Source organism: Akkermansia sp. GGCC_0220, assembly GCF_017566105.1.
Taxonomy (GTDB): domain Bacteria; phylum Verrucomicrobiota; class Verrucomicrobiia; order Verrucomicrobiales; family Akkermansiaceae; genus Akkermansia; species Akkermansia massiliensis.
In genome coordinates this window covers 57672-115342 of sequence record NZ_JABFCI010000008.1, presented here as the reverse complement: position 1 = coordinate 115342, position 57671 = coordinate 57672, and the positions used below count along the sequence as shown (strand labels likewise).

Annotated in this window: 50 protein-coding genes and 1 tRNA gene (2 of these 51 cut by a window edge); 24 read left to right on the top strand and 27 right to left on the bottom strand. The window is 52.8% G+C overall.

The window, feature by feature from the left end; all coding sequences use genetic code 11:
- Both HJW02_RS07740 and HJW02_RS07735 read right to left on the bottom strand, forming a co-directional pair.
- Nucleotides 1-493 carry the 5' portion of a serine/threonine-protein kinase gene (locus HJW02_RS07740; protein WP_022397645.1) on the bottom strand. It extends 2096 nt beyond the left edge of the window, so 493 of the gene's 2589 nt are visible here — the first part of the coding sequence; its start codon is at nucleotides 491-493; the stop codon falls past the left edge of the window.
- Nucleotides 494-645: 152 nt separating this feature from the next.
- The gene (locus tag HJW02_RS07735; RefSeq protein ID WP_022397646.1) at nucleotides 646-2028 is read right to left on the bottom strand and encodes an ROK family protein; all 1383 of its coding nucleotides are present in this window, start codon (nucleotides 2026-2028) and stop codon (nucleotides 646-648) included.
- Nucleotides 2029-2228: 200 nt separating this feature from the next.
- On the opposite strand from HJW02_RS07735, the gene HJW02_RS07730 reads away from it, so the two are divergent.
- Both HJW02_RS07730 and HJW02_RS07725 read left to right on the top strand, forming a co-directional pair.
- On the top strand, nucleotides 2229-3092 hold the full coding sequence (locus tag HJW02_RS07730; RefSeq protein WP_102736976.1) for a type II CAAX endopeptidase family protein: 864 nt from the start codon (nucleotides 2229-2231) through the stop codon (nucleotides 3090-3092).
- A complete protein-coding gene (locus tag HJW02_RS07725; RefSeq protein WP_102722168.1) occupies nucleotides 3082-3978 on the top strand; it encodes a thiamine-phosphate kinase in 897 nt (298 codons plus the stop codon). The genes HJW02_RS07730 and HJW02_RS07725 overlap by 11 nt, the downstream gene beginning before the upstream one ends.
- Before the next feature lie 50 nt (nucleotides 3979-4028).
- On the opposite strand, the gene HJW02_RS07720 is transcribed toward HJW02_RS07725, so the two are convergent.
- Nucleotides 4029-5870, bottom strand: coding sequence for a lysophospholipid acyltransferase family protein (locus HJW02_RS07720; protein WP_102722167.1), 1842 nt, complete (start codon nucleotides 5868-5870; stop codon nucleotides 4029-4031).
- A gap of 138 nt (nucleotides 5871-6008) precedes the next feature.
- Between HJW02_RS07720 and cmk the strand changes: the two genes are divergently transcribed.
- Genes cmk through recF form a run of 3 tightly spaced genes read left to right on the top strand, consistent with a single transcriptional unit; the run spans nucleotide 6009 to nucleotide 8333 of the window.
- Nucleotides 6009-6650 carry a (d)CMP kinase gene (gene cmk, locus HJW02_RS07715; RefSeq protein WP_102722166.1) on the top strand — a complete coding sequence of 214 codons (642 nt, stop codon included), beginning with the start codon at nucleotides 6009-6011 and terminating at the stop codon, nucleotides 6648-6650.
- On the top strand, nucleotides 6647-7258 hold the full coding sequence (locus tag HJW02_RS07710; RefSeq protein ID WP_102722165.1) for a lysophospholipid acyltransferase family protein: 612 nt from the start codon (nucleotides 6647-6649) through the stop codon (nucleotides 7256-7258). The genes cmk and HJW02_RS07710 overlap by 4 nt, the downstream gene beginning before the upstream one ends.
- Nucleotides 7259-7277: 19 nt before the next feature.
- The gene (recF, locus tag HJW02_RS07705) at nucleotides 7278-8333 is read left to right on the top strand and encodes a DNA replication and repair protein RecF (protein WP_102722164.1); all 1056 of its coding nucleotides are present in this window, start codon (nucleotides 7278-7280) and stop codon (nucleotides 8331-8333) included.
- 57 nt (nucleotides 8334-8390) lie between these two features.
- On the opposite strand, the gene HJW02_RS07700 is transcribed toward recF, so the two are convergent.
- Nucleotides 8391-8894, bottom strand: coding sequence for a flavin reductase (locus HJW02_RS07700; RefSeq protein ID WP_022397653.1), 504 nt, complete (start codon nucleotides 8892-8894; stop codon nucleotides 8391-8393).
- Between the two features lie 162 nt (nucleotides 8895-9056).
- On the opposite strand from HJW02_RS07700, the gene rnc reads away from it, so the two are divergent.
- Both rnc and HJW02_RS07690 read left to right on the top strand, forming a co-directional pair.
- A complete protein-coding gene (gene rnc, locus HJW02_RS07695; RefSeq protein WP_022397654.1) occupies nucleotides 9057-9752 on the top strand; it encodes a ribonuclease III in 696 nt (231 codons plus the stop codon).
- A 143-nt stretch (nucleotides 9753-9895) separates the two neighbouring features.
- The gene (locus HJW02_RS07690; protein ID WP_102722162.1) at nucleotides 9896-11236 is read left to right on the top strand and encodes a porin; all 1341 of its coding nucleotides are present in this window, start codon (nucleotides 9896-9898) and stop codon (nucleotides 11234-11236) included.
- Nucleotides 11237-11327: 91 nt separating this feature from the next.
- Here the strand turns inward: HJW02_RS07690 and HJW02_RS07685 are convergent, their stop codons facing one another.
- Nucleotides 11328-11582, bottom strand: a complete 255-nt coding sequence (locus HJW02_RS07685; protein WP_146018112.1) for a hypothetical protein — start codon at nucleotides 11580-11582, stop codon at nucleotides 11328-11330.
- Nucleotides 11583-11994: 412 nt separating this feature from the next.
- Between HJW02_RS07685 and HJW02_RS07680 the strand changes: the two genes are divergently transcribed.
- The gene (locus tag HJW02_RS07680) at nucleotides 11995-12663 is read left to right on the top strand and encodes an endonuclease/exonuclease/phosphatase family protein (RefSeq protein WP_240454357.1); all 669 of its coding nucleotides are present in this window, start codon (nucleotides 11995-11997) and stop codon (nucleotides 12661-12663) included.
- A 13-nt stretch (nucleotides 12664-12676) separates the two neighbouring features.
- Here the strand turns inward: HJW02_RS07680 and rsmI are convergent, their stop codons facing one another.
- The 4 genes from rsmI to hisI all read right to left on the bottom strand — a co-directional run bounded on the left by rsmI (nucleotide 12677) and on the right by hisI (nucleotide 15448).
- Nucleotides 12677-13378, bottom strand: coding sequence for a 16S rRNA (cytidine(1402)-2'-O)-methyltransferase (gene rsmI, locus HJW02_RS07675; protein WP_022397658.1), 702 nt, complete (start codon nucleotides 13376-13378; stop codon nucleotides 12677-12679).
- A 29-nt stretch (nucleotides 13379-13407) separates the two neighbouring features.
- Complete coding sequence (gene lptE, locus HJW02_RS07670) at nucleotides 13408-13923, bottom strand: LPS assembly lipoprotein LptE (protein ID WP_102722159.1); 516 nt, start codon at nucleotides 13921-13923, stop codon at nucleotides 13408-13410.
- 18 nt (nucleotides 13924-13941) lie between these two features.
- On the bottom strand, nucleotides 13942-14892 hold the full coding sequence (locus HJW02_RS07665; protein WP_102722158.1) for a tetratricopeptide repeat protein: 951 nt from the start codon (nucleotides 14890-14892) through the stop codon (nucleotides 13942-13944).
- 64 nt (nucleotides 14893-14956) lie between these two features.
- Nucleotides 14957-15448 carry a phosphoribosyl-AMP cyclohydrolase gene (hisI, locus tag HJW02_RS07660; protein ID WP_102722157.1) on the bottom strand — a complete coding sequence of 164 codons (492 nt, stop codon included), beginning with the start codon at nucleotides 15446-15448 and terminating at the stop codon, nucleotides 14957-14959.
- An 87-nt stretch (nucleotides 15449-15535) separates the two neighbouring features.
- Here hisI and HJW02_RS07655 point away from each other — a divergent pair, with 87 nt between their 5' ends.
- Together HJW02_RS07655 and HJW02_RS07650 are read left to right on the top strand one after the other, a co-directional pair.
- Nucleotides 15536-16504, top strand: a complete 969-nt coding sequence (locus HJW02_RS07655; RefSeq protein WP_180970912.1) for a hypothetical protein — start codon at nucleotides 15536-15538, stop codon at nucleotides 16502-16504.
- Between the two features lie 31 nt (nucleotides 16505-16535).
- A complete protein-coding gene (locus HJW02_RS07650; RefSeq protein WP_102722155.1) occupies nucleotides 16536-17627 on the top strand; it encodes an ankyrin repeat domain-containing protein in 1092 nt (363 codons plus the stop codon).
- Nucleotides 17628-17638: 11 nt separating this feature from the next.
- On the opposite strand, the gene HJW02_RS07645 is transcribed toward HJW02_RS07650, so the two are convergent.
- Both HJW02_RS07645 and HJW02_RS07640 read right to left on the bottom strand, forming a co-directional pair.
- Complete coding sequence (locus tag HJW02_RS07645) at nucleotides 17639-18157, bottom strand: DNA-deoxyinosine glycosylase (RefSeq protein ID WP_102722154.1); 519 nt, start codon at nucleotides 18155-18157, stop codon at nucleotides 17639-17641.
- Between the two features lie 12 nt (nucleotides 18158-18169).
- Complete coding sequence (locus HJW02_RS07640) at nucleotides 18170-18979, bottom strand: hypothetical protein (RefSeq protein ID WP_102733088.1); 810 nt, start codon at nucleotides 18977-18979, stop codon at nucleotides 18170-18172.
- Between the two features lie 256 nt (nucleotides 18980-19235).
- On the opposite strand from HJW02_RS07640, the gene carB reads away from it, so the two are divergent.
- Nucleotides 19236-22430 carry a carbamoyl-phosphate synthase large subunit gene (carB, locus tag HJW02_RS07635; protein ID WP_102722151.1) on the top strand — a complete coding sequence of 1065 codons (3195 nt, stop codon included), beginning with the start codon at nucleotides 19236-19238 and terminating at the stop codon, nucleotides 22428-22430.
- Between the two features lie 150 nt (nucleotides 22431-22580).
- On the opposite strand, the gene HJW02_RS07630 is transcribed toward carB, so the two are convergent.
- A complete protein-coding gene (locus HJW02_RS07630) occupies nucleotides 22581-23327 on the bottom strand; it encodes a protein phosphatase 2C domain-containing protein (protein WP_180970914.1) in 747 nt (248 codons plus the stop codon).
- Nucleotides 23328-23551: 224 nt separating this feature from the next.
- Between HJW02_RS07630 and HJW02_RS07625 the strand changes: the two genes are divergently transcribed.
- Entirely contained in the window at nucleotides 23552-23743 is a 192-nt protein-coding gene (locus HJW02_RS07625; protein WP_146018113.1) for a hypothetical protein, read from the top strand.
- A gap of 174 nt (nucleotides 23744-23917) precedes the next feature.
- Here HJW02_RS07625 and HJW02_RS07620 read toward each other — a convergent pair whose 3' ends face one another.
- A complete protein-coding gene (locus HJW02_RS07620; RefSeq protein WP_102722148.1) occupies nucleotides 23918-24667 on the bottom strand; it encodes a class I SAM-dependent methyltransferase in 750 nt (249 codons plus the stop codon).
- A gap of 331 nt (nucleotides 24668-24998) precedes the next feature.
- Between HJW02_RS07620 and HJW02_RS07615 the strand changes: the two genes are divergently transcribed.
- Entirely contained in the window at nucleotides 24999-26933 is a 1935-nt protein-coding gene (locus tag HJW02_RS07615; protein WP_102722147.1) for an NAD(+) synthase, read from the top strand.
- A 69-nt stretch (nucleotides 26934-27002) separates the two neighbouring features.
- Here HJW02_RS07615 and HJW02_RS07610 read toward each other — a convergent pair whose 3' ends face one another.
- The 4 genes from HJW02_RS07610 to HJW02_RS07595 all read right to left on the bottom strand — a co-directional run bounded on the left by HJW02_RS07610 (nucleotide 27003) and on the right by HJW02_RS07595 (nucleotide 32272).
- On the bottom strand, nucleotides 27003-27338 hold the full coding sequence (locus HJW02_RS07610; RefSeq protein WP_102722146.1) for a multidrug efflux SMR transporter: 336 nt from the start codon (nucleotides 27336-27338) through the stop codon (nucleotides 27003-27005).
- Between the two features lie 672 nt (nucleotides 27339-28010).
- On the bottom strand, nucleotides 28011-29210 hold the full coding sequence (locus tag HJW02_RS07605) for a sialidase family protein (protein WP_180970915.1): 1200 nt from the start codon (nucleotides 29208-29210) through the stop codon (nucleotides 28011-28013).
- Between the two features lie 166 nt (nucleotides 29211-29376).
- On the bottom strand, nucleotides 29377-30594 hold the full coding sequence (locus tag HJW02_RS07600) for a sialate O-acetylesterase (RefSeq protein WP_180970916.1): 1218 nt from the start codon (nucleotides 30592-30594) through the stop codon (nucleotides 29377-29379).
- A gap of 460 nt (nucleotides 30595-31054) precedes the next feature.
- Nucleotides 31055-32272: a DUF2254 domain-containing protein gene (locus HJW02_RS07595; protein ID WP_180970917.1), complete on the bottom strand. Its 1218-nt coding sequence runs from the start codon at nucleotides 32270-32272 to the stop codon at nucleotides 31055-31057.
- 872 nt (nucleotides 32273-33144) lie between these two features.
- On the opposite strand from HJW02_RS07595, the gene HJW02_RS07590 reads away from it, so the two are divergent.
- The 3 genes from HJW02_RS07590 to vsr all read left to right on the top strand — a co-directional run bounded on the left by HJW02_RS07590 (nucleotide 33145) and on the right by vsr (nucleotide 37224).
- A complete protein-coding gene (locus tag HJW02_RS07590; protein ID WP_102722142.1) occupies nucleotides 33145-34665 on the top strand; it encodes a M60 family metallopeptidase in 1521 nt (506 codons plus the stop codon).
- A 1140-nt stretch (nucleotides 34666-35805) separates the two neighbouring features.
- Entirely contained in the window at nucleotides 35806-36714 is a 909-nt protein-coding gene (locus HJW02_RS07585; protein ID WP_102722141.1) for a bacteriophage abortive infection AbiH family protein, read from the top strand.
- Between the two features lie 93 nt (nucleotides 36715-36807).
- Complete coding sequence (gene vsr, locus HJW02_RS07580) at nucleotides 36808-37224, top strand: DNA mismatch endonuclease Vsr (protein WP_102722140.1); 417 nt, start codon at nucleotides 36808-36810, stop codon at nucleotides 37222-37224.
- On the opposite strand, the gene HJW02_RS07575 is transcribed toward vsr, so the two are convergent.
- A complete protein-coding gene (locus HJW02_RS07575) occupies nucleotides 37218-38180 on the bottom strand; it encodes a restriction endonuclease PLD domain-containing protein (RefSeq protein WP_102722139.1) in 963 nt (320 codons plus the stop codon). The genes vsr and HJW02_RS07575 overlap by 7 nt on opposite strands.
- The gene (gene dcm, locus HJW02_RS07570; RefSeq protein ID WP_102722138.1) at nucleotides 38171-39259 is read right to left on the bottom strand and encodes a DNA (cytosine-5-)-methyltransferase; all 1089 of its coding nucleotides are present in this window, start codon (nucleotides 39257-39259) and stop codon (nucleotides 38171-38173) included. Before dcm ends, HJW02_RS07575 begins: the two co-directional genes overlap by 10 nt.
- 432 nt (nucleotides 39260-39691) lie before the next feature.
- Between dcm and HJW02_RS07565 the strand changes: the two genes are divergently transcribed.
- Nucleotides 39692-40291 (top strand): type IV toxin-antitoxin system AbiEi family antitoxin domain-containing protein, encoded by a 600-nt coding sequence (locus HJW02_RS07565; protein WP_102722137.1) that lies wholly within the window; start codon nucleotides 39692-39694, stop codon nucleotides 40289-40291.
- Nucleotides 40288-41220, top strand: a complete 933-nt coding sequence (locus tag HJW02_RS07560; protein WP_102722136.1) for a nucleotidyl transferase AbiEii/AbiGii toxin family protein — start codon at nucleotides 40288-40290, stop codon at nucleotides 41218-41220. Before HJW02_RS07565 ends, HJW02_RS07560 begins: the two co-directional genes overlap by 4 nt.
- Before the next feature lie 91 nt (nucleotides 41221-41311).
- Here the strand turns inward: HJW02_RS07560 and HJW02_RS07555 are convergent, their stop codons facing one another.
- Entirely contained in the window at nucleotides 41312-42385 is a 1074-nt protein-coding gene (locus tag HJW02_RS07555) for a hypothetical protein (protein ID WP_102733089.1), read from the bottom strand.
- Between the two features lie 158 nt (nucleotides 42386-42543).
- Between HJW02_RS07555 and HJW02_RS07550 the strand changes: the two genes are divergently transcribed.
- Both HJW02_RS07550 and HJW02_RS07545 read left to right on the top strand, forming a co-directional pair.
- Nucleotides 42544-43167: a helix-turn-helix domain-containing protein gene (locus HJW02_RS07550; RefSeq protein ID WP_102722134.1), complete on the top strand. Its 624-nt coding sequence runs from the start codon at nucleotides 42544-42546 to the stop codon at nucleotides 43165-43167.
- Nucleotides 43168-43951: 784 nt separating this feature from the next.
- On the top strand, nucleotides 43952-44227 hold the full coding sequence (locus tag HJW02_RS07545) for a DUF3892 domain-containing protein (protein ID WP_102722133.1): 276 nt from the start codon (nucleotides 43952-43954) through the stop codon (nucleotides 44225-44227).
- A gap of 105 nt (nucleotides 44228-44332) precedes the next feature.
- Here HJW02_RS07545 and HJW02_RS07540 read toward each other — a convergent pair whose 3' ends face one another.
- The 3 genes from HJW02_RS07540 to HJW02_RS14140 all read right to left on the bottom strand — a co-directional run bounded on the left by HJW02_RS07540 (nucleotide 44333) and on the right by HJW02_RS14140 (nucleotide 46307).
- Complete coding sequence (locus HJW02_RS07540; protein WP_102733090.1) at nucleotides 44333-45478, bottom strand: site-specific integrase; 1146 nt, start codon at nucleotides 45476-45478, stop codon at nucleotides 44333-44335.
- A gap of 93 nt (nucleotides 45479-45571) precedes the next feature.
- Nucleotides 45572-45988, bottom strand: coding sequence for a hypothetical protein (locus HJW02_RS07535; RefSeq protein WP_102733091.1), 417 nt, complete (start codon nucleotides 45986-45988; stop codon nucleotides 45572-45574).
- 79 nt (nucleotides 45989-46067) lie between these two features.
- Complete coding sequence (locus tag HJW02_RS14140; RefSeq protein WP_102722130.1) at nucleotides 46068-46307, bottom strand: helix-turn-helix transcriptional regulator; 240 nt, start codon at nucleotides 46305-46307, stop codon at nucleotides 46068-46070.
- A gap of 128 nt (nucleotides 46308-46435) precedes the next feature.
- On the opposite strand from HJW02_RS14140, the gene HJW02_RS07525 reads away from it, so the two are divergent.
- Entirely contained in the window at nucleotides 46436-49429 is a 2994-nt protein-coding gene (locus tag HJW02_RS07525) for an autotransporter outer membrane beta-barrel domain-containing protein (RefSeq protein WP_102722129.1), read from the top strand.
- A 2026-nt stretch (nucleotides 49430-51455) separates the two neighbouring features.
- Here HJW02_RS07525 and HJW02_RS07520 read toward each other — a convergent pair.
- From HJW02_RS07520 to HJW02_RS07505, 4 genes are all read right to left on the bottom strand, one after another.
- Complete coding sequence (locus HJW02_RS07520) at nucleotides 51456-52034, bottom strand: Swt1 family HEPN domain-containing protein (protein WP_180970918.1); 579 nt, start codon at nucleotides 52032-52034, stop codon at nucleotides 51456-51458.
- Nucleotides 52035-52038: 4 nt separating this feature from the next.
- Nucleotides 52039-52689, bottom strand: coding sequence for a DUF5343 domain-containing protein (locus HJW02_RS07515; RefSeq protein WP_102722128.1), 651 nt, complete (start codon nucleotides 52687-52689; stop codon nucleotides 52039-52041).
- A gap of 145 nt (nucleotides 52690-52834) precedes the next feature.
- Nucleotides 52835-52924: transfer RNA gene (locus HJW02_RS07510), tRNA-Ser, on the bottom strand.
- A gap of 358 nt (nucleotides 52925-53282) precedes the next feature.
- Nucleotides 53283-54764 carry a beta-N-acetylhexosaminidase gene (locus tag HJW02_RS07505; protein WP_180970919.1) on the bottom strand — a complete coding sequence of 494 codons (1482 nt, stop codon included), beginning with the start codon at nucleotides 54762-54764 and terminating at the stop codon, nucleotides 53283-53285.
- Nucleotides 54765-54903: 139 nt separating this feature from the next.
- On the opposite strand from HJW02_RS07505, the gene ruvB reads away from it, so the two are divergent.
- From ruvB to HJW02_RS07490, 3 genes are all read left to right on the top strand, one after another.
- On the top strand, nucleotides 54904-55923 hold the full coding sequence (gene ruvB, locus HJW02_RS07500) for a Holliday junction branch migration DNA helicase RuvB (RefSeq protein ID WP_102722126.1): 1020 nt from the start codon (nucleotides 54904-54906) through the stop codon (nucleotides 55921-55923).
- A 121-nt stretch (nucleotides 55924-56044) separates the two neighbouring features.
- Nucleotides 56045-57064 carry a beta-ketoacyl-ACP synthase III gene (locus HJW02_RS07495; RefSeq protein WP_022397682.1) on the top strand — a complete coding sequence of 340 codons (1020 nt, stop codon included), beginning with the start codon at nucleotides 56045-56047 and terminating at the stop codon, nucleotides 57062-57064.
- 35 nt (nucleotides 57065-57099) lie between these two features.
- Nucleotides 57100-57671: the 5' portion of a sulfite reductase subunit alpha gene (locus HJW02_RS07490; protein ID WP_180970920.1), read on the top strand. It continues 559 nt past the right edge of the window; the window shows 572 of its 1131 coding nt (coding positions 1-572); the start codon lies at nucleotides 57100-57102; the stop codon falls past the right edge of the window.

Sequence of the window (57671 nt, the reverse complement as noted above, 5' to 3'; positions counted from 1 at the left end):
CCGCGTTCCAGGCGGCGTCCAGGCCGCGCACGATATCCAGCGTCAGGCGTAGCACCTTGTCCTCCGGCACGCGTTCTTCCGCGGTAATCAGGGCATCCAGGCCGCTGCCCTCCACCAGTTCCATGGCAATGTAAAAAAGGCCCTGGTCGCGCCCCACGGCATAAATCTGCACTAGGTTTTCATGGGAAACCCGCGCCATGATCTGGGCCTCCCGTTCAAAGCGTTCACTGCGCAGGGCATCCCCGGCATAGGTGTCATTCAGCACCTTCAGGGCCACCTCCCGCCCCAGCACGGAATCTTCCGCCCGGTATACCACGCTCATGCCGCCTTTTCCCAGTTTTCCGGTAATCCGGTAGGGGCCCATGCGCGTTTTCACGCGCGTCAGCGCCTGGCAGCCCGGACAGATGGCGTTGGCATACGGAGGCAGTTGGGAAACGTCCATGGCCTGCCCGCATTCCGGGCAATGAACAATGTTGTCTTGCTGGGGATTCATGAACGCAGGGCGTCGGGGCGGGAATCGGAAAAAGGAGGGGCGGGAATCCGGCGCGGCAGAGGCTGTTCAGCGCATCCGGCAAAAGTCCCCCTCCGGATATGAGCAGGGAGGGACCCCATACAGGGTCCCTCCCGCAAATTTCATTCCTCCTGTCAGGAGAGGGCCGGCAGGGAAGCGGCGGCTACGGCCTGGCCGTGGCGCTTGGTCTTTTCATCCGGCACGCGGAGCTGGATCTTCAGCTCGGGGAATTCGGTGCGCAGCACTTCCTCCGCCTTGTCAATGATGATCTGGCCGCCGTCTCCGGAAGCCACACGGCCCAGGAAGAGCAGGTTGCGGATATCATAGAACCTGGCGTAGTGGGCAATGGCATAGCCGAAGTGCACGCCGATGGTTTCATAAATCTTGCGGGCGCGTTCGTCGCCTTCCGCCATGGCGGCCTGAACCTTTTTGAGCTGTTCCGGGAAGGGCATGCCTTCAAACTGGAAGCCGGCGCGGGGAGCCAGACGGGCTACGGCCTGCTGGGAGAAGTAGAGGGCGCCTACGCCCATGTCCTTGGACCATTCGTCCACGCCGCCTTCTTCCGAGTAATCCACGGGAGCGAAGGCCAGTTCATTCAGCCAGGGCTTGATGTGGCCTTCCGGGTCCACGTAGCCGGCGGCTTCGGATGTGCCCATGGCTACGCCGAGCACGGCGTTGTCGTTCATGCCCATGGCTCCGGCGAGGGCGGTGACTTCACCGTCGTTCACCACTTCAAAGGGGATGTTGTTCCACTTTTCCTTCTGGAGGGTGCGGAACACCTTGCCGAGGGTCTTTTCAATGTCTTCCTGGCTGACGCCGCGGAACAGGGAGGAGGTGCGCACCTCGCTGTTGATGATGACGCCGGCGGAGGAACCGCCGATGGCGTCCACCCGCGGAAGGTGGGCTGCGGCGCGTTCCAGGGAGTCCTGGATGCCTTCAATGTGGTACTGGGGATCCTTCTGGAAATAGGGGTCCCAGACCACTTCTTCGGAATACACCACTTCTCCGTTCACCACGGCGGCGCATTTGCGGTCGGAACCGCCCAGGTCGAAGCCGATGCGGTAGCCGTCCAGGTTGCGGCCCAGGGTCATGGAGCCGGAATATTCCTCAGGCAGTTCTTCCACGGACACCTTCTTCACTTCAATGGGGGAGCCGTAAATCTTCTTGCCGATGAAATCCCAGTCGAATTCGCGGGCGCCGCCCTTGCAGTAGCGGGAGGCCAGCATGTCCGCAATAGCGTCATCCCCGGCGACGAGGATGATATTGCCGCCCTTCTGCCACAGCAGGAATTTCACGATGCGTTCCACATAGGTCTCATTCAGGGCAACGTTTTCTCCGGTGTGGGGAAGGAGCTTGCCGGACCAGCGGAAGCAGGTCCCGTCATTGCGGGTCAGAGCGATGTCCACTTGATGAGAAGCGGGATCGGCGGCGGCTTTGGCCTCAAAGGCTTGATTCCAAAGAACGGCCGGCACGAAGCCGGGGTCCAGCACAGGCGTGATTTTGGGTTGAATATTCATGGCAATAATCCGTTGGAAATGTAGCATACCCGCTTTTCTTTGAAAAGTATTCATTCCCTTCCTTCATGATTTTTTTTGCGGAGTACGGGGCGATAGCTCACTTTCTGCTGGAAAATCACCGTGTTTTCACTAAAGAAGCAGGTGTCCTTATTCCGGCGTGGCGCTCCGGAAGGGCGGCCTATTCCACGCATACCTGTTTCATGAATGAATTAACGGACCAGCTTATTACCCTGTTCTCCTCCGCCCTGATTGCCGTCATGTTCATCGCCGTGGCGGTGGGCATCTTCCGCCAGGCCCATGCGCCGAACATCCAGCGCCCCCTGAAATGGCACATCCCCGTGGACCATCTGGACATGCTGGACATCGCCATGTGCGGCATCATCGTCCTGTACTTCAGCCTGGGCGCCCTGATGGCTGCGGCCACGCCTCCGGGAGCCTCCGCTCCGCCCACCACTACAAACATGGAGCTGGACGGCTACAAGATTTTCAACGGCACCTGCCTGAACCTCATCCTGGCCTTCGTCCTGCTGGTGCGCATGTTCCACACAGGCAGAATGGAGGCGCTAGGGCTGAAAAAACATTCCCTGAAAGCCCTTCTTTATGCCCCCGTGGCGGGCTATCTGCTGGTGCTGGTCATCCACTTCCTGCTGGACAGGGCGGGCCTGTTCCAGTGGATTGAACAGGTCACGCACGCTCCGGCGGAGCAGTCCATCGTCTCCGTGCTGCGGCATTCCAGCGATATTCCCCTGGTTGTGGTCATCTGCTTCAGCGCCGCCATCGCGGCCCCGCTGGTGGAGGAACTCATCTTCCGCGGCTACCTGTACCCAATCATGAAAAAGTACACGGGCGCCTGGTTTGCGCTGGTCACCACGTCCCTGCTCTTCGGCATCATCCACGTCAGCCTGGTGCCCTTCATTCCGCTGGCAATCTTCGGGGCCATGCTGGTGCTGCTGTACGAATACACGGGCTCCATCTGGACGCCCATCATCGCCCACTGCATTTTTAACACCGCCACTCTCATCAACATCCTGTATCCCGGCGTTCTCCTTCCCTATGGAACCTGATCCCACCATCCGGCAGACGGGGGAGGACGCGCTGGTGGCCCGGCTCCTGCCCCTGATGCCCTCCAACGCCTTCCTGGTCACGGGACCGGGGGACGATTGCGCCGTGACCCGGAGCTCCGGAAACCGTCAATTGCTCCTGAAAACGGACTGCGTGGTGGAAGGCATGCACTTCCTGCCTGGAACGGATCCCGAACTGATCGGCAGGAAGGCGCTGGCTAGGGCCGTCTCAGACATAGCGGCCATGGGCGGCACACCGCTTCACGCGCTGGTGACCCTGTTCGTGCATGCGGACCGCCCCGTCTCCCAGGTGGAAGGAATTTACCGGGGAATGGGACGGCTGGCACGGCAATTCGGCATCAGCATTGCCGGAGGGGAAAGCTCCGGACTGCCGGAAGACGGCCTCATCATCAGCGTGGCCCTCACCGGAGAGGTTGCGGAAGGGAAAGCCGTCCTGCGCAGCACGGCGCGCGCGGGAGACCTGCTCGCCGTCACGGGCGTGCTCGGCGGCAGCTTTCCCACGGGGCACCATCTTTCCTTCATTCCACGGGTCAGGGAGGGCGGCGTACTGGCCGCCTCCGGCTTGGCCACCGCCATGATGGACCTTTCCGACGGTCTGGGAACCGACCTTCCACGGCTGGCCGCGGCCTCCGGACTGGGATTCCGCATTCATGCAGAACTCCTTCCCGTGCGCCCGGGCTTCACCGCGGCGCAGGCCGCAGGAGACGGGGAGGATTACGAGCTGCTGGTCACGTTCCGTCCCGGCGACCGGGAGCGGGTTGCCCGGCTGGCCGCGGAGCATTTCCCGGAAACGCCCTTCACCGTTATCGGGGAAATGACGACGGAACCCTCCTCCGCCCTTCCGTCAGGCTACAGGCATTTCAACTAGCCGGATAAGGGAAAAACCGGACCGGAAACCGGCAAAAAACGCCTGCGGAACTATTCCGCCGCCTTCTCCTCTTCCCTCTCCCGCTGCATATAGGGCAGCAGCTGTTCGTACGTGTCCTTCCCCATGTAGCGCTTGATGGAACGCTCCGGAGACTTGAAAATGTCCACCAGGATCAGGCAGTCCAGCACATCGCCGAAATGCTTGTCCACGCTGAAGGACAGGATTTTTCCGTTCAGCTTCAGGTACTGGCGCAGCAGCACGGGAATTCCCTTGCCGTCCTCCTCAATGTCCGCCACGAGCTGGGAGAGCCCCTGGGCGTCCGTCAGGCCAATGGGCAGGATACAGGATTCCGACCTTTTCAGGTCCGCCTTGCGGGGCGGATTGTAGGCTTTCACCTCATGCACCAGCACGGAGTCCATTTCATGCGCCTTCAGGTAGGAGACGATGAGGGCACGGGAAAGGTTGGTGTAATCACGGGAGATGCTTACCGTGCCGAACAGGTAGCGGTAATGGTGGTTGCGGGCCATGAACTGGCCGATGCCCTCCCAGATGAAGCCGAGGGCCAGCGGCCTTTTCTGGTATTCCGGCACGATGAAGGCGCGTCCCATTTCCAGGGAGCGGTCCAGCACCTTCAGGGCGGCGGGGGTAAAGGAGAAATATTCCCCGTTATACAGCCCTTTCACGCCGTAGCGGGCGATGATCTTGTCCGTCTCCCCCATGCGGTAGGCTCCTGCAATCTTCCGGTGGGTCCTGTCCCACAGGAACAGGTGCTTGTAATGGTTGTCGTACGTGTCCAGGTCGCACGCCTTGCCGGAGCCCTCCCCCACCTGGCGGAAGGTGTATTCCCTCAAGCGCCCTATTTCAATCAGGATATTGGGGATTTGCAGGGCGTCCGCCACGTACACGTCCCAGTCTCCGTTCTCCTGGCGGGCATGCAGGCATTCCGCGGGCAGCGCATCAATCTCCGCCTGCATGTCCTGCACGGAAACGGGCGGAATCAGTGCGGCCATCTTCGCCTTCCGGTCCTTCCTGTGCACATGGGGACGGCGGCTCTTTTCATAACTCTTGCCCAGCAGGTAGGTGCGCAGGCGCAGATGGGAAACCAGGGCTTCATCGGAATCATACTGCCCAAGCTGGCTGAACGGAATGGGCTTGCCCACCACGATGCGGTGCGTACGGCGCCCGTCACGCCCCACTTCACGGGGAAGGAAGGCCACGCGCGCCTTGCGGTTGATGAGGGAAACGCCCTGGAACAGCAGGCTGTTGCGCCCCGGAAAATGCACGGGAACCACTGTCGCCTTCGTCATGCGGATGATGGCGGCGATGTTCGCGTTCCAGGGATCGTCCGTCACCCTCTTGTGAGCCAGGGAAAAGCTGGAAGCCGTGCCGGCAGGGAAAATGCCCAGCACGCCGCCCTTCCGCAGCCAGGAGATCATCTTGCGCATGCCGGAGAGATTCTTGCGCTTGGCGTTCTCATCCTCGTACACGTCCACTTTGATCAGCCAGGGTTCCAACTCCTGGCACAGGGAAAGCTGTTCGTTCGCCAGAATGCGGACGTCCTCCCTCACGCGGGTGAGCAGCTCTCCGAACATGATGCCGTCCGACAGGCCGTGCGGATGGTTGGCGACCACGACCACCGGCCCCTTCTTGGGGATATTTTCCAGATCCCCCGGGCGCAGTTGCAGCTTCAGGTTCAAATGTCTGGAAGCAAGCTGGAAGAAATTCTCCGGAGAACCGGATTCCTTGTCGCGCACGATCTTGTCGTACGCCTTGTTCAAGCGTTCCAGGCCCAGCAACTTTTCGGCGGACGCGGCCACCAGGGCGGGAAGGCGCGTATTCTCGTCCAAAATGTCTCTGATGTCCACCATCTTCGGGTGTTTAAGTTGGGCCATGCCCCGCTGTATAACGGATTTACAGGAAAAAGTGAAACTCTTTTTGCACGGGCCGCCGGAACGCAGTCTTGATTTCCACGGGGCGCAAAGCTACAATCCAAGCGGCTTTAGCCCCCATTTCCAACATAGAAGACACTCATGCATCCAGCCATCGCCATTGACGGTCCCGCCGCATCCGGAAAATCCACCGTCGCCAAGCTCATCGCGGACCGCCTCGGCTACACGTTCATCAACACCGGGGCCATGTACCGGGCCGTCACTTGGTACATGCTGGAACAGGGCATCGACCCTGCGGACACGGCCGCCGTGCTGGAAGCGCTGTCCTCCGTTCCCCTCTCCTTCGGAAAGGACGGCAGCCGCTCCGTGGTCCTGTGCGGGAAACGCGTGCTGGGTGAAGAACTCACGCGCCCGCAGGTTAACGACCACGTCTCCACCATCGCGGCCATTCCGGAAGTGCGCTCCCTGCTGGTGGAACGGCAGCGGGAATACAACCGCCGGGAACCCGTGGTGATGGAAGGCAGGGACATAGGCACCGTGGTATTTCCGGACACGCCGTTCAAGTACTTCGTCACCGCCTCCGAGGAAGTGAGGGCCTCCCGCCGCGCCGCGGAAGGCCTGACGGACTCCATTGCGGAACGGGACCGCAAGGACTCCTCCCGCGCCACCGCCCCGCTGGCCCAGGCTCCGGACGCCCTGCTGGTGGATACGTCAGACATGACGATCGACCAGGTCGTCCGTTTCATTACCGACAACATTCAACAAAAACTCTCCGCCAGATGAACTCCTTCTACTGGGTTTTCTACACGCTCTTTAAAAGCATTTCCAAAGCCTTCTTTTCCTGGAAAGTCGTCAACCGGGAAAAGCTCATTGAAGACGGCCCCGTGCTCATCGTCAGCAACCACCAGAGCTTTCTGGACCCGCCCATGCTGGGCATCTCCTATGAGGACGGCATCTATTTCTTTGCCCGCAAGACCCTGTTCCGGGGCATTTTCAAATGGGCGCTTCCGCTTTGCCTGGCCATCCCGATCGACCAGGAAAACCCGGACGCCGCCAGCCTCAAGCACGTCATCCGCCTGCTGAAATCCGGCAAGCGCGTGCTCGTCTTCCCGGAAGGTTCCCGCACTCCGGACGGTGAAATCCACGACGGCATGGGGGGCATCGGCCTCATTCTGAGCAAGACGAAGGTTCCCGTGCAGCCCCTGCGCATCAGCGGAGCCTATGAAGCCTTCCCCATCGGCGCCCGGTTCCCCAAACTCCGCCCCGTCACGGTCACGGTGGGGGACCCAATCCCCTTTACTCCTGCGGAACTTAACGCCAGGGGAAAAGAGGCGTACCAGCATTTGACGGACAGGATCATGGACGCCATCCGCGCCCTCCCTGCGGAATAATCCCTCCTTCCCCTGCCCCATGATCTCCAGGCTGAAATTAATGGACTTCCGCTGCTACGGAAGCTTCTCCTGGCAGATTCCGCAGCAGGGGGCCATCATCCTGGGAAACAACGCGCAGGGAAAAACCAGCCTGCTGGAGGCCGTCTGCTTCCTGCTGCGCCTGCAATCCCCGCGCACCGCCCGGCCCGGCCCGCTGGCCGCTCACGGAAAGCAGGCCTTCGGCATCCGCGGAGAGCTGACGGGGCAGGCCCGGCGCATCCTGTGGACCCCGGACGCTCCGGACCTCCGCGTCAACGGAGAGCCGCGCAAGGACCAGCGCAGCTATCTGGCGGACAGCTACCCCGTGGTATGGATGGGGAATGACGATCTTTCCCTGGTGCAGGCCGGAGCGGACGCCCGCCGGAAATACATGGACTTTCTGGGCAGCCAGTGGCACCCCGGCTACAGGCTGGCCCTGTTCAGCTACCGGAGGGCGCTGAAAACGCGCAACTACCTGCTCAAGCACAGGCACAGGGACAAGCTGCAGCTGGACGCCTACACGCGCCAGCTGGCCCTGCACGGCACGGAACTGAAAAGCCTGCGCGCCAGCCTGCTGACGCTGCTGGCCCCCCACATCACCCTCGCCTACCGCAGCATCGGCGGACGGGAGGAACAGGTGGCCGTGGCCTACCGCGCCTCGGAGGAAGGGGACCTGTATGAACGGCTGTGCGCCGCCGTGGACCGGGACATCCGGTACGGGCAAACCCAGAACGGCCCCCACCGGGACGACCTGGACATCACGCTGAACGGCAGGAGCGCCGCACAGTTCGCCTCTGAAGGGCAGCAGCGCACCGTCGCCATCTCCATGAAGCTGGCCCAATCCTCCCTGCTCACGGAAGAAACGGGGCATACGCCCATCCACCTGATTGACGACGTCTTCGGGGAGCTGGACCCCACGCGCCGGGTGGCCTTTCTGCAATCGCTCCCGGCGGACGCGCAAAGCCTCATCACCACCACCCATCTGGACTGGCTGCACGATACCCCGTGCCCCCTGCCGTCCTTCCGGCTGGAGGATTCCACGCTCAAACCGCTCTAAACAAACTGAGGAGAATCACGATAAACAAGAATTCACCCCGGCGGCATTTCCGGCACGTTATTCCTTCACCCAAACGTTCAGAATCTCCACGATGTACATCTTGTGGAAATCCCGCGCGGCGTACCACTCCGGTACAATGGTCTTGTCCAGAAAGGCTTCCGGATTGAGAGCCTCCGCATAAAGCTTGCGGCATTCCAGCACCAGGCGCGCTTCCGTAAAACTCACGTTGCCGTTCTCCGTTGCGTACGGCGTCAGTCCGGAGGCGGCCACCTTGTCCGTATCCCGTCCGCTCGTGGTGCCGCAAACAGTCAGCGCCTTGTGGTACTCATGGCTGAAGAAGGAAAGCGTGAACTCCTCCCCGGCCTCAATGAAGCCGAAGGTATGGCGCTGGGGACGGATAACCACGAATGCCACGGGCTTCTTCCACATGAAGCCCAGGCCGCCCCAGCTGGCCGTCATCATATTGAAATGCTCCGGCGTTCCAGCCGTCACCAGCATCCAGTCGTGCCCGATCAACTGCATGGCGTTATCCCGAATCTCCTTTGGATCAATCTTTTTCATCGCGGTCTCTAACGTTCGTTCGCGTACCATCCTACACCTCTCCAGCCATATGTCAAAGCCGCGGAGCGGCTGGGATGACGCGGAAAAGGCGTGCCCCGCCCTGCCGGAAACACCCTTCCTTTGGAGTTGCATTTCCGGATTGGCGGCCCTAGCATTTCCGGGATGAACTATACCGCGCTGGAAGACAAGCTGGGTTACCGTTTCAAAAACCCGGACCTGCTCGTGCAGGCCCTCACCCACCCCAGCACGGACAGCAAGCCGGAAACGCGCCGGACATATGAACGGCTGGAATTCCTGGGCGACGCCATTTTACAGCTTGCCGTCACACAGTACCTTTACCGCCACATGCCCCAGTCTCCGGAAGGGGAGCTGACCCAACTGCGCGCCCGCACCGTCAGCCGCGCCAATCTGGGCAAATACGGCTTCATCCTGGGGCTGGACAAATATATTGCCTTGGGAAAAGGGGAGGAACGGGCCGGAGGACGGGGAAAAAACTCCATCATCGCCAACACGTTTGAATCCGTCTTCGGAGCCATGTCGCTGGACTCCGACTATGAAACGGCCAAGGCCGTGGCCCTGCGCGTTCTTCATGAAGCGCTGGACTCCGCGGCCAGCCACCCCAAGGAAATCAACCCCAAGGGGGAACTCCAGGCCATTCTTCAGGACATCCTGCCCGAAACTCCTTCCTATGAAACGGAAGAAAAAGGGCAGAGGGACGCCGAAAACCGTTTTCACTCCCGCGTTTTCTGGCATGGACACGCCATCGGTTCCGGCCATGGAGCCAGCAAGCGGAAGGCGGAAGTGGCCGCCGCCGCGGACGCCCTGGCCGCCAAAGCATGGCTCCGCATTACCGTGTAACCTTCAATGGGACGGGTGGCTATTTTGTCACCCTTAAGCCTTGGACAGCCCTGTGGCTGGTTTGATAGACAGAAGCCGTCTCCGTGAGGAAGAACTTTCCCCGGAAGACCTTCTCACAGACACACACCAACCATAGAAAACAAATGAAAACCTATACTCTCCCCGTCATCGGCATCATGACTCTCGGAGCCGCCGCCTTTGCCGCCGCCACGCCTTCCACGGCATCCACCGGAGACGTTCTGCTGGCCCGCGACAGCTTTTCCACCTGCAAATGGCTCGGCGACCGTTTCAAGTGGTTCAATGCGGAACGGGATCACAAGAATCCCTACATCCAGGAATTCAACGTTTCCCTGCGCATGCAGTACGGACTGGACTGGATTGACCCGAACGGCGAAGGGCGCGTGATGGGTGAAAAGGAAGGCAACGGCCGCCGCTTCAACGACGAATGGCGCCGCTTTCGCGCCGGCTTCAACATGAAGTTCCTGAAAAACTTCAAGCTCAACAACGTCTGGAACATCGGCGGCATGGACGGTCTGGAAAGCTACAACGCGAAAACCAACACCTGGGACACCTCCGACCTGACCTACTCCCTGTATGAACTGAATCTGGAATACAAGGGAGGCCCCGTCACCTACGCCATCGGCAAAATGAAGCCGCGCATCACCGGGGAATACCGCACCTCCTCCTCCGCCATCCTGACCATTGAACGCTCCATGCTGGTCAACCAGCTCCGCTCGGAAACCAACTACGGGTTCCAGGTGAACAATTCCGACAAGAATGACAAGCTCGGCTGGGCCGCGGGCATCTGGATGAACGGCAACGGAGGAACCGGAACCGGCACGTTCAACAACCGCATTGAACCCGCCTTCAACTCCCGGGACAACTGCTTCGTCACCGGCACGCTCAGCTATGATACGTCCAACGACGTTTTCCTGAAAAAAAGCCGCCTGTGGCTGGATTACGCCCATAACTTCACCAACTGGGGCGACGACGCACAAAACAAGGCGTATGAAAAGCTCACCGGCTACGGCTTTAAATCCAAATACCAGGGCACCGGCGCCAAGGACGTGGTGGCGCTGACCTGGGAAGGCTCTCAGGGGGATTTCTCCCTGATGACAGAAGTGATGGCCGGCTTCAACGTCATTGGCATGAAGGCAGGGGCTGAAAACGTCTTCGGCGTGACCATCATGCCGTCCTACAAATTCACCCCCAACTGGGAAGGCGTGGTCCGCTACCAGATGGCGGCGGGCAGCAACGCCGTGAAATGGGAAAAGCGCTATACGCAGAACTCCACCTATTCCGGCACTTCCGACTGCATGCAGGCCCTGTACCTGGGCGTCAACTACTACATTTTCGAATGCAACCCGAACATGGCCAAGATCATGGCGGGCGTTGAATACGCCCATTCCAACGGCACGGACGCCAGCAAGCAGAAAGGCTTCACCGGCTGGAGCTACAACATTGCCTTCCGCACCAATTTCTAAGAAGTTGAGACGCTAAACCACACATTGGGTTCATGGACAGGATGGGAGGCATGGGGTAAAATCCGGCCCATCCTGCCCATTTCTTTTAAAATCACAACCGTGTGTCCGGGAACGTTTCCGATTTCAATGTAATCAGCTTGGGCTGCGCCGTGTATTCGCGGCCTTTTTTCACCAAGCCGCCTGCGCTCACGAGGCCCTGGAGCTTTTCATAAATCCGCAGCCGCAGGATTTCCTCACCGCCCAGGGACATGTGCTTTTGCTTCATCACGATAACGGTACGCTGGAAGATGTCATTGAATTCCAGCATGCCCGCCTCATGAAGAATGATAATAAGCTCATCAGTCACCAAATCCGGTGTCTTGCGCGAGGAACGTGATCTCCTATCCTCCAGCATGATGATAGAATACTATCATGACACACTTCCAGGCGTCAAGTTGATAAGACCTGCGTCATTTTCCGGCAGTATGGGGCGGAAAGGGTATAAAAGGCGGGTGTCCGGAAACCGGATGAGGAAATTTCCCGGAGCGGGAGATGTGTTGTTGATTCGCCCATCCACGGGATTTACTCACCCGGAGGAAGGAAAGAGGCTCTGCAAGAAACGGGGGAAAGGCATGCGTATTATCTGTAATCCGGGCCGTTCGGAACAACAGGCCCTAAATTTCATTTTTGCAGGTATGAATCCGGTCATTTTCAGTCCATACGCAGCCGCGGCGGTTCTTCTGTCTCCTTTTTCCCTGTGGGGCGGGGAAGCCACGTTCATGAGTTACAACGTAAAGAACGGTACCGGCATGGACGGCAAGCGGGATTATGACCGTACGGCGCGGGTGATTGCGGAGGCAAAACCGGATGTCGCGGCCCTTCAGGAACTGGACAGCAAGACAAAAAGGAGCGGCGGCAAGGACACTTTGCAGGAATTGGCCGTAAGGACAAAGTTGACGGGGACGTACGCCAAGGCCATTGATTATTCGGGCGGTTCCTATGGAGTCGGCCTTTTATCCAGGGAGAAGCCTTTGAGCGTGACGCGAATTCCTTTGCCCGGCCGGGAGGAGGCGCGCGTGCTGCTGATGGCCGAGTTCAAGGATTACTGTTTTTGCGTCACGCATTTGTCCCTGACGCGGGAGGATAGCAACGCTTCCATCGACATGATTGCCGCTCTGGCCGCGGAGTGCAGGAAGCCCTTTTTCATTGCGGGAGATTTTAATTTGACGCCAGGCTCGGAACCGATAGCCCGGATGAAGAAGCATTTCATTCCGCTGAGCGATTTTTCCCAAAAAACGTTCCCTGCCGATCAACCGGCGGAATGCATTGATTACATCTGGATGTACAGGGGGAGAAAGGCGGAGGCGTTCAAGATGGCGGAACGCAGGGTGATTGAAGAGCCTGCCGCTTCCGACCACCGCCCGGTCAAGGTGACGGTGCGTTATTAATGCCTTTGGCTCATTAATTGACGGCCCGCGGCGCATTTACGCCGCCCACCAGCAGCACGATTTCCCCCTTGGGGGCACGTTCCGCAAATTCCGCCGCCAGCCGGGAAGCCGGGCCGCGGTGGTAGGTTTCAAAGGTTTTGGTCAGTTCCCTGGCTACGCAGACGGGAACGTCCGGGTCCAGCGCCGCCAGCGCCTGCACGGTTTTGACGATGCGGTGGGGTGATTCATAAAAGATACTGGTATGGGAAGCTTCCACCGCCGCCTGGAGCATGGAGCCCTTCCTGCCGGATTTGACGGGCAGAAAGCCGCCGAAGAAGAAAGCGTCCGTAGGCAGTCCGGACCCCACCAGGGCCGTCACCACGGCAGACGGTCCGGGAAGCACGGTGAAGCTTACTTCCTTTTCCTTGAGCGTCTGAATGAGGCGGTAGCCCGGATCACTCACGCCCGGCATGCCCGCATCACTGATCACGGCAAAGCTTTCCCCGCCGGCGGCACGGGCGGCAATTTCCCCGGCGCGGGATTGCTCGTTGTGGTCGTGCATGCTCATCAGGGGCTTGCGGATTTCATAGTGGGAGAGCAGAAGCCCGGAATGGCGGGTGTCTTCACACGCAATGACGTCCACCTTGCGCAGCACGTCCAGCGCCCGCAGGGTGACGTCCGCCCGGTTGCCGATCGGCACCGGAACGAAGTAAACGCTGTATTCCACTTCCGCCATAAGCACAAATTTTCCGGAGCCGGACAGGTCTAGCCGTTGGTGAGGGTTTCCGCAATGGAGGTGGCTACCAGCCGCGCCGCATAGGAGAGGGCGTTGGTTCGGGCCGTCTGGATGTTGCCCAGGTCAAAGAATTGGCCCACTTCCTCCGCAGAGCTGGCATACAGGACTTTCTGCGTCCTGGCGTCCACCACCCGGTACTTGACGGCCAGGCGCAGGCCCAGCTCCGTACTTTTGTAGGTGTCTTCCCGGCTGGAACGCAACTGGTCGAAGGTGATGGAGTACACTTCTCCTTCCACCCGGATATCCGCATCCGCACCGGTGCTGAGCCGGTAGGTGCCGTCCCGCTGCAGTTCATCCGCCAGCGCGCCGGTCACCAGCGTGGCGGCGCGGGGTTCCAGGGAGTTGTTGGCAAAGAGGCACACCTTGACGGTCTGCGCAAATTCCAGCTTGGGCGGCTTGGTGCCGCCGAGCTGGTAGCCGCAGGAACCGGCCAGCAGGCACAGAACGGGCAGAAGAAGTTTGAAGACGATCCGGATACGGTTCATGCGGACGTAGAGTTCCTGTTATCTGCTGGTGACGCCCAGTTTTTTCAGGCGTGCCTTCGCCTTGGCGGCGGCGGCGGGATTGACGCTGCCCTTGGAGGCCACTTCCTGGTAGCAGAAGATGGCCGCATCGGTGTCTTTCATCTTGGTCAGGTAGTATTCCGCCACTTCCAGCTGCTGGGCCACCAGCTCACGCTTCATGGCGGCCAGGTCGGAACGGGCGGCTCCGGCGCGGGCGCTGTTGGGGTAGCGCTGGAGGTAGTCTTCATACGCTTCCTGTGCGCGGGCCACATTGACGTGGTTGCGGTCGCCGTCCGCGGCGGCCTGGCGGTACAGGGTGGCTATCTGGAGCTGGGCCGTGGGGGCCAGCGGAGAGTGCGGATGGTTGTCCACCAAGTTCTGATACGCCTCAATGGCCTCCTTCATCTGGCCGCGGGCGGCCAGGTAGCTGCCCAGCACGTTCATTGCCTGCGGGGCGGTAGGGGCGTACGGGGCGTTGTCACGCACGTGGTTCAGCCATTCCGTAACGTTCTTGGGGTCCATCCGGACGTCAAACATCCACAGTACGCGGTTGGTCAACGCGCCGCTCGCCGCGCCGAAGGCCATTTCCTTCTGCCGTGCCATGGCCTGTTTGTACAGGGGGCTGTCCGGGTGGCGGTCAATGAGCTTCTGGTACTGGTCAAACGCATCCGCGGGTTCCTTGCGGGCCTCATAGAGTTCCGCCATCCTGAACCGGGCCTGCGGCGCCTCCCTGGAAAGAGGGTGCTTTTCCACCACGCGCCTGTATTTCTTGATCGCGCCGGAGAGGTCGTTTTTCGCTTCCTTCGCCCTGGCTTCCTGCATCAAGGCAATCGCCTGCTGGTCCACCATGCGGACGGTTCCAGGGGGCGGGGGCGCTTCCGAAGAGCACTGGCACAGCACCAGCGTTCCGGAGACGGCGGCCATCATGACAAGCAGCTTTTTCACATTCATGACTTTACAGCAGAAAAAGAGGGCGCGTCAACCCGGTGAACGCAGATTGACGCGCAAAAAAGAGTTAGTGTCCCTTGCCGTATACGGCTTCAGCATCAAAAACGACGCCGCCGTCCGCTTCACGCAGCGTGACGGGTTCCCCCTGGGGCTGGGCCTTCAGCTCGTCGCCGAAGGGCACGGAACGGTAGAAGCAGGAGTGGTGCCCGGTGTGGCAGGCTCCGGCGCCGCACTGGTCCACCAGCACGATCAGGGCATCCTGGTCACAGTCAATCAGGATTTGCTTCACTTTCTGCACGTGGCCGCTGGTCGCGCCCTTGTGCCAGATTTCCTGGCGGCTGCGGGAGTAGTAAACGGCTTCCCCCAGCTCCATGGTCATGCGCAGGGATTCCGCGTTCATGTAGGCCAGCATCAGCGGTTCATGGGTAACGTGGTCCATGGCGAGGGCCGGAATCAGGCCGTTCTGGTCAAATTTGGGGGCGAATTCCACGCCTTTTTCCACATTCACCTTGCCGCGGTCGGCAAAGACAATCCGGGATGAGATGTCGTTTTGTTCCATAACCGGCCCCCTTAGTACATGAAATATCCGACATATACCAATCTTTTCTGTTGCCCTGACGCAACGAAATGTTTTCATAGGGAGCGTATGGCATTCACGGCATCCCAAGCGTTCGACCTGCTCCGCACCGCCTTCTCCCGCAACCGGCTTCCCCATGCCCTGCTCATTGTGGGAGACGAGCACCAGGGAGCCTCCCGCCTGATCCTTCAATTGCTGGAGCTGATGAACGGCATCCGGGCGGACCACCTGGACGGCGTGCGGGACGAGTATTGCCGCCTGGTGCGCCCCAAGTCCAAGTCGCGCCGCATCCTGCGGGATGACATCCGCGCGGTGGAACCTTTCCTCCAGCAGCGCGCGGCGGAGGGAAAATGGAAGATAGCCGTGTTCATGGATGCGGAGCGCATGAATGACGAGGCCGCCAACGCCTTCCTGAAAACCCTGGAGGAGCCGCCCAGCCAGTGCCTGCTCATTCTGTCCACCTCCCAGCCGGACCAGCTTCTCCAGACCATTATTTCCCGTTGCGTGCGCGTCAACCTGCTGCAATCCGCGGAGTTCAGGCTCACCCCCATCCAGGAGGCCCTGCTGCCCCACTGGCTGGAGACCTGCCGCAATCTGGACAATGACCTGGCCGCGCTGGCCTTCCGCAGCAAGTTCGTGGACGTCATGACGGAGGCCAAGGCCGCCATCACCAAAAACCTGAACCAGGCCCTGAAGGATGAAGCGAAGGAAGCCGCCCAGGGCACGGATACCTCCGACTGGGAGTCCCGCAACAAGGACGCGAACACCGCCCAGATAGAGACGGAATACCTGGAACAGCGCAACCAGGCCCTGGAATTGCTCATCAGCTGGTTCGGCCAGGCGGCCCTGATCGCCTCCGGCGCTCCGGAGGTCACGCCGATTCATCCGGAGGTGCGCACGCTGTCCGCACAGATGCCCGTGAACGAATTGCTGAAGCGCATGGAAGCCCTCAACAGGCTCCGCGACGATTTGAATTTCAACATTCATGAAGCCCTGGCGCTGGACGTCCACCTGCTGGCCGCCGTCGGGTCTTCCTGAATGAAGACTCCCTCACCTCCCCTACCCCATTATGACCTACTACTCCCGTCTGCTGTTGTCAGCCGCCGTCTTCCTCGGCTGTTCGCCCGCCGTCCGCGCCGTCACCCCGGAAGAAGGGAGGCGCATCTACCTGGAAGCAAAGGAAGGGAATGCGGAATCCCAGTACCGTCTGGGCCTCTGCTTCCTGAAAGGAGACGGCGTCAAGCGCAGTCCCTCCCAGGCCAAATTCTGGTTTTCCAAGGCGGCCAGGCAGGGGCACCGCACGGCGGAACGCTCCCTGCGCCTGATTCCCAAAAAGGCTCCGCTGCCCGTGGACCCTTCCGCCGACCGCGCCACCCGGGAGAAGAAGGGGCTGGAATTGTATGAATACCTGTACAAGCTGAAGGATTACAGGCCCGCTCGGGAGAGCACAACCACCTCTGTCACCATCAACGGCAAGAGGAAGTATGACAAGCTGCCGGAAGAGGGAACAAAGCCGGAGCTTTCCAAAGTCAGCGCTTTCATCCGCGCCGGGGCGGACGTGAATTACCAGGGGGAGGGCATCAGGGGGGATAATTCCTGCGCGCTGGCCCTGGCGCTGGACATGCAGTTTTTTGAATTGGCGGACCTCCTGATTGCCAACGGGGCGGACGTCAATCTGGAAATAGGCCGGTCCGACGAGTATAAAAACGCCTCTTCCTCCCTTCTTTCCAGGCATTATTTCAATCCCAGAGCTCCGCAGGCAGCCTATCTGCTGGAGCACGGGGCGGACCCGGATTACGTGTGCAACGACGGCAAAACCCTGCTGATTTCCGCCGCCAGGTACGGGAATGAGGAGAGTATCAGGTTCCTGCTGGAAAACGGTGCGGACCCCAATAAACCCAACGGCAAGCCGCGGCTAGGCCATTACAAGCCGGCCAATTCGGAAACAGCCCTGTGGGTGCTCGCGGACGTTTCCGGCCTTCAGGAAAATTCCATAAACGCCGCCGCCAAATTGTTGATTGAGCACAAGGCGGACGTGAATTTCCGCGCCAGGGGCGGGGCCACTCCCCTGGACCGCGCCATCGCCACCGGAAAGAGCAGCCTGGCGCGCATCCTGAAAGAAGCGGGGGCCAAAACCTCCAGGGAATTAGACGGCAAGTAAGGCGCGGAAGCTCAGCCTTTTTCCCCTCCCTGCCGGAGTCGGGAGAGGATGACTTCCTCATAGGCGCGGAATTTCTGCTCATACGTCAGCCGCGCCGCCGCCGGGCTGGTGGAGGGCATCTGGATGATGGCAGGGGTTTCCCGGAGGAATAGTTCCGGAAAATACCGCTTGAGGTATTTATGGGAGGCGGTGCCGTTGCAGCAGACGGTGCCGATGCCGGGGAAACATTCCAGCAGGGCGGCAATGTCATTGGGCTGTTCCTGGGAGATGTGCTGGTCCAGGCTGCCGGGCCTGACGCCGGAGGCCACCACGTCCCACAGCCCCACCCCGCCCCGGTTGAGCAGGGACAGGCGTTCCCCATACGGCAAGGAGGGGTCAAAACCCAGCAGGGTTCCCATGATGTTCCAGAAGGCGTTGCGGGGATGGGCGTAATACTGGGCCTGCCGCAGGGATTCGTCTCCCGGCAGGGAGCCGAGCACCAGCACGGAGCATTCCGGCGTGACGGAGGGAGGGAAGGAGCATTTCTTCACGGCGGGAGGAGGTCAGGGGTTCTGCATGCCGGAGTATCTGCGCACCTCCTTGATACCCACCTCCTGCCGGAGCAGGGAGGAGAGCCACGGATGGCTTCCCACCGCGGGGGCCAGATTGAACCGCTCCGGCCTGGTGATGCGCGTGAAGATGACGCGCCTGATTTGGGATTTGGGCACTGTCTTGGCTCCGTAGCCGTCCGGCATGTTGGAGGACCAGAAGGTGACCGTGTCCCCGCCGTCCTTCACCAGAACGGTCAGGTGTCCGGATTCCCGGCGGCCGATGTGGTCCGTCCAGAATATTTTCATGAAGTCTCCGGGACGGGCCTTCCGCCAGTCTTCAAAGTTGACGCCGGCTCCCAGCCTGTGCACCAGCACGGCCAGGCCGGGACCGTTGGCGTTCGCCCAGCCCCACGGCCCTTCGCCGTCATGCTGGCCCAGGCGGGGAATGAGGGCCAGCCAAGCACGCTCGGAAATAACGGGCTGCGGCTGGGCGGCGTCCCATAATTGCAGGGATTTTAAAAGGAGCAGGTAGCAGGCGGAGGAGCAGAAGGAAGGGGTGGCCTCCCGGAGAAGGAAGACGGGACGGCGCGTGCGGGGGTCCCAGCGGCAGGTTTTCTGCGCCAGGGCTTCCATGGCCTCCCTGTTGGTTTTGTAGCCTCCGCCAGTCCGGAATTGGGAAAGTCCGGCGCGCAGGGACTGGTACCATGCGGCCTCACCCGGAGTCATGGCCGCACCCCGGCCCGCGGGGGCGCGTTCCGCCGCCGTCACGGCTGCCGGCCACAGCAGCCCAAGGCAGCAAATCAATATCAGGGCATTCCTCATCCTTGTCCCACAGGGTATACGGGCGGCGAAAAATATCAAGGGCGGATTGCGCGCGCAACGCTGTACGGAAAGGGAAAAAGGCCATAGCCTTTTCCCCGGAATTCCTGTTGTTTTGTCTGGACTTATCGCAGAACGTCCCTTACTGTGCGTCAGGTCACGCGCCGGGTATGCGGAGCGGAGAGGCAACGCACCTTGGGCGGACCTTGTTTCCGGTATTTATTTTTAACCACCACGGACCACATAGAGGCATCATACCATGGCAAAACGCGAAGACATCCGCAAAATCCTCATCATCGGCTCAGGCCCCATCATCATCGGCCAGGCCTGCGAGTTCGACTACTCCGGCACCCAGGCCTGCAAGGCCCTGCGCGCTGAAGGCTACGACGTCGTTCTGGTGAACTCCAACCCCGCCACCATCATGACGGACCCCGGCATGGCGGACCACACCTACATTGAGCCCCTGACCGTGGACCGCATCACGGCCGTGATTGAAAAGGAACGCCCGGATGCCCTGCTGCCCAACCTCGGCGGCCAGACGGCCCTGAACCTGGCCTCCAAGCTGAATGAGGAAGGCATCCTGAAGCAGTACAACGTGGAAGTCATCGGCGTGGACCTGGAAGCCATCGCCCGCGGTGAAGACCGCATCATTTTCAAGGAAACCATGGACAAGATCGGCGTGCCGGTGGCCAAGTCCGAACCCGTCTATACCGTGGAGGAAGCGGAGAAGGTGGCCGCCGAGCTGGGCTACCCCGTCGTGCTCCGCCCCGCCTACACCATGGGCGGCACGGGCGGCGGCATCGTGTACAACGTGGAGGAACTGCGCCAGATCGTCCCTCGCGGCCTGGCCGCCTCCCTGATCAACCAGGTGCTGGTGGAGGAATGCGTGCTGGGCTGGGAAGAACTGGAACTGGAAGTCGTGCGCGACGCCAAGGGCCAGAAGATCACCGTCTGCTTTATTGAAAACGTGGACCCCATGGGCGTGCACACCGGGGACAGCTTCTGCGTGGCCCCCATGCTGACCGTTCCGCAGGACGTGCAGGACAGGCTTCAGGACTACTCCTACCGCATTCTGGACGCCATCGGCGTCACGGGCGGCACGAACGTGCAGTTCGCGCACAATCGGGAGGACAACCGCATCATCGTCATTGAAATCAATCCCCGCACGTCCCGCTCCTCCGCCCTGGCCTCCAAGGCCACTGGCTTCCCCATCGCCTCCGTATCCACCAAGCTGGCTTCCGGCATCACGATGGACGAGCTGCCCTACTGGCGCAAGGGTTCCCTGGAAAAATACGAGCCTTACGGCGACTACGTAGTCGTCAAATTCGCCCGCTGGGCCTTTGAAAAGTTCCCGAAGGCCTCCGACAAGCTGGGCACCCAGATGAAGGCCGTGGGTGAAGTGATGAGCATCGGCCAGAACTTCAAGGAAGCCTTCCAGAAGGCCGTGCGCTCCCTGGAAATCGGCCGCGCCGGCCTGGGCCGCGTGAAGAAGCTGGAAGCCCTCACTACGCCGGAACTGCGTGAAAAGATCACGTACGGCAACAGCGAACGCTTCTTCCAGATTTACGAACTCCTGCGCCGCGGCGTGACCGTGGAGGAAATCGTGAAGCTGACCCGCATCACTCCCTACTTCATTGAACAAATGAAGGAGCTTGCGGACTTTGACTTCTCCCTGGACGGGCAGGCCTGGAATTCCCTTCCCGCGGAAACCCTGCGCCAGGCCAAGAAGATGGGCTTCTCCGACAAATACCTGGCCCAGATTTTCGACGTGCCTGAAAAGGCCGTCCGCACCCGCCGCCAGGAAAACGGCATCACGGCCACCTACCGCATCGTGCCCGTCAGCGGCGTAGAACACGCGGAATACTACTATTCCACCTACAGCGGCGCGAAGGATGAAGTGCCCGTGAACGACAAGAAGAAGATCATGATCCTGGGCGGCGGTCCCAACCGCATCGGCCAGGGCATCGAGTTCGACTACACCTGCGTGCACGCCGCCTTCACCCTGCGGGACAACGGGTATGAATCCATCATGGTGAACTGCAACCCGGAAACGGTCTCCACGGACTTTGACACGGCCAACAAGCTGTACTTTGAACCCGTGACCGTGGAAGACGTGCTGGCTATTTACGAGAAGGAAAAGCCGGAAGGCGTCATCGTCCAGTTCGGCGGCCAGACCCCGCTCAACATCGCCCAGGCCCTCAAGGACGCCGGCGTGAAGATCATGGGCACCCAGCCGGAAGGCATCCGCCTGGCGGAAGACCGAGAATATTTCCGCGAACGCATGATCGCCCTGAACATCCGCCAGCCGGAAAGCGGCACCGCCCGCTCCCTGGAAGAAGCCGTGGAACTGGGCCGCCGGATCGGCTACCCGGTGATGGTGCGCCCCTCCTTCGTGCTGGGCGGCCGAGGCATGGAAGTCATTTACGATGAAGAAAACCTGAAGCGCTACGGCGTGGAGGCCATCCAAGTCAGCCCGGAATACCCCATGCTGATCGACCGCTTCCTGGACAACGCCATTGAAGCGGAAGTGGACGCGCTGGCCGACGGCACGGATACCTTTGTAGCCACGGTCATGGAACACATTGAACTGGCGGGCATCCATTCCGGAGACTCCGCCTGCGCCATTCCTCCCGTGACGATCGCCCCCAAGCACGTCCGCACCATTGAGGAACACGCCGCCAAGATCGCCAAGGATTTCCAGGTGAAGGGCATCCTGAACGTGCAGTTCGCCATCTGCGATGACGAGGTGTACATCATTGAAGCCAACCCCCGCGCCTCCCGCACGGTGCCCATCGTCTCCAAGGTGACGGGCATTTCCATGGCGCGCCACGCCACGGAAATCATGCTGGGCAAGAAGCTCAAGGACCTGGGGCTGAAGCCGCGCGCCTGCCGCTTCATCGGCGTGAAGGAAGCCGTCTTCCCGTTCAACATGTTCCCGGAAGTGGACCCCGTCCTGGGACCGGAAATGCGCGCCACGGGTGAAGTCATGGGCATTGCGGACAACTTCGGCATGGCCTACTACAAGGCCCAGGAAGCCGCAGGCTGCATCCTGCCCACCTCCGGCAAGGTGCTCGTCACCGTTTCCGACCGCGACAAGAAGTTCATTGAATCCATCGCCCGGGACCTCATCTCCCTGGGCTTCAAGATCGTCTCCACCGGAGGCACCGCGGAATACCTGCGCAGCCAGGGCGTGGAAACGGAAGTGGTCAACAAGCTGCATGAAGGGCGCCCGAACCTGGGCGACATGATCACCAACAAGCAGATTGACCTGATCATCAATACTCCGGTGGACCGCACCAGCATGATTGACGACTCCTTCATCCGCATGCAGTCCATCCAGAAGAAGATTCCGTACATGACCACCATCGCCGCCGCCAGAGCCACGGTGGAGGGCATCCGTTCCGCCCAGCATGTGAAGGTATCCCCCCGCTCCCTCCAGGAATATCATTCCTGAACGCGGATGGCTCCAGCCATTTAAAAGGAATGCCCCGCATGCGTCTCCTGCATGCGGGGCATTTAATTATCCGTCCGGGCCGGAGGAGGGATGTGAAATTCAACCAGCGCCTGTTTCCGGCCCCTTTTCAGCCACACCGCCTCCGGAGAATCACGCTTCCGCTATTTCCGCACAGATCAGCGTGGCGTTATCCTGGTTGGGCGCGCCGTCACGGTTGATGCCTTCCAGCACGGACCGCACCAATTCCTCCGCGGACAGCATGGACAAGTACCGCATCCCCGCCGGGCCCAGGGAGTCCAGATAAGGCCCCACTCCGTCGCTGGCGACCAGAAGGCGGTCCCCGGGAACCAGAGGGAAGCACTCTTCCCGCAGATCCACCAAAGGCACTTCCCTCCCCATCAGGGCGGAGGTCAGGGAATGGCGGGAAGGATGGCTCAAGGCCTCCTCCCGGCTGATGGAACCTTCATCCGCCATGCGTTCCAGCTCCGCGGAATACTGGTGCAGGTCGTTAAGCAGAAACATTTTTTCCTCCCGGATGAGCAGCAGAAGGGAATCTCCCACGCTGACCCAGCGCAGCCCTTCCGGCCCTATCCAGGCCGCTACCAGCGTCGTCCCCATCTCGTCATCCTTCCCCCTCTTCTTCCGGACCGTACGCACCTGTTCATTGGCGGCGGTCACTGCGTCTTTCATCCTCTTGCCGGGAGACCGGTTTTCCCGCTCAAACGCCTGGGAAAAACCTTCTATAGCCGCGCGGCTGGCCAGCTCCCCTCCGGTATAGCCCCCCATGCCGTCCGCCAGGACCAGCACCAGGGCGTCATCCCCGGCCAGGATGGAAAAGGAATCCTGCTGATTGCTGCGGGCGCCCAGAATCTGGTCCCCATGCAATCCGGAAACCATAAAAGGTTCTTGGGAAAAAGGCTGCTGCGTCATGGCGGTGAGCTATCATAGCACGGCAGGCCCGCCGGGATAAAGCAAGAATAACGTGAGAGAAGAAGCCATGTCTGCATCCCGGGATGATTTTTCCGGAGTCGGAAAAGCAAATATCAATGCGGGGCCGTAGAAATCCGGACGACACGTATCGCGAAATCTCGTTCGTCAACGGGAAGAACAGGGAACTTTACATGGCTCCCAAAGCCCTGGATTACTCCCAGCTTCATGACCTTTTCTCCCGCTACGCGGCAGGGGAGAATCTTTCCCGCCTCAACAGGGAGTGGACTCTTGACGTGAACAAAACCCGCTATATTCCCACCATCATTGTTGTTCTGGCAATCATCGCCGTCCTTGCCGCCATCATCTTTCAATCCATGAACTGAAAGAAAGCTTTCCTTTTTTCATTGCCGGACATTTCCGGGATATTCCGGCAGAAGGGCCGTTGCGGTTCCGGGCTTTTGCCGGAAGAACATCGCACTGGATGGAGGCCAAGGAAACAACCGGCAAAGGAACGCGTGAACATCCTTTTCCGGATGCAGTGCATGAACGGTGCGTCCTCAGCAGGCCCCTAAATACACCACGGTTTCATTCGGAACCGTAACACGGCCTCCCGTTTCAAACCGGTCAAACAGCCCGTTAAGGGCGTCCAGCCAGGGGGAATGGCCCTCATCCTTTTCCGTCAGGGCATAGGAGGCGGACATCATGCGGCGGAGATACTGGTCCCGCGTATAGGACAAATCATTCGGAAAGCGGAATACCCGGAAGCGGTGGTCGAAAAACTCGCCGATTCTATCCGTCAAGTCGGCCAGGCCCCCGCTGAATCCATAAAAACGCGGGCAGTAAAGACGATGGATGTTCCCTTCCTCCCGGACAATGGGGCCGTCTTCCACCCTGGAATTCCAGATCAGGGCTATTCTGCCCTCCGCGGCCAGAATACGGCGGCATTCCCGCTTGAACGCAGCGGCGTTAAACCAGTGGAACGCCTGCGCCGCCGTTACCAGGTCCACGGAAGCGCCGGGAAGCAGGGTATGCTCCGCCGTTCCCGGCACGGAATGGAAGCGGTGGAAACCCTTCAGCACCTTCTCCGCCTCCCTCCGCATGTCATCGTTAGGCTCCACGCCGTACACGGTCCAGCCATGCTCCAGCATGGCGCGGGACAGGATGCCTGTTCCGGAACCTATATCCGCCATTCGGGGATTCTCCCGGCGGGTTTCCCGCGTCAGAAGCTCAACAACGGCGGCGGGATAACCGGGCCTGCCCTGAACGTAGGCCCCGGCTTTTCCGGTAAATCGGTCAGTATTATTCATCGGGCTTTGTGAGATGGTTTACTCCTTTTCTCCCGTTTTTCCAGCTTCAATGCTGTTCCCGGAGCATGAAAAACCGCCGCACCGCGGGATTTCAGGAAAAAGGCATAAGAGCCGCTCCCGCCGCCCGGCCCGTTGAAGGCAGCCGGGTGGAATACCTTTTCCTGCCGCTTCCTCATCCTCCCGGCAGACGGGCGGGATGCAGTCCCCACTGATGGCTTTACAAGTCTTTCACGAGCTTTTAGTATCCGGATCAGGCCCGCTTCTCCCGGATTGCGTCCTGATTACGGGAAAACGACCATCTGCGGGCTCCATTTTCCAGACTGCGCCGCCCATGTTCGGATATTACAGACTTGCCTCCGCCGTCCCCCAGCTCCGCGTGGCTGATGTGGATTACAACGTCGACCAGCTCATGGACGGATTCCGGAAGGCTGCGGAACAGAAAGCTGCTGCCGTCGTCTTTCCGGAGATGAGCATCACGGGCTACTCCTGCGGAGACCTCTTCTTCCAGCCGCGCCTGCGGGAGGCGGCCCTGGACGGCCTGCGCCGCTTTGCGGAAGCCACGGAAGGCTCAGGCACCATTGCCGTGGCGGGCCTGCCCTTCCTGCATGAAGATGCCCTGTACAACACGGCGGCGGTCATCCAGTCCGGCAGAGTGCTGGCACTGGTCCCCAAAACCGTGCTCCCCAACTACCGGGAATTCTACGAAAAGCGGCAGTTTACCTCCGGCAGGGAGCTGGGAACAGGGACGAAGGAGGCCAAAGTCAATGGGGCATATATTCCGTTCGGAACGGAAATCATCTTCCACGATGCAGCCTCCTCCTTCAGCTTCGGCGTGGAAATATGCGAAGACCTGTGGAGCGTCATTCCCCCCAGCTCCGGACTGGCCCTTCAGGGAGCCAGGGCCATATTCAACCCCTCCGCGGGAACGGAACTCACGGGCAAGGCCGCGTACAGGAGGGAACTGGTCAAGCAGCAGAGCGGCAGGTGCCTTTGCGCCTATGTCCTTTCCTCCGCAGGCGTGCATGAATCCACCACGGACACCGTATTCGGCGGCCATTCCCTCATTGCGGACAATGGCAGGCTGGCGGCGGAAGGCGAACGGTTCGGCAGGGAAAGCTCCCTCATCCTTGCGGACGTGGACTTTGAACGGCTGGCGGCGGCGCGCCTCTCCGAAAGCTCCTTCAATGACAGCAAATCCCTTTCTCTCACTGGAAATGCCCTTCATCTGACGCTGCCGGCGGAAGTTCCCGCCTCCCCCGGTCTGGAATACGCCTTTAATCCGGCGCGGCCATTTCTACCCTCCCCCGCACACCGCCCGGAACGGTGCGAAGAAATCATCGCCATCCAGACAGCGGGACTGGCTAAAAGAATGGAGCACACCGATGCACGGCGGCTTGTCATCGGCATCTCCGGCGGTCTGGACTCCACGCTGGCCCTGCTTATTTGCGAGCGCGCCTGCCGGGCGTTGAAACGCCCCGCCTCCGACATTCTGGCCGTCACGATGCCGGGCTTCGGCACCACGGACAGAACCCACGACAATGCCTTAACCATGTGCCGCCTTCTGGGCGCGGAACTCCGGGAAATCCCCATTTCCGAATGCTGCCTCCGGCACTTCGGCGACATCGGGCACGACCCCGCCGAACGCACCACTACCTATGAAAACGTCCAGGCCCGCGAACGCACGCAAATCCTGATGGACCTGGCCAACAAAACCGGGGGGCTGGTCGTGGGAACGGGAGACCTGTCGGAAATCGCCCTGGGATGGAGCACCTACAATGGAGACCACATGTCCATGTACGCGGTCAACTGCTCCATTCCGAAGACGCTGATACGGTGCCTCATTGAACACATCGCCGGAGAATCGTCCCCGGAACTGGCCGCCACCCTCGCGGACATCAACAATACCCCCGTCAGCCCGGAACTTCTGCCTCCGTCAGGCGACGGCTCCATTGAACAACGTACGGAAGACGTGCTGGGGCCTTACGACCTGCACGATTTTTTCCTCTTCCACTTCATCAAATACGGGGCAGAGCCGGACAAAATCCTGTATCTGGCGGAGCACGCCTTCCGCGGCGAATTCCAGCCGGACTTCATCCGCCGCTGCCTGGGCATCTTCATCCGCCGCTTCTTCCGGCAGCAATTCAAGCGCAGCTGCATGCCGGACGGCCCCAAGGTAGGCACCATTGCCCTTTCTCCGCGAGGAGACTGGCGCATGCCTTCCGACGCCTGCGGAACAGTGTGGGAAAAAGATATTTCCCACCGTTGAACCCTTCCGGAGGGCTGCTGCACGCTGACCTTCTCCGGCGCCCCGGCATGAATTGCCCTACAGGGAAGCTCAATGCCCGGGAGCCAGTTTCAAGCCGATGATGCCTATCAGCAGGAAGGTGGCCGCCAGCATGCGCCAGACATTGGAGGAATCCCCGAACCACAGGATGCCCACCAGAAACGTTCCCAGCGCGCCGATGCCCGTCCACACCGCATAAGCGGTGCCGATGGGAATGCTGCGCTGGGCCAGCCACAGAAGAAAACCGCTCAGGGCCATGCTGAGCACGGAACAGGCGATGCAGGCGGCAAATCTGCCGGAACCCGTGCCGGGCGCCTGGGAAAGCTTGAAACCCAGAGGCCATCCGATCTCACAGAGACCGGCCAACACCAGATAAATCCAGGACATATATTGAAATGGGGAATCATCTTCCGTCCACCGGCCTTCCCGAATGGGAAGAGCTCCAAGGGCAACGGATGCCTTGCAGGGTAACTGCGTTCTCCCCGGAATCAAGCCGACAAACCATCCGCACCCTGTCATACATCAAATGGATATTCCTATGAGAAAACGAGAGATTTCGATATATGTAAACGACATTCTTTAATTCTCTTTCATTCTTTTTGAGGGTGGACGCAGGCATTTTCCTATCAAGTTCTCTACAATAATACCACAAGACATGGCTATACTCTGAAATCTTCCAACTAATGGTCCTAATGATTAACAACCGGAGAGAGATACCATCATCATAAATACAATGCCATTGAAAGCATTAAACTATATTTGAACGAACAGCATGGTGCAGGTAAAACCTGCACCATGCTCACTCGTCGGCTATCAAAAGCCCACATATATTTCAATCCTCGAATTCATGAAGAATTCGACAGAGAAGAAAATATCCGACAAAATCTTTTTTGTTACGTCCTTTATATGAGGGTTATTGAATGAACCACTAGATCATGAAAACCTCTGATACCCATCCAGGCTTTGATATTAAACAATAATTTGAACTACTGTATGGCAAATTCAAACTAGCCACTACCTTAAAATAGAGGATGAAATAATCCATCCTCCCCATAAAACTTATTTAGCCACGGGGGGTTTCTTGCCGGAAGGCAGCCCCGTATCCTTTCCGTCGGTCAGCCACTCAATCGTAATGGGAACAAACTTCAGCTTCTTGATATTCGGCTGGTTTTCCTCATAAAGCACCCCCACGACACCGGGTTCCACCATGGCGAGGCTGGAATAGGCAAAACCTCCTTCTCCCAACAGTTTTTTCACCGGCCAGGTTTTGCCGTTGTCATAGCTCATCGCCACCTGCCCCTTGATGCGCCGTCCGGCACTGGGGCCGGAAAACAGGAGGCGGCTCTTGCCGCCAAAGGCAGGCTGGTCCGTCAGAGAATAAGTCATCAGGGAATTCTGCGTGCTGTCGCAAAACAATTCCGGAGCATCTTCCACTTCACCCCATGTCGCGCCGCCGTCCTGTGACCACACGATGCGGCGGCAATTGCCTCCGCCCCAGTGGCGGGCGACCATGACCACGCCTCCGTTATCAGTCTCCGCGATGGACGTTTCATTCACCAGGCCCTTCATATTGGCGGTCGGCTGGCCCTGCTTCCAGCTTTTGCCGCCGTCATCACTGTAAATGCAGGAAATCACCCATTTGCCGAACGGCCCTTCATTCATCGGAATCACCAGGCGCCCTTTGTGGGGGCCGCTCTTCAACTGGGTTCCCGCATTCGGGCCGGAAGCCATGATGTCCACGCCGGTGGGGCGCTTGGTCGTCTTCGTGATATCCTCCGGCTTCGTCCAGGAGGAACCGCCATTCCTGCTCTGGATCATGAAATTGCGGATGCACTTCTCGTCATCCCAACCCTGGGGAATATTGGGCTGCCGTTCCTTGACTCCTGCGGGATAACGCTGGAATACGACGGTTACGGTCCTGGTCTTGGCATCATAAACCGGGCACGGATTATTAAAGGTGGCCCCATGCGACTTGGCGATCGCCCGGGGGCGTGACCAGGTTTTTCCGCCATTCTTGCTGACGCTCATGATAATGTCGTTCTCCCCCTGATCGGTATTCTTATACCGGCCTTCGGCAAACGCCAGAAGCTGCCCCTTCCCGATATTGAGCAAGGCGGGAATGCGGATGGACGCATAAGGGTTCCCTTCCCCGGCGCTGAATACGGTCACCGCCTTGTCCGTGGGAAAATCCGTCTTCTCTCCCTGCCCGAAGGCGGGCAGAACTGCGGCGCACACCGCACCCATCAAAAACTTGAACATGGTATTCATCATTACTGGACTTTATCTTGTTCCGAAGGGCTCTACAACCGCAATCCATGCCGTACCATCCTAAGACCAGAGCAGAAACTCTGACTCTCTCCAAAGGAATGGATAAACCATGCTGAAGGAGTGAGAAACCAAAAAAATCTGGCAGTCACATGAAAATCTACCTGGACTTCGTCTTGTTCATCCCATTCCGGGAATCCAGGGGATAGTCGAAAAACGGACACCAATTGTCCATGCGGTAAACGACGTCCTGAATCCGGGTCTTCACCTTCTCGCCCTGGGAATCCCGGAGGCATCCGCGCGCCCCGGTGCGCGGGCCGGAAGGAAGCTTCTCCTTCAAGGTCATTCCGTACCGGAGATGACAGCCGGAAGGGTCGGACGACATTATGATGCGGACGGCGTCTCTGCCGTTCAGCGTGACGGACTTGATCTCCAGAGGTTCGCCCAGCCCGTTCACCAGGGAAAAGCCGTAATTGCCCGGATCAAGGATCGTCTTGGTATCCAGCGCCAGCGGAGGCACAGGCACGAAAAACTTCACGTCTACCGTCCAATCCTGCCCCTTCCTGCCAACTGCATGGGCGACAGGATGGATGGGCTTCCAATGCACGCCCTCCACCAGCACCTTGTACATGACGTATCCGGCATACTCCCCGTAAAGCCGGGACATGGGAGCGGTCAAATGCACCCCGTCGCTATAGGAAAAATGGTACATGGGCGTAGTCATGATGTACCGGCTGTCCTTTTCCAGAGCCAAATCCAGCTGGGCCACGGCAATCGCGGGATAATCCGTCGGATTCTGGGCAAAATAATTGAGATGGGAGGCAACCTGGTATCCAAAGCACAGCACGTCATTCTTTTGTCCGGTAACGGCCTTGGCGTCCGCGTTAATATCCTGAATCAGCGCGCGCATCTTCTCCTTGTACCATTCCCCGGTTTTCCTGTCCTGCTGGTCGGTTTCCCCCTGCGTCCACAGGAAACAAGGCATGGAAAATGACTTGCCGGCCTTGGAGGCGAGCTCGCGCCCCGCTGTCAAATCATCCAGAATACGCTGATAGGGGGCGTTGCCTTTGGAAAGAACACCGATGCTGACACCTCCCACGCCGTCGGCAGAGCACAGGAAGCGGGCTTTGGATGCCTTACCGGAGGCGCGCTTCTTCAGCAGGCGCATGAAATTCCCGGCAGCGCCTGAAACGGGCGTCTCTCCCCTGGCGCCGTCCGGAGAAATGCCTTCTACCAGGGGAATCACGGCGCTCCGGTCATTGCTGCCCTCAAAAGGACGAACACCGCCCTTGAACATCAAATTGCCGTTCTTCTGCTCCGTCGTCACCACCGGCTTGGCCGTCCATCCTACGGAAAGCGACTGTCCGTAGGACGGCAAGTAATTCCAGTCCGTTAAAACGGGTTTCTCCGCCAAACCATAAGGACTGCCAGCCATCAACAGGCAAAAAAGAACTCCGGTACTAAAACATGTGCTTACCTTCATGACAATACGCTGAATCATGGTCATGTACGGTCCGGTACCTATCGAAAATTCAACATGCTGAAGAAAATAACCGGGGAATGAATGAAACTTCCTCCTGCCCAAAAACACTACACATGAAAATGTTGAATATCATTCAACAGACATGACGCCCGTAGCTGCCCCATTGATGAACATGGAAATTCCGGGCAACCATCCGTTTTACCATGATGATTTCTCTCCCATGGATTCTCCCGGAAAATAACGCCTTTTTGCAACCTGGTCCATCCGGGAAACTGTGGACCGTTAATAAGATTCAGCCCATTCAACCATACCTGGACCTCTAAAACCCCTCTTCTTCACCGTGAAGACAAGCAAGCTAATCAATGACCAGTTTTTTCAGGACTTCCTTATCTTCATCCAGCACTACCGTTCTGGATGCATGTTCATAGCATTGGCGGGAATACTTGCGGGCTTCCTCCTTGAACTGCCCGTTATCCAGGCCATGCAATGCGGCAAAAGCCTTCAACAACTTGATGTCAATCGCCATAATCCCTCCTTCGTCGCGCAGAATAGGGCTGAAAATATCCGAAAACAAATTGGAGACGGTCAACGGAGGAACCCATATCCTCTCGTGCTTCACGCCGGGACGGCGTTCTTCCTGGGCATACTTCGTCAGCAGCCGCACGCCCCGGTTAATAATATCAATACCCGTTCCGTAATCATTGACGGCCGCAGACAGGGCCCTGGCAGCAATCTCGGCAAGCACGCACAATCCAAACCTGGGGTCCTGTTCAAAATTGCGCTCATGGCCGATGATAAACGCTCCAAGCAAATCACGCCGGGTTTCATTTGACACAGGCTTGTCAGCATAAACCAGAACCGAGGTAACGGACACGAAATCCCCCGGGAGCGAGACGACGTAAAGATCAAGATCTCTATCCCTGGAAAGATGGTCCAGCTTTTCAATATCAATATATTGAATATTGCCTGTCTGATCACTCCTGACGGGAACGGCATTTTCCGGAATATCAAGCTCCCTGTCAACCAGGGGATTGGCCCCCAGATAGGGCTCCCGGGCGCGTTCCAGCAATGCTCTCTCCGTTACTCCCTCCACCAGCTCCGAAGTCTCTCCCACCCGGCCAAGCCTGGACAAATGCTCAATCCACCGGATGAGCGTAACCAGAATAATGGCAATCACCCCCAGGGTGACAACAAACAGCACCACCCTTCCCCGCTGGTCATACATGCCGGAATTCAGGAAAATAATCGCAATCAGACTGAAAATGAAGGAACCGATGAACGTGGAAAGAGCATTCTGGGCTGTGGAATCCTCCATCAGCAGTTTCGTGGCCCTGGGCGTTACGCTCGACGTCGCCGCCGCATAAGCGGAAACAACCGTGGTTAAGGAAAAAGTCGTAACCGCCAGCATGCTTGAAGCCAGGATATTCAAAATCGTATCGACCGTATCGGCCCCGATCTTTTGGAAAATATCAAACGGAACAAACTCGCCCAGGTAAATGGAGGCAATAGCCGTAACAATAGCCAGCAGCGCAAAATAGGTAGCCTTGACCCAAAGAAGCTTGTTAGCCCTCAAAAACAATAACCTGATTTGAAAAATGAAGGACCCTTTCATCAGAAGCTGGAATTGGAAAAACGGTTGGAGGCTACTCTCCTGTTAAAACAGTATCGAAGCCTCTCCGTTCAAGAATAAGACTCTTAAAGGAGGGTGAGAAGCCGATCATTTCTATAACTTTAATGCCTCTCGAAGTAGAAACCTGCACCCGGGAAACCGCAGGAAATGGTTTCTGAAACTGGAAAAGGAGTTCGCTCAAGTCAAGCAACTCAAAACAGCTCCCATCCTTCCGAAAAGAGCGACTTTGCTTCAAGGAATGGCTGTGGAAAGCAAGGTTCCCGGCTGTGCCGGACTCTCTCTGTGCGGGCAACCCCAAAAACACAGGCAGAATCTACCTGTAAATGCTCATAGAAACCTATGGATCCGTTGCCTCCGCTTTCTCTACATGGAGAAACGCCTCGATCAGGCAGCCCTCATCCTGAACAACAACATGCTGTTCTTCTATCAGCAACACAGATGGCACATAAAAGCCATTCTGACGGATGACAGGAAGAGAATATTGCGGGGAGGCGCGTGGTAGAATTCTATGCCGATGTCGAAGAATTTCAGAAGGACTCAATCAAATGGCTCAAGGGTTACAGTCGCAAACGCCCTCATAGGACTACCGCAGTATGGGAAGGCAATTGAGTAAAACATGGAAGCCTTAAAAAACACGCCATACGAAAAGAAAACCAGCTATACAACGTGAGAGCGTTCCCATTCATCAACCCGCCCCGTCTTCCGTTGAAGCAGGTTGATTTTTTCGTTTGCCGGTAAAAAGAGAAATGGTGAAAGAAGAGGAAAACGGAGAATGTAACTTGTAACATCGTAGAATCACCCACTCCCACGTTATCATGAACCGAATCACTTCATTCCTCACCCTGCCCCTGTTGTCGCTCGCATCCGTATTTGCGGCCAACACTCCGGAAAGCATCGGCAACGACCTCCAGCTATTCAAGGATGCCTCCTGCACGGCTTTGAAGCAGGATGTTAAAGACATTTCCGCCTTCCAGTCTGACGCGATGAAGGAACTCGCGGGCAAAATCCTGGCAGGCAACTACAAGCCGGACTACCTGTATGCCAAATACCAGGCCCTCCCCTCACCGCGCCAGACGGGCAAAAACCTCAGAATCGGAGAGGGATTCAGCAAATACGACAACATGACGGGCGTCTATCTCGAGAAGGGCCAGCATGTCATTCTGGTCGGTAAGACGGATGGGCGTGAAATCAGCCTCCTTCTCCCGAACCTGATGCGCAAGCCGGCCGAAGGAGTACAACCGACGAAGGATCCCAACGGCTGGGGACTGCACAAAAAACAAATACCCCTTAAGGAAGGAATCAACATCATTGATGTAGAAACGCCCGCCAACGCCTACATCAGCTACTTCAGCAATGATGCCGACACGGCGCCGAAAATCCCCGTCCATTTCGTGACGGGCAAGGCCAACGGCTACTTCGACACTACCCGGGGCGACACCAACACAGATTGGGTACGCCTGCTTGATCAGGCCGTCTCCCCGATCATGGACGCCCGGGGAAAATACATCCAGGTTGCCTACCCCGTCGAATTCCTGAAAAAATTCACCAGGGAGCGCGGCACTGAACTCATCAACGCCTACGACAAGCTGATAGGCATCCAATACCAGCTGATGGGCCTTGAGAAATACGGCAAAATCCCGAAAAACCGCGTCTTTGCCCGCGTGAACTTCAACTACTACATGTTCCGCGACGGTGATGGAGTAGCCTACCTGGGAGACAATGGTACGATGCGAATGGTGACCGATCCGGAAAACGTCCTCAAAGGCGACGCCTGCTGGGGCTTCTCCCACGAAGTCGGCCACGTGATGCAAATGCGCCCGATGACCTGGGGCGGCATGACGGAAGTCAGCAACAACATCTTCTCTCTTCAAGCCGCCGCCAAAACGGGCAACGAAAGCCGCTTGAAGCGCCAGGGCAGCTACGACAAGGCGCGCAAGGAAATCATCGATGGGAAAATTGCCTACCTGCAATCAAAGGACGTCTTCAACAAGCTGGTCCCCCTGTGGCAGCTCCATCTCTACTTTACCGAAAACGGACATCCCGACTTCTACCCTGACGTGATGGAATATCTGCGCAACAACGCGGGAAACTACGGAGGGAATGATACCATCAAATACCAGTTCGAATTCATCAGGGCATGCTGTGACGTTACAAAAACCGACTTAACCGACTTCTTCGAGAAATGGGGCTTCTTCAAAACCGGACAATTCCACATCGGCGACTATGCCAATTACGATTTCACCGTCACCCCCGAAATGGTGGCTGAAACGAAAAAATGGATTACCGATAAAGGTTTCCCGAAACCCAAAACCGACATCACGGGAATAAGTGAATAGGGTTATTAAGGAATCTTGATTATTCCTAAAAAACATTAGACATACCGTAGCTTTATGTTAAAAAATGAAAACTTTTTCTCCATTAGGAAATGTATCAATAGGAAAAGCCCCAATCCCAATTCAGGCCCTTGAAAGACAAAAATATTTTTTCCAGTAATTTCTCCAGATTCCGGTTCAACCGGCTTTGTACGAAGCTGTTTTCAAAAAAGCATCCTCACCCTGGATTCATTACCTGAAATCAAGCCCATGTAAGGGATAACAGGTCAATTAATTCTAAAATGATTTCTACGGAAATTATTTTAGAAACAAGGTAATTGGCAAGGGAATCAGTCTGCAAATCCTCACAAATGATTTTGGAGATATTCAGAATAAAATAACCAGGTTGTCGTCGTCACCCAATAGCATTTGCAGGAATACTGACGCCATCAATGGTGCTGTACATTGAACCAATAAAGGCTTTGGAAATGCTGAAAAAGCAGGAAACAAAATTCAAAATATATTAAAATGAGCGAGTTATGAATATTTTGGTCTTGCTCTAGGGATATAAAATATATGGAGGATGCTGAAATGTATACCGCAGTATACCTGGAATTTATTGCTGAGGAAATAGTTTTAAAAATTATAAATACATGCAAATGAGTATATTATGAGAAAAACGGTCTTGCTCAATGGAAGAAAAGGGATATGGAGAGGTTTCACCAGTATACCTTCGTTTGATATTTTGAAAGCATTTCCAAGGTCAATGGATTTTGTACGAAGATGTTTTCAAAAAATGATTTGGAGCATTAATTCTGAAATGATTTCTATGGAGATTTTCTAGGATATTAAGGAAAATGCCGATGGAGATTACTGAGAGGTTTCCAGAGGGATTGGGTACAAGAACAGCCAGCTATGGACAATGATTCAAAAGAAGAGAATTCTGATTAGAGCAGATTTTTGTGCTACATTCCCAATGCAGATAATCTTCATGAGTTTGGGTAATACATGGATGATTGGCATGATTATAAATGGAAGAAAGAAGAGCTGGAAATGGTCCGTAGAAAGAAAGAGGGAATTTGGGAGAAATGGATTGAGATGAATAAGTATTGTAGTTTCTGAATTATGTTCTAACCTATGAAAAAATTATATTAAGTTTTATATATGGGTAATACTTTAGTAATAGTGGGAAATGGATTTGATCTGTGGCATGGCTTGCCAACTTCTTATGCGGATTTCAAAATATTTTTAGAAAATAATGGCAACCATAAAAATTTTTTGGAAGATATTTCTAAATATATAGATGAATCGGCGCTATGGTCAGATTTTGAACATGCTCTTGGAGAAATTGATGATGCAGTAGTTTTAGGTGATTCAGATTTCGGAGGAGGTGGAGATTATAACATGATAAGAGAGCGATTGTCATTTCATACTCAAATATCCGAGAAATTACGTCTTTGGTTGTCATCAGTAGTAATAGAATCATCTAAAGAACTTGATCATTCCGAATTACTGGCCCCCCATTTCAAGTACTTAAATTTCAATTATACTTCTACACTAGAAAAATTGTATAGAATAGAATCAAGTAATATTTTTTATATACATGGTTCATTACAATGTTCTACAGAAAAGCTTATATGTGGACATAATACATCTTGCCCCTATGGTAGTTATTTCAATATTCCAACTGGAAAATCTGGCCTTCTGGTAGTAGAAAGCCCTGAAAATGCATTAATAGAATACTATGAATACACTCGTAAAGATTCAGAAATAATTATTTCCAATAATCAAAAATACTTTGAAGAATTAAATGACGTTTCAGAGATATTCATACTAGGACATTCAATGGGAGATGTGGATAAAGAATATTTCAGGGAAATAGCATGCCATGTTCAACAAAACTCCATGTGGAATATAAGCTATCATAGTGAAAAAGATAAGAATAACATCAAAAAAACTATGCAGTATATTGAAGAAGAATGTGGGATTTCCCCTCAGATAGAATATATTACTTTAGATAGTTATGCATTTGAAAAAATATTATGTAATAAAGAGATTATATGGAAGAAATGAGGAAATAGAGAAGAGATTGGGTGAAACGTTGAAAGACAATCTGTCGGAAGATGTAGTATTGTAATGACTACACAAGTTTGATAAACTCAAGGCATGGATGTCTTTTCTCCAGAGAAGCGAAGCCAAGTGATGTCCCGGATCAGAAGCAAGGACACCAAGCCTGAGAAAATTATCCGGTCAATTCTCCACAAACTAGGTTTTAGGTTCCGCATCAACCGTAAAGATCTTCCTGGCAAACCGGATATCGTACTACCAAAATACAAAACAGTCATTTTTGTGCATGGCTGCTTCTGGCATCAGCATGAAGGCTGTAAATATGCGGTAATGCCCAAAAGTAACACTAATTACTGGAAACCAAAGCTTACTAAAAATGTGGATAGAGACAAATTGAATGTAAAGAGATTAAATGAAATAGGTTGGAATGTATTAACGATATGGGAATGTCAAATTCCAACGATAACTAAATCCCCTCAAATTATAGAAGGAAAAATTAAAAAAGAAATTTATTGATTATCTGAAAAATTTATCCCTCTTTCATATTCCATATAATACTCTTCTTCATCAATTTTTGTGAATTTGACATATCTGCTACCAAATTTATCTAAGTCTTCCAATTCTACTTTTGTTCCTAATTCTAGTCCTAATTTATTTCTAAAATATTCACCAAATTCACTGTTATTGTACGTCGTTTCAATAGCTTTACCTTCATCTTGTGCGACAACACACACAAAAGGAAAGCCATCATTTGTTAATACAGAAAATGGTTGTCCTCTATCGGGAAAGAAATTTCTTAATTCTTTTGGTATATGAATATAAGCTTGATTGGGATTTCTACCCTCACGTTGTCCCCAGTTCAAACCCGCTCTATTGTGCATTTTCCCAGTTTTTTCAGAGAATAGAGGAAGGTATACGCTCTCTTTAGAAGGATATAATTGCGATTTATTGGGGTCATCAGCAGAAAAAAATGGAGCATTCACCGCTACATATTCTTCTGCTTCATCACAATGACAATAGAGAGAATGATGCAATAGGGATTGATAATATTCCAAAGCTTCAGTTGAATTGCATTCTATCCCTAATTCCCTCTGGTTTTTTAAAAATCCAGTGACTGTATAATTAGCTGTTGAAAGAAACGCCTTTACAGGGCGGTTGTCTTTTCTCCATACATAAAGTTTCGAGTGAACTGCAGGATATTGGCTGCTTATATATGAACAATTAAAATCTATTTCCTTATGTAATTTAATAAAATTCCTATGATGAATCTCTGAAACACCATATATAGGAGTCATTCCAACAAGAAGCTCAATTGCAATTTCTTTTCCTAACTTTTTACGTATACTAGAAATTTGATATTCAACCATCGCAGAGGTAGCAAAACCTGAAACAATAATCAGACTATCTGCCTCATTTGCTGGCCTTACTAACACCTCATCAAACAATTCGTTTTTATTTACAATCATTTCCATGGAATATTAGAATCTATAAATTGATAGGGTTCTCCCAGAATTGATTTTAATAATGCCTCGAATATTACCTTAACCCCTTGAGGAGGCACTGCCATACCTATTTGTTTTCGAACACTTTCTTTAGATCCCCGAAATACAAAATCATCAGGAAATGTCTGAAGTCTAGCTCTTTCTCTATTTGTTAGAGCTCTATTTTCCGAATAATGATAAACATGGGTTCCTCCTCCACCGCTCCCTGTTATAGTATAGGCTGGCTCATTGGCTTTTAGTCGCTTGTATATTTGACTAATTTTTGCGCCTTTCACATTTAATTGAAGATGAACAGGTATTTTAGCAGTAAATGCATTCTCTCCTTCTCTAATGTATTTAAGTCTTTCTATCACAATAGCTGATTGAACTGTCTGCTCATTATTCGCTACGTCGCTAGGTATATTTGCTAGTGCTTTTTTTACGGAAATATCTATTTGAGAAAAAGGAGCTGGAGATGGTATATTAAATTTTATATCAACATCATTTCTTATTCCTACAATAATAATACGATGGCGTTTTTGAGGAACTCCATATTCTTCAAAATGATAAAGATTTGGAAATAATTTGTAACCTTTTCCTGAGTTTTTAAATGCATCGAGAATGTACGAAAAAGCTTTCCCATCATTTGCACTTCTTAATCCACTGACGTTTTCTGCAATAAAATATTTAGGATTAAAAATATTTAATGCAGCTACGCAATATTCGTACAAAGCCCCAAAAGAGCCATGCATGCCTTTCTGCTCTCCCACAGTACTAAAATCATTACAAGGAAATCCAAATGTTAAGCAATCAATAACTCCGTATTTTAACAAACTTTGAAATTCTAATTTACGGATATCTTCACAAATAATCTTACGAGGCTTTAAATTTTCATTATATGTGGCACATGCATCTTTATCATAGTCTGTTGCCCATAAATGTTCAATTTCTATACCAGGAACACAAGCTAATTTAGCAGCTTCTCCAATGCCTCCAGCTCCACAAAAGAGTTCCGCTAACTTGAGCTTTTGTGAAGAAGAAAATTTGAACAAGTCTAGTTGCGAAAGCATGGGCCAACTGTACTAGGAGACGAAATGGAGTTCAAGGTTAAAGGAGCATCATTTTCCCCCATTTCTTCCCCATATCTCTGCTAACAAAAACCTCAATATACTCATAACGAATATATTGCGGTGGAAAATTGATGGCGGACAGGGAGGGATTCGAACCCTCGAATCATTGAGCATAAGTGATTAACAATGAATTCGCTGAGCTGAAAATGGATGCTTTTGGGGTGACATTATGTAAGTTATTCATTACAAATGCTTCTTAATTTCATGGGAAGGCCATTTCCTTTCACCTCTTCCCCCGTATATCTTCCGGTATCTCTGGCCCAACAACTCCTTCCTGCATGGTTCTGGTGAGACCAGAATTTCGACTTGCCATGTTCTTTCAAATGTTCTAAAAGTACACATATCATTCATCCAAGTGTGTACTTTTGACTCATGACTATCCCTGCTCCAATCAAAGATTTTTTCCGTAACAAAGGCGGTGTTATCCGGAGGGGGGAACTTCTTCCTGCGCTGATGACCGCAAGAATGCTGCAGAAATATATGGAGATGGGGATTATCCGAAGATGGGGACGAGGCTTTTACTGTCTTAACGATGAAAGCCTGCCTTACGAGCCGGAAATGCTCATGGTTGCCAGGAGATATCCTGCTGCGGTTATTTGCCTTGTGTCGGCGCTTTCATTCCATGACATGACGACACAAATTCCCCATGCGGTTGATATTGCCATTCCTTACCAGGGGAATGCTCCCAGGTCTTCCTATCCACTCGTGCACACATTCCGGTTTCGTGATGCCATTTATGAAGCGGGCATTGAAACACATGACATGCAAGGAGTGCCTCTGAAAGTCTACAATATGGAAAAGACTCTGGTGGACGTGTTCCGTTTCAGGAACAGGGTCGGAATGGATGTATTTCTGGAAGCCCTCAAAATGTACGCGAATAATCATCCCGTCAATCTTCCCCTCATTCATGAATATGCCGCTCTTCGCGGAGTTACCCGAACGATCATGCCTTATCTGGAAACACTCGTATGAGCAAGGAACATCCCGCCAACAAGGCCGCTTCAATAAGAGACAAGCTTTACAACCTGTCTCGGAAAAACGGACGGAATTTCCAGGAAATCGTTCAGTACTATGCGATGGAGAGATTCCTGTACCGTCTGGGACAATCTGAATTTCAACATAGTTTTGTCCTCAAAGGAGCGCTTATGCTGCGCGTCTGGAATGTTCCACAGGCAAGGGCAACAATGGATATAGACTTGTTGGGCACATTGGATAATAGCGCTTCATTCATTGAGGCGTGCATTCAAAAGATTCTGGACGTACCCGTGCCGGATGACGGGCTGTCATTTGATCCAGAGTCGGTGACTTCCATGGAAATAACCCAGGAATCGGATTACCGGGGACGCCGCATTTTGTTTTTCGGGTATCTGGAACGGATGAGAATCCGGATGAAGATTGACATAGGCTTTTCCGATATTGTTCTGCCGGCTCCCATTCCCATTCATTTTCCTACGGCGCTGGATATGGATCCACCCATGTTGCAGGGATATACACGGGAAAGCGCTATTGCTGAAAAATTCCATGCCATGGTTTTCCTGGGACTTCAAAATTCCAGGATGAAGGATTTTTATGACATTTATGTTCTGTCCAGCCATCATTCGTTTGAAGGAAATCTTCTAAGCCGATCCCTCCAGGCTACTTTTGAAAGGCGCCATCTGGATATTCCATCCTCTTTGATAATAACGTCTTCTTCATTCCTGAAAATGAAGGAGGTGCAATGGACTGCCTTTCTAAAGAAATTTCCCGTCTCTCTGCTTTCCGGGATTCCGGTTCATTTGAAAGAGGTCGTTCAAAGGATTTCGTTTTTCCTGCTACCTCCATGCGAAGCATTATTGTCCAAGGCTTCTTTCGAGAAAACCTGGAATCCGTCGACTGGCAGCTGGGATGAATCAATGTCGTGAACCGTCACTTCTTCTGAAAGGTTTGTTGCTATTAAAACGGAAAGATTCCCCCCAGTGAAGGAGGGAATCCATGCCGTTCTCCGGGATGATCCTAGAGGGCTTTGACCTTGTAGTAGTACTTGTGTTCGTCCAGGGTTTGTTTGAGCGAATCAATCAGGTCCGTCCTGTCTGCCGGTATGTACACGGCGTCATGGAGGCTGATGCAGACTGGATGATTCCGGCAGAACTCCCGGAGGATATCCTCGTAGTGGAACAGGGTATGGGAAGATTCCAGATCGTCGATCGCCTTGATGAAGGATTCCATTTCATCGAAGTAGTCGTCGGTGAGGAATTCCCTCAACTGGTTTTTACATCTGGTAATCCATCTTTTATCGGCAGTACCTGACAACAGGGAGAAAATCCATGTGATAAGTTTCTCCTTGGTTTCTTCCCTTTCGTCTTGATCTGTAGGAAGCAGGGTATTGGTTTTGATCGCTTCGAGCATTTTCATGCATTGGCCGCGTGCAGCAAGGCACTGAACAATGGAATTGGTCAGGTCAATTTCCACCATGTCAACTCCATAGACATTTTTGAATACATGCTTCCTGATAGATGAAGGCATTGGGGTGAACATGTTGTAAACCCGTGGATGCTCATCATTTTGGCTGTATGCATTATCGAAACGCTTGCCGGCAATTTCAGAAACAAAAGCAGTTTTGTTATTTGGCTTTCTTTTCCTAGCATTTTCAATAAGTTCCTTAAACCCAGGAGAGTTGATCTCAGCCTTGAAGATGGAATTCAGGTTATAGGATTTGAGGATGCAGGGATGAACCGGGATGGATTCAATGCCAAGGCTGGTTAGTGCCTCTTCAAAGATAGGGGTGATCTTTGTCCTGGTTTTCTTGTTGAGGGAACCATCCTTGATATTGGGATTGAACAGCATCCTGTAGAGGCCGTGTTTGACCTTGTTGACAGGAATGGTGAAGTAGACGTATTCCTTGGGAGGAAGTATTGGCGCCAGTTCTCCGTTCTCCTGGACGAGAGGGAGGGCGTTCAACAAGTTCTCGGCATCTACTTGCTTCATGTCCTTTTTGAGCATTCCGATTTTCTCAGCCGTTTGATTGGCGTTAATGAGTTTGGAATTGTTGATGATGGTTTTTGTGACACGGGTGTTGGTTACACCCATCAATTTATTATTATTTTTAATAAACATTCTTCGTAGTATCCGAATGTTCTTTTTATTCCTAAGTGCTCTTTTATTATGGAAATATACATCCTCTAAAATACATTATAATAAGGATATAATGAAAATCTTATTGATTCATTCGTCCGTTCCCTGTATGGATGTTCGCAGGTAAAATGAGGAAAAGGAAACGGCCATTTGTCCCGGCGGATAAGCAGGACACGAGGAAGCTGACTGCGGAAGAACGGGAAAAACTCCGCAGGAAGGCGGTATTGCTCTATAAGAGGGAAAATCCTGTTCCGGCCATTGCAAGGAAACTGGGTATACGTCCTGCGACTGTCTATAGATGGATTAATAATTACCTGAACGAAGGTCCTGTCAAATACAGGGAGAATAAGAGGGGGAGGCGTCCTATCCCAAACAAATACACTCAAAAACCATGGAATGAATTTGTCAAGGAACTCAGGGAATATTGGGCAACCCAGGAGAAGAAGAAGCCGGGAGTCCCTGAAAATATATTACTATACAGGGGTAAAGAGTTCTTTGAATGGTGTTTCGGACTGACAGAAGGAACCAGGTACGTTTATTACTGCCAGATCAGGAGAAAGCTGGATGAACTGAAAATCCGCGAAAACGACTCGGTTACGCTACAGGACAGGGATTTTCTTCGGAGGCAATACTATGATCCGGGGCACCATCAAACCGGATGGATGAAGTACTGCATGTTCCTACTGGGAAGGCCGTTCAAATCCAACAGCAGGAACATCTGGTTCAAGGGAATTTAATTCTCAATGGATTTGAAGGCATGCAGACAATTTCCGGGTATCCGTCCGGTATTATAGCAAGGGGAGCATTCCGCTAATTCTTACAAATTATTCTGGATAATTATTCAGAATAAGCTGTTTGCTCTCTTCGGGGTATTTCCTGATGCACAAAAGACTATTTTTTGTAATATGCTGATAGCAATTTCATTATACAAAAAATGGTCTCATACAATGTATATATAAAATAAATGGAGAAGGAATTTTTTCCCGTATACCTGATACATGCCCAAGGGAATTTGCCCATAACGGAGCCTGGTCTATCCCATACGGATTTGGGAACATGTACTCCAAGACAGCTGTCTGCCAGTTTTTGAGCTCAATAGGAAGAATGGAGATATTTTAGTAATAAGGACATAGGACTTCATTTCTGATGAATAGATGAGTCCCGTCTAATTTGACCATGGCGGAGTCCGGATAGCCCCCGATGGAGTTGGGAATCCTTCTCCCAAGACAACTGTCCAGGGCATGTTTTTTACATAAAATGGATATGGAAAGAATGTGGAATACTCATGATCAATGGAATAGGAACAGCAGGTTCAAGTTATTCAAGGCATGGATCATGGAAATTGTTCCATAAAGAAGCCTGGATTGCCCTATATGGATTTGATGGGAATAGGCCAAGTGTGCCCACTGGGGGAAATTGAACCTGGATTCATTCCATTATTCAAATAACTCGCTGGGCATGTATTGCGTAATACAGTTTCAGGGAGACTGCCGGAAATCATCCATGTAAAATTGTCCCACTATGATTTTGGCGACAAAGATTCATTTCAAATACGGCAGTCCTTCCTATCCAAATGAACAAGATATCCAGTCCATTTACCTGTCAGGAGAAGGATTGGAAGGGTTTTATCCCAAGGAACAAGTTTACGACATGCTTGTTCAAGGAAAGATTATCAGGGGCAACATTTACCCCTATCCTGCATTGGAAGAAATGACGAGTTTCAAGGGAGAGAAGTATGTGCGTTCCATGCCTAACGAAAGCAAGCACGACAATCTGCTCAATTTGCCCCGCGTGTGATTTTGTTTATGCCGATTCTCGTTTCGATATAGACAAAAGGTTTTGTGTGTATTGTGCAATAGTCAAACAGGGCACTTCACATGCAGCCTCCGATTGGGAATCCGGTTAATCCAGATTGAGTGAATCAACGTATTCAGGCGTAAGTTTCCAATAGAGTTCCGCATCCTTTTTCCTGGTAGGCTTGTAGTAATGCTTCCGTATCATCTGGATGCTGTTGCCCATTTCATCGGCTACGCTGGCCATGTTTCCGAAACAGGTAACTTTATAGGTGCAGTAGCTGTGCCGGTATCCGTTCTGCTTGGCTTCAACGTATTCAGGGATTGTTCTCCTGAAGGCGTCATAGATGCGGTCGACATGTTTTTTGCATCGTCCGAAATCAAAGACAAGTCCGTTGGTATGTTCACATGTAAGAAGCCATTTTTTGGCAACGTTGGGGAGATGGACAATGCGTCTTCCGGTTTTTCCTCCTGACAGGTAAAAGTCTCCGTCTTCATCGGGATTGCTCAAATCCAGTTCCTCCCATGTAATGTATTCAAATTCGGACAACCTGACTCCGCAGAACATGGCGATGACCAGCGGAGCGAGCATTTTGTTTTGATGTACCTTCGTGTAATGGAGGATTTGGACGGCTTCATCGACAGAATAAATGCCGGGTTCAGGACGTACTGCCTTGGGGCATTTGATGTTGGTCATGTCGATTTCACACCATTTGAAGAACGAGATGACGGCCGCCCGGTAATGCTGGCGTGTCTTTTCTGCTATATCCAGACCATAGAGCCATTTTTCCACTTCATCCTTCTGGATGGTGCTGACGATTTTCTTTCCGAATACTTCCTTGAAGACATTGACTCTTGAGAGGGTGAGGCGGATGTTTTCCCTGTTGGATGCCGTCAGGAGCTTGTGCTTTTTCCATTCCTTGAAGAGATCCCCGACCCTCCTGCTTTGCTTGGGATGGGCGACGAAGCTCATGTATCTTCTGATGAATTCAGCCAGGGAGATGGAAGGATTGGTTTTGTAGAAACGGTCGATCATAATCCTGTCTTCGGGATCGATGATTGTTTCTTCTACAAGCCCAGTTTGGGAAAGTTCTTCTTCAAGGATTCGGCATTTTTCCAAACCTTCCTTCCTGTCCTTGACCCTGCATTTGTTGTTCCTGGTGGAACCGTCGGGGTTGATGGTGTTCCAGTAGACGCGAAACCTTCCGTCGTTCTCCTGAACCAATCTGCATAATTTGAACTTCTTCGCTGCCATGTATGAGTTAATTATACCGTGAAAACAGGAGTTCGTATGCGGTAAAACTCAATGATGGTCAATTATTTTTTGTCGTAAAATGAATCGGTTTTATTATCCGGCGATTCCCATTTTTGAAGCCGTAAAGGAGCAGGCCAACCAGAAGGAAATGGATAAGAACCAAATACCGATATTCTTCCAATTCAAGTCTCCTCCGTCAGCTCCTATGGCGTTTCCCCTACCCAGAAATTGATACAATCGGTATGCGTCTCCTATTTTGGTCAAACATCCCAACAGGAGGTAAAATACGATGCTTTTCAATGAACCAGCCTTGCCCGGTTTGTCATCCGCATACCGATGAGTGGATAGCGTGTTTCCCTGATGGTCGCAAATGAAGAGGGCGTTTCCTTTGAGTATGGAGACGACCTCAGAAGAGAATCCCAAGAGTTTTCCTTGTTGAGTGAACAGGATTTGTCCTTCAGGAGATATTACGCGGACATGTGTTCCTTGCTGGTATGCAACTCCGATCATGAATCCATCATGTCATGAACCACGGGATTCGTAAGCGATAAAATACAATGACTGTCAATTATTTTGCCGTAATGATCAGTTATTTCCCTGGCTTGATAGGAGGAATATCCTGACAGAAAAAAGCTACATCCCTATTCAGTTTTTCTGCGATTTCGCAGATGGTATAAAATGTGATGTTGCGCTCTCCCCTTTCAATGCTGCCGTAGTAGCTTCTATCCAAATTGGTAACATGCGCAAATCCTTCCTGAGAGAATCCCTGGGCTTTTCTCTCGTTTCTGATCCTTTCTCCTAATTCCTTGAGTACATTTTGCTTGGACATTTATTCATTATCGCAGAAATGAGAAATTTATGTCCACGGTCTAAAATACCTCTTTACAGTTGTGGAGATACGCGATATTCAAACGCTATCACCTACTAACCAAGGAGAATGAACAACCCACATCAATTATGAAGTTACACCTGCCTACAGTACTGCTGGCGGCCGTGCTTGCCTGCATCTCGCAACCGCTCATCGCTACGGAAACAATCAACCTGAATACCCATAACTGGGATCAGTATGTCGGAGATTATGGAAATCCAGGATCTCCTCAATTTGATAACGTCAACCTAAGCCTTGACGGCAATTGGTCTGTTAATCTTGATAAATTTTACGGTCCATGCTGGGGATCAACGGATGACGGTTCCTATATGTTGACAGGACAAGGTACTATGGATTTCAAAAATGATTCCTTTATTATATGTGGAGGATCTTCCGATTGGCCTGATTCATATAATCCCCCTACTGGTAACGCCAAATATACCATCAGTTCTGGTATCGTTTTAAAAAATGTATCATTAGACGCACAGTTAGGGGCACAAGTGAAATTCAATGGTTCCCTCGAAACGAGCAACAAAGAATCTCCCTGCTCATTTTTTGTTGATTCTACTGTTGATGGCCCTTTATCTATCATTGATTTGAGAAACGCGACGATTAAGGATAACGACTTTGTTAATTTGGAATTTTGTCGAGGAATTATTATCAAAGATCAATATACTGTATCAGCTAACCATGGACTTAAGATTTGGAATGATACTTCATCTCAAGGAAGTGGAATTCTACAAGGGAATCTCATTCTTTCGGATGGCGGTGAGATAGCTCTATTTACATATGGTGGTCACAAATATTCTAACATAACTATAACTGGAACTTTATCTATTACAGGGAATACAACAGTTGATTTCCACTCTGTTTCTTCTCCGGAAGATGGTTTCACTAGCCCCGAGACGGGGACAATTGTATTTTACTGTAAAGATATTACTGGTGAAACTAGCCTTTTGAAGATTACTGAAAGTTATCGTGGAACCACCACAGTTTCCCGGAACATTAGTGACAAGAAATTCGTATCCATCGCCCAGATAGACGGACGTTATGCCCTGACGCTGGTTGACAATGGGTACGATCCCGGGGAACCGGAACAACCGGGAACCATTATTACCGACGGCAAGGCCCCCGATACCCTTTCCAAGGATGTTGTCGTTTCTTTGGGGAACGGTAGCAATGTCGACGCGACGGAAGTTACCAACGGACTCAATAACTCCTATGTCCATGGGACGGGAGGAACCCTGGTTACTGCCGATTTACAGACATTCAACATGTCGGGATCGGATTCTCTCGGGTTCAGTATTGTCGGCATAGATGGAAACGCAGGCGCAAACATCCAGGTGGGGCACGAAGGAGGAAGCATTACCGATGCCGCCATTGTTTTGACTGGCAGTAAATACGAATCAAAACAGGTCAATGTTCAGAGCGGTCTTCTGGAAATCGGTCAGAACACCATTCTTGGAACAGTTGATTCCATGCTGACCATAGGAGCTCTCAATGCTACCGGTAATTCAGTTACCGCTTCGGTCAATAACAGGGGAACCATCAACAATGACGTTACCATTCATTCCGGTGCATCTCTGGATAACAGGAATACCATCAATGGAAATGTTCTGGTCAATGGATCGTCCATCCTGAGCAACAATGGGACAGTAAAGGGAGAAGTGACGATTGCGGAAAACGGTTCAGTCAATGGCAGCGGTACGTTCGCTTCTACCATTCTCCAATCCAACGCTTTGCTCTATGTAGGCAACAGTCCGGGATTCCAGCAGCACAATGATCTGACTTTGGATAGCGGTTCAAGACTGGGCTTTTATCTGGACGGTATTACTGCGGCGACATTGGCAAATCACGGTTCAGGTACTTATTCCAATCTTTCCGTCATCAATTCCATTACTGTTAATGGAGCGGTGAATACCGAAGTTGAAGTAGGTCTGGGAATTCTGGCGGCAGGAACAGATGCATTTACTCTGGATCTTATCAAGACTGATGGAACAGTTTCCGGTAACGGTGATTTTGTTCTTTCTCTGGATGATAAAAACCATCTCCTGAAGGAAGGCAATCTTCTCTGGAATGCATCCACAGGAACGCTTAGCTTCACGGGACAAGTGGATGAAGCCGTAGCTGCCGCTTTGGTAGGCAAGGACGGTTCCAATATCGCCAATTCCTTGTGGTCGAGTACAAGCGTCGTCAAGAACTTCGGTCAGACGGCAGTATCCCAGCTCAAAGTCACCCAACCGGGAGATTCCAATGTATGGGTAAGTGGTTTGGGGGATTTCGTGACCATGAACTCTACATCACATGCGGACGGCTTCCAGTACAACGGAGGAGGATATGCGGCAGGGATTGACTGTTCATGGACGAAGAAATTCCGAGCGGGTATTGCTTTCGGCCAAACATTCGGAACGTTCAAATCTGACGACAACCAGGCATCCATCAAGCAGGACAGCCTCATGACCGGTCTGTACGCCAATTATCTGGAAACACTGTGTGACAAGCAGAGTTTGGGATTGAGCGGATACTTTGCTTATGGATCGGTGGAAAATAGGGCCGATACTCTCATTGGTAATTCCGCTTATTTGCCCGGTCATGCCAAATGGAATGACGATGTGTTTACTTTCGGCTTAAAAGCTGACTGGAATATCAAAGTCACCGACAAGACCACATTGACGCCGTTCATTGGGATTGATTACGTCCATGGAGCACAGGAAAGCTTCACGGAAACATATTCCAACGGCAGCCGCCAATACAGGGACGGTAATATGCAGGTATGGAGTGTTCCGGTAGGCATTACGGTTAAAAAGGAAGTATCGGTCGGAGGAGGACAACTTCTTCTTCCTGAACTGACTGTTGCCTATGTCGGTGATGTATCCAGAACAAATCCTTCGGTCAAATCCACTATCTACGGGATCGACAACAAGCACGAAGGAAGCAATCCTGGCCGAAGCGCCTTCATGATGAACGCCGGAACCAACTGGATCATCAACCAGAATTGGAGCGTAGGAGCGTTCTACACCTTGGAAGCCAGAAGCAGCCAGGTGAATCAATCCGCCTCACTTTCGGCAAGATACAGCTTCTAAATAGATAAATAACAGTCATCAAGGGATGGAATCAGCAATGGTTCCATCCTTTTTCATTTTTACACCTCTACTCTATTCCTACCATATAGGGTACGGCAAATGGCATGGTACCCCCGTCAAACCAAACACGCTCCCCCAATTGAAAGTCTATCCCTGTTTGGGCTCAGTCTATACAAAGGACTTTTCACATGAAGGGGGTACTTTCCCAAACGCTCCAAAATTGTTTTTCCGAAAAATGGAAAACTTTTTCTCTATTAGGAAATGTATCAGGAATAAAAGGAGGAGAACCCATTTAGGCCCCCGCCTGGCAAAAATATTTTTGAGACCATTTTTCAGATTCACGCACGTTTCACCAGTTTGAAGTCCTTATAAGCAATATTGACAAATTACTTCATCACGTCGAACCCAATCGCTTACAACCGCCTGAAATCACGGCATCATTCCTCCATGAAGATTTTATACGAAGCAGTTTTCAAAAAAATATTTTCCCCCGATCCTATGCATCTTGCTCCATCACATAAACCAAGAGATAGAAGGGTTATAGGTAAATTAATTCTAAATTGATTTCTACGGAAATTATTTTAGAAAGTAGGATAAACCCAAGGTAACAGGGCAAAAAATCCTCACAAACAATTCTGGAAACATTCAGAATAAGATAACAAGTTTACTGAAATAGCCATCAATTTCTGATATCCCAATTACCTAACCTGGAGTCTCTGACTGTCTGATACAATGGGGATATGGGAGGAGTAAAAGAAGGAATAAAATGAGTTTTCACATTCGCTAATATATCATAATGAGTAAGTTGTAAAAAATATAGTCTCATACAATGTATATAAAAGTATATGAGAGAGTTCAAACGTATACCTCAGTGTACCATGTATTTGTTTCAGAAGAAAATGCTTTCTGAATTCACAAGTGAATGGGAACAAATAAGTTATGAGAAAAACGGTCTCATACAATGTATAAGTAAAGAGGAAGAGAGATTTTTCTCACGTATACCTTTGTTTAGTCCTTTGGAATAATTTCCGAGGTCAATTAGTTTTATACGAAGGCGTTTTTAATAAAACGATTTCCTCTTTGGATAAATTGACTGAGATCAAGAGAGTAAAGAGATAAAAGAATAATTAATTCTAAAATGATTTCTACGGTAATTATTTTGGAAACAAGGTAATTGGTAAGGGAAGTTGTCTGCAAATCCTCACAAATGATTCTGGAGATAGTCAGAATAAAATAACCGGATTACCGTCGCCACCCAATAGCATTTGATGCCATCAATGGTTCTGTACATTGGATGGAAATGCTGAAACAGCAGAAAACAGAATTCAAAAATATATTACAATGAGTAAGTTATGAATATTTTGGTCTTACTCTATGGATATAAAATATATGGAGGATGCTGAAATGTATACCGCAGTATACCTGGAATTTATTGCCGAGAAAATGGTTTTAAAAATTATAAATCCATACAAATGAATATGTTATGAGAAAAACGGTCTTACTCAATGAAAGAAAAGAGATATGGAGAGATTTCACCAGTATGCCTGCAGTTTGATTCGTTAAAAGAATTCCCATGGTCAATTGTTTTTGTACGAAGGTGTTTTCAAAAAAATAATTTGGAGCAATTAATCCTGAAATGATTTCTATGGAGATTTTCTAGGATATTAAGGGAAATGCCGATGGAGATTACTGAGAGGTTTCCAGAGAGATTGAGAACAAGAACAGTCAGATATGGATAATCATTCAAAAGAAAAAATCCTGATTGGAACAGATTTTGGGGATACATCCCTCATCCAGAAGAATCACACCATTGGGGAGAATGCATGGAGGATTGGCACGATTACAAATGGAGAAAGGAACAGAGGGAGAAAGAATTGAGAAAGTGGACCGAAAACGATTTGTCAAAGAGGCAAGCCGTACATAAGATCAAATATCTCAAGAATCTCTAATTTACGATGCCTTCAACTTGAGAATACTCCAACCTTAACTTATAATTAGGTGTGTAATTCATAGACGCCTCCATGTTTTATCCACCCACTTGAGATATCCAGTCTCGAATATTTGTCCCAATTCTTTCTATATCCCGACGTCCTAATTCCCCACTATGCATGATAACATTACGAGATCTTTCCAAAGTAGTAAAAATCTGTTTGGCCCAATCCAATGATATAATGTGATCTTGGAAAAGTTCTAAATTTTGAGACATTATTGAAGCTAAATCACCAAATTCGGTATAATTTATAAAGTTATCACCTCGTGGGGAATGCCATTTTATTTTCCCTTCTTCTATTTTCCGTGATTCAGCTTTTGTCCTTATTTTTTCTGAGACAGATTCCATCCACCAATTTTCACCTTTATTTTCGATGAGAATTTTAACTACAAATTGTCTCACCATGTTTTCAAAACATGCTATAGCTGTATAAACAGTAGCCATCTGCTTTGCACAATTTAATAATTCATTCTCGAGAAGATCTAAGGACAAGCTTCGTATATATTCTTGTGTTAATATATCTGAAGATGAATGCTTGCTTATAGCTTCGGAATTAGAAAGAGAGATTTTTGTTAATTCCCCTCTCATTACGAAAGAATATAATTTATCTGGCATTAGATTAAAATAAATGTTTTTTCAGACTTTGGAATATAGCATCATACACTGCCATATTACTTGTTTCAGGAAGATGAATTTGTATATTATAATGCAAATTCATCTTTGTTGATGGTTCAGAAATTTGGTTTATTTTTGGATCCTGTTGAACGGAAATATTACCTTCAATATTAGCTTCGTGTTTTTCTATGTGTTTTTGTTTAGAAGGAATTTTAATTTGAGAAATAGTTGGTGTCCAATCTGCATAACCGCATAATGCTCTAAAAGTTGTTGACATCATTTCAATAACTCTATCTCCCTTTTGGCCTTGCGTTAAAGTTCTTAATTTATTTTTAATTTCATCATTACTCATGGATTGGGCATCCTTCTTTAAATTAAAAAGATCCTCATATGCCTCTTGAATTCCTATTGCTATGATTTTTTTAGATTGCGTTTGATCGAGAAAATCATAATACCGTTGCGTGGGTTGTCCGGATTCGTTGAGCAATCCTAAAGCTTTTAACATTCCTATAATTAATCTGTCAGTACTACTTTTGAATCCTAAATCTTCTAAAAATTTAGTCGTAAATCTTTCTGGAGCTTTTGCTCCAATAATAGAATTGAAAATAGATTCAAGATTTTTAGTGGATGATAGATATGATGTAGTTAAGGCCATAACGTGGTACTAAATACACATTTTTCTTTCCTGAGGCAATATTTTCTCCAAATTATATACATTAATTTCCCCCATTTCTTCCCCATGCCCCTACAAACAAAAAACGCAATATACTCATGACGAATATATTGCGACGGAAAATTGATGGCGGACAGGGAGGGATTCGAACCCTCGGTACTGTTGCCAGTACACACACTTTCCAGGCGTGCTCATTCGACCACTCTGACACCTGCCCGTTGATAGATTGTGTTAGATAGGAAAGCGGGGGTAATGTAACGGCAGAAGAGAAGGTTGGCAATCTTTTTTTCACTTGGGAGGCGTTTTCCTGTTTTTCCCAGGCTCTTCTCGCCTCTTCCCCGTTGCCTGAAAAGGATGGAAAGCACAGAGGTATTGCCTGGGACTCTTCAAAGAGAGTAGGAAAGGAATCATGCATACTATGCAAAAAAACAGGCTTCTGTTATCTACAGAAGCCTGTCATTGAACAAGGTTGAGTTCTTCGTGCCCGATGCCTCTCTTCTCTAAAAAGGCAAAGAACGTTCTTCCTATTTTTTCAACGTTGCGTTTTTCAGGAAGGGACTCTTGCTGTTCGGTCATTATTTCTTTTTCGGGCGTTCGAGGTCGATGCCCCATTTTTCCTGCATGAATTTTTTGTGGAATTCGAGTTTCTCCTTGAAGCGGTTCAGGTTTTTCACCTCCTTGGGGGACCAGGCGGTTTCCACGAGGGCCAGAGCGCGCGGGTAAGCCTGGTAGAAGACGCGTTCAATGTTCGGCAGGCGTTCCGCCCACAGGCAGCAGTCTACGCCGCGCACACGTTCCATTTCCTTGGCGGAGAGGCCATGGTCCGGTTCCAGAGAGTACACGTTTTCCAGCGTGTTGACGGGCATCCAGCCCGTGTCCGGCTGGCCGGAGGGCCAGTCGCCGGGAAGCTGGGGATAGTCAAAGTAGCATTTGCCGTTGGGGGCGCAGATAACGTCCACCTTGTCGCCCGTGGTGTTGGCTACCGTTTTAGGCGTGTGGCCGCCTCTCCACGTGGTTACGATTACTCCGTCCGGATATTTGCCCATGGGCTCGTACCAGAAAACAGCCGTTTTCCCGCGACTTTTCAGCATTTTGGCGCACCTAGTGAAGAATTCCACCATTTCCTTTTGCGCGGCGGCCTTTTTGTTTTCCTCACGGATACCGGCTTTCTCACGGAAGTCCGCGCATTTGGGGCATTTCATCCAGTTGTCTTCCGGCGCTTCGTCTCCGCCCAGATGCACGTATTGGGACGGGAAGATGTCTTTGAGTTCATTGAAGACGGCGTTATAGAATTTCCACACGTCCGGGTTGCCGGGGCATACCAGCGTGTAGGAGATACCCGCATTCGTGCGCACTTCCAGCTTGGGGTTCGGGAAACAGAGGAATTCCGGATAGGCGGTGCAAAGAGCCTGGTTGTGGCCGGGCACGTCTATTTCCGGGATGATTTCAATGTTCCGGGCGGCGGCGTATTTTACCAGGTCCTTAAGCTGTTCCTTGGTGTACATGCCTCCATGGGGAGTTTTGTTGCCAAAGGTTTCCTTACGCCTGGAGGCCACGCTTTCCAGCTTGGGGTATCCGGGCACCGGAAGGCGCCAGCCCTGGTCATCCGTGAGGTGGAAATGGAGTTTGTTGAATTTGTAGAAGGACATCACATCAATGAATTTTTTGACGTCCTCCACCGGCACGAAGTGGCGTGCGGTGTCCATCATCATGCTGCGCCAGCCAAACCGGGGCTTGTCTTCAATGACGCCGCAGGGTATGCCGTCCTCCTTGTATTGGGCCTGGAGCTGTTCCAGCGTGTTTTTGGCATAAAAGAGGCCCGCGCGATCGCCAGCCTGGATTTCCACGCCCTGCGGCTTGATGGTGAGCTTGTATCCCTCCGGCCCCAGGGCCTTATTGGCGGCCTGCTTGAGGATTTTGGGAGATTTACATACTCCGGAGGAAGTGCTGACTTCGACAGGTTCCGGGATGATGTGATAGGGACGGGATTCCACGCCGCCAGCGGCAAAAACGCTGCCGCTCATCACCAGCAGAAGAGGTAGGATACGCCATTTCATTGCGCACGATTCTGACGGAACCGTATTCCATCCGCAATCAAAAAAGACCAGAGGCTTACGGCATGTCCCGGAAAAGGCGCTTCCCGCCTGCACTTCCATCTTGACGGATGCCTCAAAGACAGGTTTGCTAGTCCTGCGCATGGGAGAGTCCTTTTACACACGCACTACGGAGACACCCCCCTCCGCCTTTGATTTGTCCCTCCGACCGCCTGCCTTCAGCGAGTTCCGCGGGCAGGAGAAGATCAAGGATCGCCTGATGCTGATGGTGGAAGCCGCCAAACAGCGCGACGACGTGCTGGACCACATTCTGCTGAGCGGCCCCCCTGGCCTGGGGAAGACGACGCTTGCCAATATTATCGCGAATGCCGTCGGCTGCCGCATCCATACGACGTCCGGCCCCCAGATCGAGAAGGCGGGGGACCTGGCAGGCGTGCTGACCAATCTGGAAAAAGGGGACATCCTGTTTATTGACGAGATCCACCGCCTGCATCCGGCCATTGAGGAGTACCTGTACCCGGCCATGGAGGATTTCCGGCTGGATATTATTATCGACCAGGGCCCGAACGCCCGCTCCATCCAGCTGAATCTTCCCAAGTTCACCCTGGTGGGGGCCACCACCCGCGCCGGGATGCTGACCAGCCCGCTGCGTTCCCGCTTCGGCCTCGTGAACCGGCTGGATTATTACACGCAGGAGGATTTGTGCGCGATCATCGAGCGATCCGCCGGATTGCTGAACGTTCCCGTGGAACCGGCAGGCGCGCTTCAGATCGCCCTGCGCTCCCGAGGCACGCCGCGCGTGGCCAATTCCCTGCTGCGCTGGGTGCGGGATTACGCCCAGGTACGCGGCGACGGCGTGATTACGGAGCAACTGGCGCACGATGCCCTGACCATGATCGAGATTGACGACGACGGCCTGGACGAGATGGACAAGCGCCTGCTGGAAGCCATGATTTACAAGTTTAACGGCGGTCCGGTGGGCCTGTCCTCCCTGGCCGTGGCCGTGGGGGAAGACGCTTCCACGCTGGAGGACGTGCACGAGCCTTTCCTGATCATGCAGGGGTACATCAACCGTACTCCCAGGGGACGCGTGGCAATGCCTTCCGCCTATCTCAAGATGGGGGCCACGCCGCCCGCCAACGGACAGGGATGGCTGTTGTAAGCCATCCGTTTACGGCATGGCAGGAGTCCCGTGTTTTGTGCTGGTCATCAGGCCTCCTTTCTTTTAGACTGTCCCCACATAAAACGTCAGGACGTTTTCTGTTCATCATACGCCCAAAGCTATGGCCGCAAATTCTGATATCGCCTTTAAAAGACTGCCCGTCAAGATCATCGGTACGGGCTCCTATGTTCCGGAACGCCGTCTGACCAATGCGGACCTGGAGAAGATGGTGGACACTTCCCACGAATGGATCATCGAACGCACGGGCATCGTGGAACGCCGCATCGCCGCCCCTGACGAGTACACCTCCCACATGGGGACGAAGGCCGCCCAGCGGGCGCTGGAATCCTGCGGATTGCAGCCGGAGGATATCGACCTGATCATCGTCTCCACCATTACGCCGGATACGTTCACTCCTTCCACCTCCTGCTATATCCAGGACGCCCTGGGCGCCAAGAATGCCGCCGCCTTTGACATTTCCGCCGCCTGCTCCGGCTTCCTGTTCGCCATGAAAACGGCCGTCCAGTTCCTCGGCACGGGCCAGATGAAGACGGCCCTCATCATCGCCGCGGAAAAACTTTCCACCGTCGTCAACTGGGAGGACCGCACCACCTGCGTCCTGTTCGGGGACGGCGCCGGAGCCGCCGTGCTCCAGGCTTCCACGGGAGAGGAAGGGGAAGGCTCCATCCTCGCTACGGACATCGGCACGGACGGCGCCCTGCATGACCTGCTCCAGATTCCGGGCGGCGGCTCCCGCTGCCCCACCACGGTGGAGAACGCCCACGAACGCTTGGCTACCCTCGCCATGCGCGGCAAGGAGACCTTCCGCCAGGCAGTTCCCCGCATGAAGGATTCCGCCGCCAGCGTGATTGAACGCGCCGGCCTGACGTCGGATGACATCAAGCTGATCATTCCCCACCAGGCCAACCTCCGCATCATCAATGCCGTGGCCCAGCGTCTTTCCATCCCGGAGGACAAGGTGTTCATCAATATTGAGAAATACGGCAACACTTCCGCCGCCGCCGTGGCCATCGCCTTTGACGAAGCGCGCCGCACCGGCAGGTTCGGCAAGGGGGACAACGTCGTCCTGGTCACCTTCGGCGCAGGCCTCACATGGGGCGCCGCAGCCATCCGCTGGTAATTTCCGTTATTCCATTCCAGAAACTTACATTACACATGACAACCGAACCGTACGGCAAAAAGAATCCGTTCCCCGCACCCGTCCTTTCCGTCAAGCACCTCACCGGGGAAGGCAGCCCGAAAGAAACGATCCATATTGAATACAGCCTGGACGGCGCCGGAATGGTGTACGTTGCCGGAGACGCCCTGGCCGTCATTCCCTCCAATGATTCTTCCCTGGTGGACGCCCTGATTGAAAAGCTCGGCCTCAGCCCGGATTCCCAGGTTCCCACGCCGGAGGGGGGAGCCGCCAGCCTGCGGGACGCCCTGATCAACTGCTATGACATCACCAATGTCAACAAGGCCCTGCTGACCAAATGGGCAACCGCTTCCGGCAGTCAGGAGCTGGAAACCCTGCTGGCCGGGGACAAGGACGCGCTCAGCGATTTCCTGTGGGGACGCGACGTGCTGGATCTGGCAACGGAGTATCCGGCCTCCTTTGAATCTGCGGAGGCTTTTGTCGGCATCCTGAAAAAAATCATGCCCCGCCTTTACTCCATCGCTTCCAGCCCGAACGCGCACCCGGAAGAAGTGCACCTGTGCGTGGGCGCCGTGCGCTACACGGCCCG

Excerpts from the sequence above, each read along its gene's own strand:
- HJW02_RS07735 (WP_022397646.1), bottom strand. The coding sequence starts at position 2,028 with ATGAATATTCAACCCAAAATCACGCCTGTGCTGGACCCCGGCTTCGTG.
- HJW02_RS07730 (WP_102736976.1), top strand. The coding sequence starts at position 2,229 with ATGAATGAATTAACGGACCAGCTTATTACCCTGTTCTCCTCCGCCCTG.
- HJW02_RS07725 (WP_102722168.1), top strand. The coding sequence starts at position 3,082 with ATGGAACCTGATCCCACCATCCGGCAGACGGGGGAGGACGCGCTGGTG.
- HJW02_RS07720 (WP_102722167.1), bottom strand. The coding sequence starts at position 5,870 with ATGGCCCAACTTAAACACCCGAAGATGGTGGACATCAGAGACATTTTG.
- cmk (WP_102722166.1), top strand. The coding sequence starts at position 6,009 with ATGCATCCAGCCATCGCCATTGACGGTCCCGCCGCATCCGGAAAATCC.
- HJW02_RS07710 (WP_102722165.1), top strand. The coding sequence starts at position 6,647 with ATGAACTCCTTCTACTGGGTTTTCTACACGCTCTTTAAAAGCATTTCC.
- recF (WP_102722164.1), top strand. The coding sequence starts at position 7,278 with ATGATCTCCAGGCTGAAATTAATGGACTTCCGCTGCTACGGAAGCTTC.
- HJW02_RS07700 (WP_022397653.1), bottom strand. The coding sequence starts at position 8,894 with ATGAAAAAGATTGATCCAAAGGAGATTCGGGATAACGCCATGCAGTTG.
- rnc (WP_022397654.1), top strand. The coding sequence starts at position 9,057 with ATGAACTATACCGCGCTGGAAGACAAGCTGGGTTACCGTTTCAAAAAC.
- HJW02_RS07690 (WP_102722162.1), top strand. The coding sequence starts at position 9,896 with ATGAAAACCTATACTCTCCCCGTCATCGGCATCATGACTCTCGGAGCC.
- HJW02_RS07680 (WP_240454357.1), top strand. The coding sequence starts at position 11,995 with ATGAGTTACAACGTAAAGAACGGTACCGGCATGGACGGCAAGCGGGAT.
- rsmI (WP_022397658.1), bottom strand. The coding sequence starts at position 13,378 with ATGGCGGAAGTGGAATACAGCGTTTACTTCGTTCCGGTGCCGATCGGC.
- lptE (WP_102722159.1), bottom strand. The coding sequence starts at position 13,923 with ATGAACCGTATCCGGATCGTCTTCAAACTTCTTCTGCCCGTTCTGTGC.
- HJW02_RS07665 (WP_102722158.1), bottom strand. The coding sequence starts at position 14,892 with ATGAATGTGAAAAAGCTGCTTGTCATGATGGCCGCCGTCTCCGGAACG.
- hisI (WP_102722157.1), bottom strand. The coding sequence starts at position 15,448 with ATGGAACAAAACGACATCTCATCCCGGATTGTCTTTGCCGACCGCGGC.
- HJW02_RS07655 (WP_180970912.1), top strand. The coding sequence starts at position 15,536 with ATGGCATTCACGGCATCCCAAGCGTTCGACCTGCTCCGCACCGCCTTC.
- HJW02_RS07650 (WP_102722155.1), top strand. The coding sequence starts at position 16,536 with ATGACCTACTACTCCCGTCTGCTGTTGTCAGCCGCCGTCTTCCTCGGC.
- HJW02_RS07640 (WP_102733088.1), bottom strand. The coding sequence starts at position 18,979 with ATGAGGAATGCCCTGATATTGATTTGCTGCCTTGGGCTGCTGTGGCCG.
- carB (WP_102722151.1), top strand. The coding sequence starts at position 19,236 with ATGGCAAAACGCGAAGACATCCGCAAAATCCTCATCATCGGCTCAGGC.
- HJW02_RS07630 (WP_180970914.1), bottom strand. The coding sequence starts at position 23,327 with ATGGTTTCCGGATTGCATGGGGACCAGATTCTGGGCGCCCGCAGCAAT.
- HJW02_RS07625 (WP_146018113.1), top strand. The coding sequence starts at position 23,552 with ATGGCTCCCAAAGCCCTGGATTACTCCCAGCTTCATGACCTTTTCTCC.
- HJW02_RS07620 (WP_102722148.1), bottom strand. The coding sequence starts at position 24,667 with ATGAATAATACTGACCGATTTACCGGAAAAGCCGGGGCCTACGTTCAG.
- HJW02_RS07615 (WP_102722147.1), top strand. The coding sequence starts at position 24,999 with ATGTTCGGATATTACAGACTTGCCTCCGCCGTCCCCCAGCTCCGCGTG.
- HJW02_RS07610 (WP_102722146.1), bottom strand. The coding sequence starts at position 27,338 with ATGTCCTGGATTTATCTGGTGTTGGCCGGTCTCTGTGAGATCGGATGG.
- HJW02_RS07605 (WP_180970915.1), bottom strand. The coding sequence starts at position 29,210 with ATGTTCAAGTTTTTGATGGGTGCGGTGTGCGCCGCAGTTCTGCCCGCC.
- HJW02_RS07590 (WP_102722142.1), top strand. The coding sequence starts at position 33,145 with ATGAACCGAATCACTTCATTCCTCACCCTGCCCCTGTTGTCGCTCGCA.
- HJW02_RS07585 (WP_102722141.1), top strand. The coding sequence starts at position 35,806 with ATGGGTAATACTTTAGTAATAGTGGGAAATGGATTTGATCTGTGGCAT.
- vsr (WP_102722140.1), top strand. The coding sequence starts at position 36,808 with ATGGATGTCTTTTCTCCAGAGAAGCGAAGCCAAGTGATGTCCCGGATC.
- HJW02_RS07575 (WP_102722139.1), bottom strand. The coding sequence starts at position 38,180 with ATGGAAATGATTGTAAATAAAAACGAATTGTTTGATGAGGTGTTAGTA.
- dcm (WP_102722138.1), bottom strand. The coding sequence starts at position 39,259 with ATGCTTTCGCAACTAGACTTGTTCAAATTTTCTTCTTCACAAAAGCTC.
- HJW02_RS07565 (WP_102722137.1), top strand. The coding sequence starts at position 39,692 with ATGACTATCCCTGCTCCAATCAAAGATTTTTTCCGTAACAAAGGCGGT.
- HJW02_RS07560 (WP_102722136.1), top strand. The coding sequence starts at position 40,288 with ATGAGCAAGGAACATCCCGCCAACAAGGCCGCTTCAATAAGAGACAAG.
- HJW02_RS07555 (WP_102733089.1), bottom strand. The coding sequence starts at position 42,385 with ATGGGTGTAACCAACACCCGTGTCACAAAAACCATCATCAACAATTCC.
- HJW02_RS07550 (WP_102722134.1), top strand. The coding sequence starts at position 42,544 with ATGTTCGCAGGTAAAATGAGGAAAAGGAAACGGCCATTTGTCCCGGCG.
- HJW02_RS07545 (WP_102722133.1), top strand. The coding sequence starts at position 43,952 with ATGATTTTGGCGACAAAGATTCATTTCAAATACGGCAGTCCTTCCTAT.
- HJW02_RS07540 (WP_102733090.1), bottom strand. The coding sequence starts at position 45,478 with ATGGCAGCGAAGAAGTTCAAATTATGCAGATTGGTTCAGGAGAACGAC.
- HJW02_RS07535 (WP_102733091.1), bottom strand. The coding sequence starts at position 45,988 with ATGATCGGAGTTGCATACCAGCAAGGAACACATGTCCGCGTAATATCT.
- HJW02_RS14140 (WP_102722130.1), bottom strand. The coding sequence starts at position 46,307 with ATGTCCAAGCAAAATGTACTCAAGGAATTAGGAGAAAGGATCAGAAAC.
- HJW02_RS07525 (WP_102722129.1), top strand. The coding sequence starts at position 46,436 with ATGAAGTTACACCTGCCTACAGTACTGCTGGCGGCCGTGCTTGCCTGC.
- HJW02_RS07520 (WP_180970918.1), bottom strand. The coding sequence starts at position 52,034 with ATGCCAGATAAATTATATTCTTTCGTAATGAGAGGGGAATTAACAAAA.
- HJW02_RS07515 (WP_102722128.1), bottom strand. The coding sequence starts at position 52,689 with ATGGCCTTAACTACATCATATCTATCATCCACTAAAAATCTTGAATCT.
- HJW02_RS07505 (WP_180970919.1), bottom strand. The coding sequence starts at position 54,764 with ATGAAATGGCGTATCCTACCTCTTCTGCTGGTGATGAGCGGCAGCGTT.
- ruvB (WP_102722126.1), top strand. The coding sequence starts at position 54,904 with ATGGGAGAGTCCTTTTACACACGCACTACGGAGACACCCCCCTCCGCC.
- HJW02_RS07495 (WP_022397682.1), top strand. The coding sequence starts at position 56,045 with ATGGCCGCAAATTCTGATATCGCCTTTAAAAGACTGCCCGTCAAGATC.